Raw genomic sequence first — 57,251 nt, 5'->3', positions numbered from 1 at the left:
GGTAATGGTCAGGTCGCGCAGCAGATAGACGCTGTTCGGCTCGGCATCGGCCAATTGCTGCTTGATGGACAGGCTTTGCTGGTAGGCTTGGGCTGCCGCACCCACATCGCCTTGCGTGGCCAGCACATTGCCGATCTTATCATGGGCCATGGCGAGATCGCCGAGCCAGTCCTTCTTGTCCGGCACGTTTGTGGTCAGGCCCTGCAACATGTCCCTGGCCGCCTCATAGTTTTGCAGGGAGGCCGGCAGATCGCCTTGCGCCATCTTGATGTTGGCGAACTTGATATGGCCGATGGCCAGGTCGCGCTTGACGCTCGGATCGGTTTCCTGGCGCGCTCGCTGCTCAAGATTGGCGACCAGCGCCGCAAAGGCGCGGCCGGCGGCGTCGGTGTTGCCGACCGTTGTGTAGAGGATGCCGAGCTCTTCCAGCGTGCGGCTTTGGCGGTCGGCCTGTTCCAGGCTGAGCGAGGTCTGCCCGGCTTCGCCATAGAGCGCCAGCACCGTTTCATAGTCCTTGATGGCGGTTGCATAGTCCAGGGTGGCACGCGCCGCGCCGCCTGAGAGAAATCGCGTCGCGGCTTCGGACAGGGTGCGGCTGACGAAATTGGCCTTCAACGCCTGGCGCGAGACATTGTCGACGTCGGCGGCCTTGGCGAGGATCACGCGTGCACCATCGAAAGCGCCGAGCGCCAACTGTTCCTCGGCCTGGCGGCGCAGTTCGGTCACCTGCGGGTCGTCGGCGGCCAGCGTCTTCATCTCGCCGCGCACCTTGACGAAGGCGTCGGCCGCCTCGCGCAGCTTGGCGTCCAGGCTTTCGCCGGAGAGATGGCTGGTGTCGGAACTGATCAGCGCGCCATAGAGCGGCGCCAGCGGCATGTCGGCATCGCTGGCGACCCGTTCGACCGCGCCGCGCATTTCCGGCGTCACATCGGCCATGGCAAGCAACAGCCGCTCGCGCTCCGGCAGTTGTTCCTTGGCCGCCGAGGCGAAGAACAGCTTCGGCAGCCCGCTCTCGACGTAGGGCAGCTGTTTTCCGCGCGAAAGGTCGTAGACCTCCTGCTGCACCAGCGTCAGCACCGAGCGGATTTCGAGCCCGTCGGTGCCGAGGTATTTGATCAGCGCCGCTGTAAAGGGCGAATTCGCACCGGTACCGTCGGCAGCCGTCTCGCCGGGCGCCGCCGAAAAGGCGAACAGGATGTTTTCCGCCTTGCCGACGCGTCCGAGGCCCGGCTTGATCTTGTCCACCAGGTCCTTGATCAGCGATGTGGCGCCACGCCCCTCGCCGTTGCCGCCTGTGAACGGATCGCTGCGGCAGGCGTCGAGCACGATCAGCCCGACCTTCGCCGTGGCGGCAACCGCATCGCGCACTTCCTCCAGCGGCAGGCTGGTCTTCTCCAGCTGGTCGAGCGAGGAGGCATCGGCATCGACCGGCAGAAGACGGTTGTCGCCGGAGATTTCGACGCCATGGCCGGAGAAATACACCAGCGCCACGTCGGCGCCCATGGCGTCCTCGCGAAAATCGTCGAGAGCCCGGCGCATGCGCCTGAGATCACGGTTGGTTTCGAGAACGACCTCGAATCCAAGCGTCTTCAGCGCCGCTTCCATCGCCGCGCCATCATTGACCGGATTGGCCAGCGGCCGCACCAGCCGGTAGTGGTCCTCGGCAATGACCAACGCCACGCGCCGCTCCGCCACCGCTGTGGCGGTGGTCGCAAGCATCAACAGCAAGGCAAACAACAGGCGCAAATCGAACCGCCCCCGGCTCAGTCACCTGCCGACCATTCCACCTCTTTATGGCATGAGCAAGCCGGGGCCGGCTGCGTTACGTAGCCCGCATCGGCTTCAGCGCCCCGCTCCAGCGCGAGAGCTCGTCCAGCATGGTCTTGGTCCCACCCTCTACCTGCTCACTAGCCTGGAAGGAGCCGTCGCTTTCCAGCAGTTTCTGATACATCGGCAGCGCGACGCCTTCCGAGATGGGCATGACGCCCACCGCGGTCAGCAGCGGCTTCAGCGCCTGCGCGGCGCGCAGGCCTCCGGAAACCCCGCCATAGCTGAAAATGGCGGCTGGCTTGTATTTCCATTCGCGCGCAAGGTAGTCGATGGCGTTGACGATCGCAGGCGCCACGAAATAATTGTACTCCGGCGCAACGAACACGAAGGCGTCGGCGGCATCAATGACCTTCGACCAGGCTTTGGTGTGGTCGTTCTGGTAATTGCCGAGCCTGGGGTGATGCGGCTCGTCCAGAACCGGCAGATGGAACGTGGCAATGTCGGTCAGCACCGGTTCGAATTTGCCGTGCTCGCGGGCAAAATCCTCCAGCCAGTGGGCGAAGACCGGCCCGGCGCGGCCCGGCCGCGTGCTGCCGATTATGATGTTCAGCTTGTGCTTCAAGCGGACTCTCCTGGGCGATTGGCAGTAGCTGTTGGTAACTGTCACCTATGGCAGAGTGTCCAACCGGACAAGCCGCAACCGTTTCACCGGCGGTCACGATCCGATGAACACACCGTCTGTCGGGCACACCGGGCGCTGCAGCGTTTCAGTTTGCCGTTCGGTCACATGGACGCCCGGATTGCCAGCCACTACATCTGAGCTATCAGCGGAGCACCTCATGGACACGCAGCCCGTCCCCTTCGTGCCGCCGGCGCCCAAGCCGCGCACGACGCCGCCTTCGACGCTGGAGATGATGCGGATCGTCTACCGCAATCCGCTCGAACTGTGGGGCGAGCACACCTACAACGAGCCCTGGATTTCGGCGAATGGCGTCGGCGGGCATCTGATCGTCGCCAACGATCCCGGCCTTATCCGCCACGTGCTGATCGACAACGCCAAGAACTACAAGATGGCGACGGTGCGCCAGATGATCCTGCGACCGATCTTGCGCGACGGGCTGTTGACCGCCGAAGGCGAGGTGTGGAAGCGCTCGCGCAAGGCGATGGCGCCGGTGTTCACGCCGCGGCATATCTTCGGCTTCGCCGAGCCGATGCTGCGCCGCACGATGCAGTTCGTCGCCCGCTATGACGAAGGCGGCATGACCGATGTCGCCCATGACATGACGCTGCTCACCTACGATATCCTGGCCGAGACGCTGTTTTCGGGCGAGATTGCGGGCGAGCCCGGCAGTTTCGCGCAGGAGATCGACCGCCTGTTCGAAACGATGGGCCGTGTCGATCCGCTCGACCTGTTGCGCGCGCCCGAATGGCTGCCGCGGCTGACCCGCATCCGCGGCCGCAAGACCATGGCGTATTTCCGCAAGATCGTCACCGATACAGTCAAGATGCGCGAGGAGCGGCTGAAGCGCGACCCCGACACCGCGCCGCAGGATTTCCTGACGCTTCTGCTGCGCGCCGAAGGCCCCGACGGGCTGACGCGGGCGGAAGTCGAGGACAACATCATCACCTTCATCGGCGCCGGCCACGAGACCACCGCGCGGGCACTGGGCTGGACGATCTACTGCCTCGCCGAAGCGCCGTGGGAGCGTGAAAAGGTCGAGCGCGAGATCGAGGCCGTGCTGGCGCGCGAACCCGACCCAACGAAATGGCTCGACGCAATGCCGTTCACCCGCGCCGCCTTCGAGGAGGCGCTGCGGCTTTATCCGCCGGCGCCGTCGATCAACCGCGAGCCGATCGAGACGGAGACCTGGAACGATCTGGTGCTCCCCAAGCGCGCGGCCGTACTGGTGATGCCTTGGGTCGTCCACCGCCACAGAAAACTGTGGGACATGCCCGACGCCTTCATGCCCGAACGCTTCCATCCGGGAAACCGCGAGAAGATCGACCGCTTCCAGTATCTGCCGTTCGGCGCCGGTCCGCGCATCTGCATCGGCGCCAGCTTCGCCATGCAGGAGGCGATCATTGCGCTGGCCATCATGCTGTCGCGCTTCCGCTTCGACGTGACGGCCGAGACCAAGCCGTGGCCGGTGCAGAAACTGACGACACAGCCGCAAGGCGGCCTGCCGATGCAGGTGACGCGGCGCGTTTAACGGCGCAACGCCTTGTTACGCGATGCCGGCGGGCTTGCGCTGGAACTGGCCTGCGGCGCGGAAGCGCCAGAGATAGCTGGGCAGGATGGTGCCGATAGACTGCGGCTGGATATCGATGCCGGCAAGGTTCCGGTTGGCCTTGTTGGCCTCCTCCGACACGATGTTGGGCTGGCGCAGCAGCAGCACCTGGTCCTTGGTCAGCAACGGGTTGGGCAGCAGGCCGAGGATCGAGGCCTGCAGATTGGCCATCCACCACGGCACCGGCACCAGGAGCCGCTTGCGCTCGATGACGGTCAGCAGCTCTTCCATGCACTGCTTGAAGGTGAGCACTTGCGGCCCGCCGAGTTCATAGATCTGGCCGCCCTTGATCTTGCCCTCGACCGAACGCGCCACCGCTTCGGCGACATCGCCGACATAGACCGGCTGGAACTTGGTCTGGCCGCCGCCGATCAGCGGCAGCACCGGCGAATAGCGCGCCATGTCGGCGAAGCGGTTGAAGAAACTGTCCTCGGGTCCGAAATTGATCGACGGTCGGAAGATGACGGCGTCCGGGATCGTTTCCAGGACGGCCTTTTCGCCGAGCGCCTTGGTGCGCGCATAGTCGGATTCGGCGTTGAGGTCGGCGCCAAGCGCCGAAATATGGGTCAGTCCTGCGCCGACCGAGCGCGCGGCTTCGGCGACGGCGCGGGCGCCGAATTCGTGCACGGTGTTGAATTTCTGCCGGCCGCTTTCATGCGGGATAGCGACCAGATTGATGACATGGTCGGCGCCCTGCACGGCGCGGTCGACGGACCAGCGCACGCGCACATTGGCCTGCACCGGCTGGATCTGGCCGACATTGCCGAGGGGCTGCAGATGTCCCGCTAGATCGGGCCGGCGCACCCCCACCCTGATGCGGTAGCCGCGCTTGGCCAGCGCCCGCACGATGTGGCGGCCGACGAAGCCGGAGCCGCCGAAGACGACCACGAGCTTGGGGATCTGCAGGATTTCGGTCATGGCTGGCTCCGGCGCTCGAAAGCTTGGCTGAAGCCGTTTCATAGTCCGTTTTGGGCCAAAGGCAAAGGGTGACGCGTCGTCGCTGCCACCCTCTTATAGACCCTTCAGAACGCCTTGCCGATGCGCGCGTCGACCGACTGGCGGTTGCCGCCGCGGATAACGAAGAACAGCAGGATCGCCGCCCATAGAAGCGACTTTTCAGCGCCGGAAAAGCCCTGGCCGACAGTGATCCAGTGGAACCAGACGGTGACCAGCAGCACGATCATGCCGGCAAAGGCGGCGGGCCGAGTCAACAGGCCGATGGCGATCAGAATGCCGCCGAAGAATTCGGTGCAGGACAAAAGCAGCGACCAGAACGCGCCGGGATAGAAGCCGAGGCCTTCGACCATCTCGGCGGCGCCGAAAGGGTTGGTGATCTTCTGCGAGCCGTGAATGGTGAGAAACCCGCCGGCGACGACGCGCAGAAGGGTTTCGGCGCCGTCATGCAGCGACGAGTACAGGCGGCCAAACACCGGAATGATCAGTCTGCCGCGGGAGGCGTCGGTGGTTGCGGACATCGTAGCTCCTGTTGTTGTGATGACCTCTCGCAAACGCCCGATGGTTCCCGGCAAGTCAAGTTAACAAAAGTTAACTTCCGCCATCAAGTTTTAGCACACAGAGCACGAACGCAGAAAACCCCGCCGAAGCGGCGTTTTCCGCGTGACGCAACGGTCGAGACAGAGCGCAACGGGGCGGGTAACCTGAGACGGCATACGCCCGCCCGGGCCCTAAACGCATCCGACAGAAGACACCGACCGGGCAAACCCGACCCGGCAGCTATTGGTCGTTGCGATCGGTAGAAAGGTTCAGCCAGGTCGCGTAAAAATTCGTTGTCGCAGGACTGCTTCAGCCCGAATAGCGCTCGGCGAATTCGGAAATGCGCTGCACCACGGCTTTGGAGGCATTGATGCCGCGCGCCTGCGCCTTCTCGGCCGCTTCGGCCCGCGCCCGGCCCGGCACGTGCACGCCAAAGCGCCGGCGCAGCCGGTCGAGCTGGTTCTTCATGCGCTGCTCGAAATCCGGGTCGAGCAGCTTGGGCTCGACGGCGAGCACGAACAGGCCGGTTCCGGGGCTGTCCGGTCCGCCGGAGAACCAGGGCGCGTCGAGCGACCAGTTGGCGCCCGACAAGCCAGCCGCCAGCACTTCGACCATCAGCGCGATGTTGGCGCCACGCTGGCCGCCGAAGGCCAGCATGGCGCCCTTCATGGCCGCGGCCGGATCGGTGGTCGGATTGCCGCTGGCGTCCAGCGCCCAGCCTTCGGGGATCTTCTTGCCGTCCTCGGCCGCCTTGCGGATGTTGACGAAGGCGGTGGCGCTCGACGACTGGTCGATGACCAGCGGCGCGCCATCGGCGGCGGGTGCCGCAAACGACATCGGGTTGGTGCAATAGACCGGCTTGACCGAGCCCGAGCCTGCCAGCACCGCCGGCCCGTTGGTGGCGGCGAAGGAGACCAATCCCAGTTGCGCCAGACGCCCGGTGAAATAGCCTAGTGCGCCGCAGGTATAAGCGTTCTTCTGCGAGAAGATGGCGACGCCGAACAGCTTTGCCGCCTTGGCAAGGTCATCGATGGTGCGGTCGAAGCCGGTATGGGCGAGGCCGCCACGCGCATCGGATTGATAGACGGCGAGCGCCGGCCTGGTGATCACGGGATCGGCATTGCCGTCGATGCGGCCGGCTTCCAGCGCTTCGAGGTAATCGATGAAATGGGTCAGCCCGACGGTCGAAAGCCCTTCCGCCTCGGCGGCAATGATCGAGGCGGTGAGCGACCTCGCCGCCTCCTCATTGGCGCCGGCGCCGAGCGCCGCCATCCGGCACAGCCCTGTTGCCTGATCGAGAGAGAGTTGCATGTTGCGGACCCGATTGGTGGTGAGTGAGTAGGGAGTAGTCAGTAGGGAGTAGCGAAAGCAAGCGGTTTCCCGGTCATATGCTGACTACTCACTACTGCCTACTCACTATTCCCTAGCCCACCTTGTTCGGTATGCGCGCCTCGATCTTGCTGAATGCAAACACCAGGAGGCCGGTGATGATCATGTAGATCAGCGCCAAAAGCAGCAAGGGTTCGTAGGTGAGGTAGGTGTCCTGCCGGACCTTGGATGAGACTGCGAAGATGTCGATGACGCTGATCGTCGCCACCAGCGGCGTCGACTTCAGCTGCAGCACGGTTTCGCCGGTCAGCGTCGGCAGCGCCCGGTAGATGGCCTGCGGCAGCCAGATGCGGCGGAAAATCTTCCAGCGGCTCATGCCGAAAGCGCGGGCCGCCTCTAACTGCCCCTTCGGCACGCCGGCAAAGGCGCCGCGCATCACTTCGCCCTCATAGCCGGCGAAGGACAAGGTCAGTGCCAGCACTCCATAAGGCCAGGCTTGCCTCAGATACGGCCACATCCAGGATTCGCGGATCCAGGGAAATTGCGGAAACAGCGAGCCTAGCCCGTAATAGAGCAGCCATAGCTGGATCAGCAGCGGCGTGCCCCTGATGACGGTGCAGAATGTCCTGGCGGGCGCGGAAAACCAGAAAGAGCCGGCGGCCTGCGCGAGCCCGAGCGGCACGGCGAGCAGGAAGCCGAGAAAGCAGGTGACGGCCAGGATCCACAGCGAGCGCCAGATGCCGATCAGTCCCATTTCATAATATTGCGGCAGCCAATCCCAGCGCATGAAGAAGGCTGCGCCGAAAACCAGCGCGATCGCGACCAGGATCAGCACGATGCGATGCGGCTGCAGCCACAGCGACGTGCGCGCGGCAGCGTTGATGATGGTCGCTTCTCCGGCCATCAGCGCGCATCCTTGAGCGACGGCATACCGCGCCGCGACCAGGCCTCGACGCGGCCGATGAGCAGGTTGGAGACCAGCGACAAGATGAGATAGAGCACGCCCGCGGCGAAAAAGAAGGTGAAATAGGCTTTGGTGACCCCCGCAGCCTGCCGCGTCGCCAGCGCCAGCTCGTAAAAGCCGACGACCGCCAGAAGGGCCGTATCCTTGGTGGCGATCAGCCACAGATTGGCGAGCCCGGGTATGGCGAAGGGCAGCATCGCCGGCAAGGTGATGCGCCGCAGCATGAGCCCGGGTGACATGCCATAGGCGCGGGCGGCTTCGATCTGGCCCTGCGGTATGGCTAGGATGGCGCCGCGGATCACTTCGGTCGAATAGGCACCCTGGACAAAGCCGAGCACGGCGATGCCCGCGGCAAGGCCGCTGATGTCGACGCGCTGGTAGCCCATTGCCGTCAGCGCCTGGTTGATCAGGTCCGTCCCGGCATAATAGAGCAGCAGGATCAGCACCAGTTCGGGCACGGCGCGCACGATGGTGGTGTAAACCGCCAGCAAGTCGCGTACGACCGGCCCGCCGTAAAGTTTGCCAAAGGCGCCACCGGTGCCGATCAGGAGACCAAGGACCGTGGCGCCGAGCGCGATCTCGATCGAATGGAGCAGCCCAAGCAACAGCGTGCCGCCCCAGCCCGGCGGATTGGGCGAGAGAAGTTCTATGATGCCGGCCGCCGAGGCCGAAAGAAGTGCGTCGATCAGCGTCGCCCCCGGATTGCTGGCTTCAACCACCGCCGACGGCAGCGCCGGCGGCAAGCATGTCTGGGAAAGATCGGGCAGGGAGGCATGGCGCTAACGCCATGCCCCCTAGCTCATGCGAGGATCGTCAGTTCGACTGCGCGCCGCCACCACCGTAAATGTCGAAATCGAAGTATTTCTTCGATATCTCGTCATATTTGCCGTTCGAGCGGATCGCCTTGATGCCGGCGTTGATCTTGGCCTTAAGGTCGGTGTCTTCCTTGCGCACGCCGGCGCCCACGCCCGGTCCGAGCACTTCATCGTCCGGAGCCACCATGCCCTTCAGATCGCAGCAGGCCTTGCCCTGGTCCGACTTCAGAAATGCGTCGAGCGCGATCGAATCCGCCTGGACGGCGTCGAGGCGGCCTGCGGCCAGATCGTTGTTGGCTTCGTCCTGCGTCTGGTATTCCTTGATCTCGGCAGCCGTGGGCCCGAAATGCTTCTTCGCATAGGCCGAATGGGTGGTCGACACCTGCACGCCGAGCACTTTGCCCTTGAGATCGTCCGGCGTGGCGCCGAATTTCTGGTCCTTCGGCCCGATGATGGCGGTCGGCGTGTTGTAGTACTTGTCCGAGAAGTCGATGGTCTTCTCGCGTTCGGCAGTGATCGACATCGAACTGGCGATGACGTCGATCTTCTTGGTCGTCAGCGCCGGGATGATGCCGTCCCAGGCGACAGGCGTGATGACGCAGTCGAGCTTCTCCTCGGCGCAGACGGCGTCGATGAACTCGATTTCCCAGCCAACCCATTTGCCGGAAGCGTCCGGCGAGGTGAAGGGCGGATAGGGCTCGGCGGCGACGCCGATCTTGACCGGATCGGCCTTGGCCACGCCCATGGCGGCGACGCCGAGCAGCAGCGCTGCGGCGAATGTTTTCAGAACAGTCTTCATGTCACGACTCCCAGTTTGTTGTTGGTTCCCGGTTTTCTTCCGTCCCGGCCTTCCTAGCCGATGTTGCGGATGAACTGCTTCAGCCTTTCGGATTTCGGTGCGCCGAATATCTGCTCCGGCGGCCCCTCTTCCTCGACCAGCCCGTTGCAGAGGTAGACGACATGGGTCGCGACCTCGCGGGCGAATTTCATTTCATGCGTGACCAGCACCATGGTGCGGCCCTCGCGCGCCAGGTCGCCGATCACCTTCAGCACCTCGCCGACCAGCTCCGGGTCCAGCGCCGAGGTCGGCTCGTCGAACAGCATGACGCGCGGGTTGATGGCCAGGGCGCGGGCGATCGCCGCGCGCTGCTGCTGGCCGCCCGAGAGATAGGCCGGATAGACGTCGCGCTTTTCGGCGAGGCCGACGCGCGCCAAAAGCTTTTCGGCTTCCCTGATCGCCACGTCGCGCCTGACGCCCAGAACATGCACCGGAACCTCGATGACGTTCTCGATCAGCGTCATGTGGCTCCACAGGTTGAAGTTCTGGAACACCATGCCGAGCTTGGCGCGGATGCGTTCGATCTGCCGGCGGTCGGCGGGCACGGTGTGGCCGTGGCTGTCGGCCTTGAGTTTGATCTCCTCGCCATTGACGCGGATGATGCCGCTGGTCGGATTTTCCAGGCAGTTGATGCAGCGCAGCAGCGTCGACTTGCCGGAACCCGAGCCGCCGATAATGGCGATCACCTCGCCGTCGCGCGCCGACAGCGAAACGCCTTTCAGCACATGCAGCTGGCCGAATTTCTTGTGCAGGTTCTCGACATGGATGGCTTCGGCGGCGCCGTCCTGCGCCTTGCCGGATTGGACTGCGGCGGGTCCCGCCGCGCTCACCGGGGAACCTCTGCCACAGGGTCCACGGCAGATCGTCGAACGTCTATCCGGCTAATCAACATACGCTGTAATGCCCACTCCAGACTTCAGCATGGACCCAACAGCGCGAGCCCGTCAATCCCGCTCATTACGGCACTTGCGGCCTTATTGTGCAAGTGTATAAATAGCCTCCGATGAAATTTCTTCCATTTTTTTCACCCTGAACACGGCATTGAAAAGGGCACCGATGAGCGCTTTCGGATCACAGTCCATGGCGGCGCCGTTGCGGCGCGTGCTGATGCGGTCGGCGGCCAATGCCATGCGCGGCGCCGACCGGGCTACCTGGCACTATGGCCCGGGTTTCGATGCGGTGAAAGCGGCGGCGCAGCACGCGGCTCTTGCTGAACTGGTGACGGCTTCCGGCGCCGAAATCGAATGGATCGATGACAATGCCGACGGGCTGTCGGATTCCGTATTCACCCACGATCCGTCACTGATGACCGATCGCGGCGCGCTGATCCTGTCCATGGGCAAGCCACTGCGCGCCAGGGAGCCATCGCTGCATGAGGAAACCTACACACGCCTGGGTATTCCTATCCTCGGCCGCGTCCAGGCTCCCGGCCAGGTCGAAGGCGGTGATTGCGTATGGCTGGATGCCAGCACGCTGGTGATCGGGTGCGGGGTGCGCTCCAACCAGGAAGGCATACAGCAGGTTTCCAACCTGCTGACGCCGCTTGGCATTTCCGTCTACGGCTTCGATCTGCCGCTGTGGCAGGGCGAGGAGGCGTGCCTGCATCTGATGTCGGTGATCAGCCCGCTGGCCGACGACCTGGCCCTGGTCTATTCACCGCTTTTGCCGGCGCCGTTCTATCAGTTGCTGAAGGCGCGCGGCATCCGGCTGGTGGAAGGCGACGCCGAAGAGTTTGCCGCGTCCAACGGCCTCAGCCTGAACGTGCTGCCGACCAGCCCGCACAAGGTCATTGCCGTCGCCGGCTTTCCCAAGACCAGGGCCGCGATGGAAGCCGCCGGCTGCACGGTTCAAATCTTCGAGGCGGATGCGCTCTGCATCGCCTGCGAAGGTGGGCCGACATGCCTGACGCGGCCCATCCTGCGGCAATGAATGAGCGCCGCAAGTTCCGCCGCGAGGGCGAGGAGCGGCGGCGGCAGGATTTGATCGAGGCGACCCTGGACAGCGTGGCCGAACATGGGCTGGAGGGCGCCAGCCTGCGCACCATCGCACTGCGCGCCGGCGTCACCGCCGGGCTGATCCGGCACTATTTCCCCGGCAAGGAAGACTTGCTGCAGGAAGCGTACGCGGCGCTGATGGGCCGCATGACGGAGCAGGCGAAGGCGGCATTGCTCATGGAAGACGCCTCGCCGCGCCAGCGCCTTGCGGCCTTCGTTACCGCCAACCTCAACGCGCCGATCATCGATGCACGCGTGTTTTCGCTGTGGGCAACCTTCATCGGCCGCGCCGGCGCGGATCCGAGCCTGGCTCGCGCCCACCGCGAAGGCTATCTCGGCTTTCGCAACGAGGTGGAAGCGGTCGTCGCCGAAGTGCTCGGCGCCGAACAGCGCAGGCCGGACGCGAATGAGCTGCGCCGCCATGCCATTGCGATCAACGCGATCATCGACGGGCTCTGGATCGAAGGCTGTCTGGCCGCAGAGATGTTCTCGCCTGGAGAATTGGCGGCGATCGGCGTCAAAGCCATAGAGGCCGAGCTCGGCCTCGCGCCGCAAAAGGGAGAGAAGCCATGACCACCATCGGCGAAGCGCTGATCACGCTGCTCGAAGCGCATGGCGTCGACACCGTTTTCGGCATTCCTGGCGTCCACACTGTCGAGCTTTACCGGGGGCTGGCGCGTTCAAAGATACGCCATGTCACGCCGCGTCACGAACAGGGCGCCGGCTTCATGGCCGACGGCTATGCCCGCGCCAGCGGCCGGCCGGGCGTCGCTTTTGTCATCACCGGACCGGGGCTGACCAACACCATCACCGCAATGGGCCAGGCGCGCGCCGATTCGGTGCCGATGCTGGTGATTTCGGGCGTCAACGCGATGCCGACGCTGGGCAAGGGGCTGGGCTTCCTGCACGAACTGCCGGACCAGCGCGGCATGATGGAGAAGGTGGCGCTGTTTTCGCAGCGTGTCACCGAGGCCAGCGAATTGCCGGGCGCTTTGGCGCGGGCCTTTGCGCTGTTTTCGTCGTCGCGGCCGGGCCCCGTCCATATCGAAATCCCGACCGACGTCATGGTCAAACCGGCGGACGGCATCGCTGCTTCGCTCACCAATGCGGCGGCGCCGGCGCCGGACGGCGCGGCCATTGCCGAGGCCGCCAAACTGATCGCAGCCGCGCGCCGGCCGCTGATCCTTGCCGGTGGCGGTGCCAAGCGCGCTGAACAGCCACTGCAGCGCCTGGCCGAGCGGCTCGGTGCGCCGGTCGTCCAGACCGCCAATGCGCGCGGTCTGCTGCACGCGCATCCGCTTTGCGTGCCGGCCAGCCCCAGCCTGAAGGCGGTGCGTGCGCTGATGGCAGACGCCGATCTGGTCATCGCTGCCGGCACCGAATTCGGCCCGACCGACTATGACGGTTACAGCGACGGCGGCTTCGTGCTGCCCGCCAATCTGATCCGCATCGATATCGGCGCCGACCAGCTCGCCCGCCGCCCGGTGAGCGTCGGCATCCAGGCCGATTGCGCGGAGGCGCTTGGTGCACTGCTAGGCGCGCTCCACCCTGATCATGCCGCAGCGAAGGACGGCGAGAGCCGCGCAGCCGCGTCGAGAAAGGCGGCCTTTGCCGAGCTCAGCCCGGCCTATGCCGCGCAGGTGCGTGCGGTGGAAACCATCCGCGACGCACTGCCGGGCGCTATCATCGTCGGCGATTCCACGCAGCCGATCTACGCCGCCAATCTCTATTACGACCATGACCGGCCAGGCGGCTGGTTCAACGCCGCCACCGGTTTCGGCGCGCTCGGCTACGGGCCGCCGGCGGCGATCGGCGCAGCGCTCGCCATGCCCGGCGTGCCGGTGGTTTGCCTGACCGGCGACGGCGGCTTCCAGTTCACCTTGCCGGAGCTGGGCGCGGCGCTCGATGCACCCGCACCGGTCATCTTCGTCGTCTGGAACAACAGAGGCTATCGCGAGATCGAAACGTCGATGCTCGATGTCGGCGTCGAGCCGGTCGGCGTCTCCCCGGCGCCGCCGGATTTCTGCAAGCTGGCCGAGGCCTACGGCATATCAGCCGAGCGGCTTGCCGGTACTGCCGGTCTCGCCGATGCGCTCAAACGCGCACGCGCAACCAGACTGCCGCACGTCATCGAAATCACCATCGACTGACGCCTGGCCGCGCGCCGTACGTCCATGCGCGGGGGTCGGAAGGGACGGTCGGCGGCTTCGAGCGATGCAAAGACGCAACAACTGCCATGTCGAGATGTCGGTTGAGTGATCGTGCAAAAGGCGCGACGCTCTGCGTCGGCGCGGCACGACAAGCGACATAATATAAGAAACGACAGGAGCGTCCAGGATGACGGAAACAGTTCAGGGCAAGCATATCGTGGTGACCGGCGGCACCGGGGCGCTGGGTGCCGCGGTCGTCGGCAAATTGCTGGCGGACGGCGCGATCTGCCATGTGCCCAATGCCCACGCGTCGGCCCCCTCGCATTTCCCCTTCGCGGCCCATGATCGCGTCCGGCTGGCGCATAATGTCGATCTCGCCGATCCTGCCAAGGTCGATGCCTTCTATGACAGCGTTCCCGAATTGTGGGCCTCCATCCATCTGGCCGGCGGCTTTGCCGCAGCCCCCGTCGAGAAAATCGAATCCGCATCCTTTGCCGAAATGATGGACACCAACGCTCGCACCGCCTTTCTGTGCTGCCGCGCGGCAGTGCGCTCCATGCTTGGCTCGGCCACTGCAGGCCGCATCGTCAATGTCACGGCGCGTGCTGGGCTCGACCCGCGCCGAGGCGCCGGCATGGTCGCCTATGCCGCCAGCAAAGCGGCGGTGGCGGCGATGACCGTGGCGATGGCGGAAGAGCTGAAGCACAAAGGCATACTGGTCAACGCGGTGGCGCCCTCGACGCTCGATACGCCGGCCAACCGCGCCGACATGCCGGACGCCGATTTCGGCAGATGGGTCAGCCTCGAAGCCGCCGCCGAGGCAATCGCCTATCTGGCATCACCGGCCAATCTGGCAATGAGCGGAACGCTGGCGCCACTTTACGGCCGCGCCTGAAGTTCGCCGCGCAGAGCGGTTCATTTGGTTTGGCTTCCGATGGCGGCCTTTGCCGACCTCGCCTGATCTACAGCGGAGGTTGGCCATTCAATCATGGCGACCGCCGACGCCTCCACGGCATTAGAAGGCCTGCGACTACGTCAGGTTCGAGACGCCCGCTTCCACGACCTCGACTGCGTCGCCGATGGCGATCGCGCCGGCGTTGTTGGGAATGGCATTCTGGCCGAAGATGATGCCGCCCTTGGCGGAGCGGTGGAGTTTGCCAAGCGTCTGCAACGGCTCGCGCGGGTCCGGCTGCTCGCCGCTCAACGGATCTCGGGTGGTGATGACGCACCGCGAGCAGGGCTTTGCGATGCGCAACTCGACAGCGCCGATGCGGATCGTCTTCCAGCTGTCTTCGAGCCATGCGCCGTCTGCGTCGACGACGATGTTTGGTCGGAACCGCGCCATCTCGATGGGCCTGGCAAGATGGCTGTTCAGATGGTTCAGCGAGCCTGTCGTGGCGATCAGCAGCGGAAAACCGTCGGCAAAGCCGACGAAATCGCCGGGTTGGCCGAATTCCGCATCGACCGGCCGGTTTCGCGGATCGTCGAAATAGACGAGGTCGACGGGCCGGCCAAGAATAGCCGAGAGATATGCACCGGCGGCCGGATCGCCCGGCCGCGCGGCAACCATATCCTTCCAGATCTTGACTTGCCGGAGCGCGGTGCCGGGAGCCGGTGCCTCGACGAAGTGCGAGCCATGCCTGTCATGCTTCAACAGGATGCCCGTTCCGCGATGCTCGACGTCGATCGTCGTCATATCAGGTATCTGGCGAATGGTGAGGAACTGCCCATCCTTGTCGACGACCATCCAACGGCGGTCGCCTTCCATGCCCATTGTCTCGATGTCGGCGCTCGGCACGGCATGGCCGCGCAGGCTCTTGACCGGATAGCGATAGAGTTCGACGACCTTCATCGCGCATGCTTCTCCGTTGCCCGAAGGGCCGGACTTCCGTGTTTCGGTCTGCAACGACAGCCGAGCCTACAGCCGCGCATGCGGAATTGAAGGGGTTCCGCCGTCTTTGTCTTGTGCCAACCGCGTCGCCGAGCATGAAAAAACCCGCGAGCCTTGCGGCCCGCGGGTCTTCTTGTTCAAGCCGCGCGTGAGGCGCAGCCGAGGTTTACGCTTGCGCGAAGCGACTTACGCGCTGCGCGCGAAGCGGCTTAGCTGCCCTGCTTCTTCAGCGCGGCGCCAAGGATGTCGCCCAGCGAAGCGCCGGAGTCGGTAGAGCCGTACTGTGCGACGGCTTCCTTCTCTTCGGCGATTTCCAGCGCCTTGATCGAGACCTGCAGCTTGCGGGTCTTCTTGTCGAAGGCGATGACGCGGGCGTCCAGCTTCTGGCCGACCGAGAAGCGCTCGGGGCGCTGCTCGTCACGGTCACGGCTGAGGTCGTTGCGCTTGATGAAGGTTTCGATGCCGCTGTCGACCAGCCGCACTTCCAGGCCGCCATCCTTGATGCCGGTGACTTCGCAGGTGACGACCGCGTTCTTGCGCAGTTCGCCTGAAGTCGCCGCTTCGCCGACCGTATCCTTGGCCAGCTGCTTGATGCCGAGCGAGATGCGCTCCTTGTCGATGTCGACGTCGAGCACCTGCGCCTTGACCATGTCGCCGCGATTGTACTCTTCGATGACCTGCTCGCCCGGACGGGTCCAGTCGAGGTCCGAGAGGTGCACCATGCCGTCCACGTCGCCTTCAAGGCCGATGAACAGGCCGAACTCGGTCTTGTTCTTGACCTCGCCCTCGACCTGGCTGCCGACCGGATGGCTCGCGGCAAAAGCCTGCCACGGATTCTCGAGCGTCTGCTTGAGGCCGAGCGAGATGCGGCGCTTGGCCGGATCGACCTCGAGCACGACCACGTCGACTTCCTGCGTCGTCGACAGGATCTTGCCGGGGTGCACGTTCTTCTTGGTCCACGACATTTCCGAAACGTGGATGAGGCCTTCGATGCCCGGCTCCAGCTCGACGAACGCGCCGTAGTCGGTGATGTTGGTGACGGTACCCTTGATCTTCTTGCCGATCGGGAACTTGGTGCCGATCTCGGACCACGGATCGCTCTCGAGCTGCTTCATGCCGAGCGAGATGCGGTGGGTTTCCTGGTTGATGCGGATGATCTGCACCTTGACCGTCTGACCGATGTTGAGGATTTCGGTCGGATGGTTGACGCGGCGCCACGCCATGTCGGTGACATGCAGCAGGCCATCGATGCCGCCGAGGTCGACGAACGCACCGTAGTCGGTGATGTTCTTGACAACGCCTTCGACAACCTGGCCCTCTTCGAGGTTCTGCACGATTTCCGAACGCTGTTCGGCGCGGCTTTCCTCGAGCACGGTGCGGCGCGACACAACGATGTTGCCGCGGCGGCGATCCATCTTGAGGATCTCGAAGGGCTGCGGGTTGTGCATCAGCGGGGAGACGTCGCGGATCGGGCGGATATCGACCTGGCTGCGCGGCAGGAAGGCCACGGCGCCGTCGAGGTCGACGGTGAAGCCGCCCTTGACCTGGTTGAAGATGACGCCTTCGACGCGCTCACCCTTGGTGAACTTCTCTTCGAGCTTGACCCAGCTCTCTTCGCGGCGGGCCTTGTCGCGCGACAGGACGGCTTCGCCCAGCGCGTTTTCGATGCGCTCGACCATGACCTCGACCGTGTCGCCGACCTTGAGCGTCGAGTCCTTGCCTTTGACGCCGAATTCCTTCAGCGGCACGCGGCCTTCGACCTTGAGGCCGACATCGATGATGGCCATGTCTTTTTCGATCGCCAGGATCGTGCCCTTGACGACCTGACCTTCGCCGGAGTGGCCGGCGGTAAATGATTCTTCGAGCAGGCTCGCGAAATCGTCGCGAGTGGGATTTGCAGCTGACATATTTTCTCCTGGAGTGCCCCGCATCTCTTGCGGGACGGGCGCCGTGGGTTAGCGTTGCGTTGGCCTGCCGGCGTTCCGGGCTACAAAAGCCCTGGGCCGCCTAAGCGGCAATTCCGGCGCATGAAGAATGCTGGCAGGCTGGTTCGTGCCCGATATGGGCATTTTCTTCGCTTCCGGCAATCGGTGGAGCGGGAAAACCCTGGATCAGGCTGTGTCTCTCTTGGCCAGGGCGTCGTCGATGATCGCTTTGGCCGCTAGAAACGCGGCCTCTATAGCCATTTCGGAGGTATCAAGCAAGTGCGCGTCCGCCGCCGGCTTCAGCGGCGAGTCGGCGCGGCCCATGTCGCGCTCGTCGCGGCGCACAATATCGGCAAGGATTTCGGCGAAATCGGCGGTGCCGCCGATGCTTTCGATCTCGGCCAGCCGGCGCTGCGCCCGCACTTCGGCGCTCGCCGTCACATAGAGCTTTATGTCGGCGTCAGGGCACACGACCGTGCCGATGTCGCGCCCGTCGAGCACCGCGCCTGGCGGTGTCCTGGCGAAATCGCGCTGCTTTTCGACCAGGATGCGCCGGACGGTAGGGTAAATCGCGACCTTCGAGGCCGCCTCGCCAACCGCATGCGCCGACAGCACCGCACGGTCGAGCTTTGCCAGATCGACCTGGCGTGCGGCGGTTTCGGCTGCTGAGACATTGTCGAGTGGCAGCGCGTGCCGGATCAACGCATAGGCGACGGCGCGGTAGGTGAGGCCGGTGTCGAGCAGGTTGAGGCGGTAGTGGTCGGCGAGACGGCGGGCAAGCGTGCCTTTGCCGGCGCCGGCGGGACCGTCGATGGCGATGGTGAAGGTCATTGGCGGGCCAACACGATCGAAAGGCTCGATGAAAAAGACAGACGCCACGATCCTTCGCGCCCCCCTCTGTCCTGCCGACATCTCTGCTTGCTTTGCGCTCGACATCAACCTACCCGATCTCCGCACCGAGCCCCGTCATCAGCCCCATGAATTCCGGAAAGCTCGTCGCGATCATGGCGGCGTCGTCGATGGTTACCGGCTTTTCCGTTGCCAGCCCCATCACCAGGAAGCTCATGGCGATACGATGGTCGAGATGCGTCTGCACCGTCGTGTCCTGGCCATCGGGATGGCCGCCCAGCCCCTTGCCGCCGGGCTTTCCGCGCACCGCGAGCGAAGCTTCGCCTTCGGTGCAGTCGACGCCGTTGAGCTTCAGCCCATTGGCAACCGCTGCCAGTCGGTCGGATTCCTTCACCCGCAACTCTTCCAGCCCCTGCATCAACGTCTCGCCCTCGGCGAAGCTCGCGGCAACCGCCAGCACCGGATATTCGTCGATCATAGACGGCGCCCGCTCGGGCGGCACGATGACGCCCTTGAGCTCGGAGTAGCGCACGCGCAGGTCGGCGACATCCTCGCCGCCGGCATTGCGCGGGTTCAAGATGTCGATCTGGCCGCCCATTTCCTGCAGCGTTAAAAGCAGCCCGGTGCGGGTCGGGTTCATCAGCACGTTCTCGATGACGATGTCCGAACCCGGCACGATCAGCGCCGCGACCAGCGGGAAGCCGGCCGAGGAGGGGTCGCCGGGCACGGCGATGGTCTGCCCCGTCAATTTGCCCTGGCCCTCGATGAAGATGTGGCGCACGCCGCGCTCGTCGGTCTCGACCGAGAGATTGGCGCCAAATCCCCTAAGCATCTTTTCGGTATGATCGCGCGTCATCACCGGCTCGATCACGGTGGTGATGCCGGGCGTGTTTAGGCCTGCCAGCAGCACGGCCGACTTCACCTGCGCCGAGGCCATCGGCACGCGGTAGGTAATGGGTGCGGCGTGTTTCGGCCCATGCAGCGTGATCGGCATGCGGTCGCCCGGCGTCGCCTTCAGCACCTGCACGCCCATTTGGCGCAAGGGTTCGAGCACGCGGCCCATCGGCCGTCCCGACAGCGATGCGTCGCCGATGAAGGTCGTTTCCATGTCGTAAGTGCCGACGAGGCCCATTGTGAGGCGGGAGCCGGTGCCGGCATTGCCGAAATCGAGCGGGCCTTCCGGCTGCAGCAGCGCGCCATTTCCGGTGCCGCGGACCACCCACTCGGCGCCGCGCTTCTCGATATGCGCGCCCATCGCCTTCATGGCGGCCGCCGTGCGCATCACATCCTCGCCTTCGAGCAGGCCGGTGACGCGGGTTTCGCCGGAGGCAAGGCCGCCGAACATCATGGAACGGTGCGAAATCGACTTGTCGCCCGGCACGCGAGCGGTGCCGGAAAGGGCGGATGATTTGCGGGCGGTGGCCGGCTTGGCAGCGGCGGCGTGAGACATGGAATTTCCCTGGACGGAATGCCGGCGCACCGGCGCTTTTCATTTGTTGCGGCGGTCTCGTATCACGGCGGGCACGAATGGTCATCCCCATGGTCGTCGCTTGGCGCGAGGCCTTTCAGTGCTTGGTTTTGTGACGCCGGCTTTTCGCTTTGACAGCGCGGTAAACTGTGGTTAAGGGGACCACTCTTTTACTGACGAGGCTTGACGTGGCAAAAAACGAACTTGGCACAAAGCGTGTCGACCCTGAAACGGGCCGAAAATTCTACGACCTGAACAAGGACCCTATCGTCTCGCCCTATACGGGCAAGACGTATCCGCGTTCCTATTTCGAGGACGGCAAGATCGCCGCCCTCGAAGAGGAAGAGGAAGTGGCCGAGAAGGAAGTGGACGCCGAGGAAGAAGAAGGCGTTGAAGTCGTCTCGCTTGAAGAGGCCGACGAAGACGTCAAGGCCGGCGACGAGCTTCCCGATCTGGGCGACGACGAGGACGATGTCGATCTAGGCGACGATGAGGACGATACTTTCCTTGCCGACGAAGAGGAAGAAGACGACGACGTCGCCGACATGATCGGCGTCGGCGACGACGACGACGAAGTCTAAGAACGCTTCGAACGCATGCATTTAGCGGCGTTGACGGGCTATGACGAAAAAGCGGCCCTCGAAGGCTTGATCTTCAGGGAAGGCGGGGTTAGAAGCCGCCTGCACTAAACGGCGCGGTCCTGAAACCCGCGCCGGACCTCTCGCCGGCAACGGCGACGGCTGACTGCCGGAGTGGGGCCATAGCTCAGTTGGGAGAGCGCTTGAATGGCATTCAAGAGGTCGTCGGTTCGATCCCGATTGGCTCCACCAAACAGTCTTTTTCCGACGCTCGGTTTCGCGGCATTCGTGCTTGTCGCCTGCCAGTCGGCGCCTGAACCATCATCGCCGCCGCCAGCGCCCGCACCTCAGCCCATGGCGCCTGCCGCGATCTCTGCTCCTGATGGTGCGGCGGTCCTCGATCCATCCGTGCGGGTTATGCCGCCCGGCGAAGGCGTCCCGGCCAAATATGTCGCGTTTTCCGGCATATGGGGCGGACAGCTGGACGGGATGTATGACGGCAAGCTCGCCGTGCTGACGATTACGCGCGGCGGCAATGTCACCGCCACCTATGCCTGGGGCGATGTCGCCGACAACAAACCGGGCGTGGCCGATGGCGAAGGCAAGATTTTCGGCAACACGTTGAAACTGCGGCGCCTTCCCAATGGCGCGGACGTCAGCGCGGTCATTCAGGCGGACGGAACGCTGGCCGTCACCTATGGGCTTGCCGACCGAACCTATACGGGCACGTTCACCAAGCAATAATCGCGAGAGCTAATCTTCCGGGGGAGCCACGGCTGGCCCCTTCCCTTGATCAGTGCAATCCGAATTCGCGCAGCAATTCTTCACGGTAGCGCACGAAGCGGCTCTCGCTGCGCTCGCGCGGGCGTGGCAGGTCGATGTCGATCAACCGCGCCGCGCCGCCTTTCTCCTTGGGCAGGATCAGCACCCGGTCAGCCAGATAGATCGCCTCCTCCAGATCGTGGGTGACCATCACCATGGTGACGTTCTCCTCGCTCCAGATGCGCGCCAGTTCCTCCTGCATGCCGATCTTGGTCATGGCGTCCAGGGCCCCCAGCGGCTCGTCGAGCAGGAGGATCTCGGGCTGCACGGTGAGCGCCCGGGCGATGCCGACGCGCTGCGCCATGCCGCCGGAAAGCTGGCTCGGAAAAGCATCGGCGAATTCGGCAAGGCCGACCAGGGCGACGTAGAAGCGGGCGCGTTCCTCGGCCTGCCTCTTGGGAACACCGCGCACTTCGAGGCCGAACGCGACATTGCCGAGCACGCTCAGCCACGGCAGCAGCCGCGGCTCCTGGAAGATCACGGCACGCTCGGCGCCGACGCCATGCACCGGCTGGCCGTCGATCGCGACACCGCCGCTGTCGGCCGCCTCCAGCCCGGCCAGAATACGCAGCAGCGTGGTCTTGCCGGAGCCGCTGGCGCCGACAATGACCAGGCATTCCCCCGAACGAATGTCGAGGTTGAGCGTCCGCAGCACGGCAAGCTGGCGCCCGCCGAGGCTGAAGGATTTGGACAGGTCGCGGATCGAGACCTCCCCGCCGCGGTTGGAACCGGTCATCTCATCTCTCAGCTATTTCAGAGCTCAGTTGATCTTGGTTTCGCCGGGCCGGTACAGAATGTCGGCGGCTTTCAGCTTGCCCTTGGCCAGACGGCCGTCGCGCTCCAGCACCGCGACCCAGAAGTCGATGTCGCGATCGGTCGCCTGCGCACCTTCGCGCAGACCAAAGCCGGTCCAGTAGCGGGCGAGATCGCCGTTTTCGCCGCGCTTGTCGAGGATAGTGGCCAGCACCTTGCGGGCTTCGTCCGGGTTCTGGCGCGACCAGTCCGAGGCGCGCGCCGACTGTTCGACGAAGTTGCGCGCCGCATCCGGGTTGGCGGCAATGAAGTCGCGCCTGAGTACGACGAAGCCGCCGGCGAGTTCGCCGCGCCCCTGGGTGTCGTCGAACACGCCGCGCACGCCGCCGTTGGCGACCAGCGCGCCGGCAAAGGTCGCCTGCCAGTAGCCGAGGCCGGCAATGTCGACCTGGCGCGAGCGCAGCGTCTGCTCAAGCTGCGGGCCGGGCACGACAATGAGGTTGGCGGCGGTCGGCGGCAGGCCGACGCTGTGCAGGGCCTCACGCACCGTATAGTCGAGATGAGCGCCGAGCGTGTTGACCGAGATGGTCTTGCCGGCAATGTCGGCGATCGATTTGATCGGGCTGTCTTCCAGCACGTAGAAGACGCTCTTCACATCCTTGTTGATGCCGTTGCTCGGATACGCCGCGACGAAGTCGTTGCCGCCGGAGATCGAGTTGATCACCGCCGCGGTGGCGGCCGAGCCGATGTCGACGCTGCCGGAAGACAGCGCAAACAGCGATTCCGGTCCACCCGAGGAATAGCCGACATTCTCTAGCTCGACGCCGAGCCCTTTGAAGTAGCCAAGCTCGTCGGCCAGCTCGTGCGGGGAGATGCTGCCACGGCTGGCGAGGTAGCGGAACTTGACGGCTGCGGCTTGCGCAAAGGCCATGCGCGGCAGGCCGGCGGCGATGAGGCCGGCGGCAAGCGGCGCGCCGGCAAGCAGCGAACGGCGGGTGATTTTCATGATCGGGTCCTTCCTGGAGGTAAACGGTGAGGGGCGGACTGCTCAGTTGACAGGATTGCTCCAGCGACAGAGCCGCCGCTGCAGGGTGACCAATGCCTGGTTGGCGATCAGGCCAAGCCCGGCGAGGATGACGATTGCCGCAAACATCAGCGGGATCTGGAAATTGTACTGCGCGTTCATCACCTGGAAGCCGATGCCCTTGTTGGCACCGATCATCTCGGACGCGATCAGCAGCAGCAGCGCCGTGGTGGCGCTCAGCCGCAAGCCGACGAAGATCGACGGCACGGCGCCCGGCAGTACGACGCGGCGAAACACGGTGAGCCGGCTCGCACCATAGACGCGCGCCATTTCAAGCAGCTTGGGATCGACTTCCTTGACGCCGCTGGTGGTGTTGAGCAGCAGCGGAAACAGCGTCGCCCAGAAGATGACGAAGATCTTCGAGGTCTCGCCAAGTCCCAAGAGCAGGATGAACACCGGATAGAGCGCCAGCGCCGACGTCTGCCGGAACACCTGCAGGATCGGATCGAGCGCGGTTTCGACCGGGCGCACCTGGCCCATGAACAGGCCAAGCGGAATGGCAACGGCGACAGCCGCCGCAAAGGCGATGCCGGCGCGCTGCAGGCTGATGGCGATGTCGCCGAGCAGGCTGCCGCCGGCAAGCCCCTTCCAGAGTGCGACGACGATCATGTCGATCGGCGGCAGCACCGCCGCGTTGACCCAGCCGACGCTGCTCGCCACCTGCCAGAGCGCCAGGAAGCCGGCAAGCACGCCGTAGCGCTTCAGGAAGCGAACAGCCGCCTTGCTACCGAGGTTCAGGAAGTCCGTGCCGAGCCCAGTTTCGCCACCACTGCGGCGAACCGTGATCTGCCGATCGATGTGCTGCAGCGTCATTGCTTCACCCCTTCGATTGCCAAGGTCATTCGGCGGCAAGGACGGTCGAGCGAGCGACGGTCCATGGATTTTCCGGGCGCCTGAGGCCGAGATTCTCGCGCAGCGTGCGGCCTTCGTAAGCCGTGCGGAACAGGCCGCGCCGTTGCAGTTCGGGAATGACCAGGTCGACGAAATCGTCGAGCGCGCCGGGCAGCCAGGGCGGCAGGATGTTGAAGCCGTCGGCCGCCTCGCTGGTGAACCATTCCTCCAGCTGATCGGCGACCTGCGTGACGCTGCCGACGATGGTGTAGTGGCCGCGCGCCGTCGCTACCCATTGGTAAAGCTGGCGGATGCTGAAATTGTGCTCGTCGGCAATCTGCCGGATCAGCGCCTGGCGGCTTTTCATGCCTTCGGTTTCCTTGCTCGGCGGCAACGGGCCGTCGAGCGGATAGCCCCTGATGTCGAGCGTCTGGCCGGCCAGCCCGTTGAGCAGGGCGACACCGTCCTCGGGCAGGATAAGGTCGTTAAGCTGTTGGTATTTGGCACGGGCCTCGTCCTCGGTGCGGCCGACGAAGGGCGCGACGCCCGGCATGATCAGCACCTGGTCGGGATCGCGGCCGACTTCAGCCACGCGCGCCTTGATGTCGCGGTAGAATTCCTGCGCCGTCTCGAGCTTCTGATGGGCCGTGAAGATGACCTCGGCCGAGTGCGCGGCAAGCCCACGGCCGTCTTCCGACTGCCCCGCTTGTACGACAACCGGATGTCCTTGCACCGGGCGCGGCACGTTGAGCGGACCCTTGACGCTGAAATGCTCGCCCTTGTGGTCGATGTCGTGCAATCTGTCCTTGTCGTAGAAACGGCCCGACTGCTTGTCGCGGATGAAGGCGTCATCCTCCCAGCTGTCCCACAGCGCCTTGACCGTCTCGACATGCTCATGCGCCCTGGCATAGCGCTCGGCATGGCTGGGCTGGACGTCGCGGTTGAAATTGCGTGCCGTTTCGTCGCCGGCCGAGGTCACCACGTTCCAGCCGGCGCGGCCGTTCGACAACAGGTCCAGCGAAGCGAATTTGCGCGCCAGCGTGTAGGGCTCCTCATAGGTGGTGGAGGCCGTTGCGATGAAGCCGAGATGCGTCGTCAGCGGCGCCAGCGCCGCAAACAGCGTCACCGGCTCGAAGCCGGCGATCTTGGCGTTGCCGCCCTCGCGGGCGCCGAGGCCGACGGTCAGGTTGTCGGCCAGGAAATAGGCGTCGAACAGGCCGCGCTCGGCGGTCAGCGCCAGCTGCTTGTGGAACTCGAAATTGGTGGCGCCGTCGGCCGGCGCATCGGGATGACGCCAGGCGGCGATATGCTGCCCGCCGCCGGGCAGGAAAGCGCCGAGCTTGATCTGCCGCGGCCTGCTATCGGACTTGCTGGCTCGAGTCATTGCAGGCGTCCTTCTGGTCTATGCGGGATGGAATATTGCGTCGCGGATCGTGGTTCAGGCGGCAAGGACGACGCTGTAGGGCACGCCGGCCACCCGGCATGCCTCGGCGACCGCCTGCCGGGCTCGCGCCTTGACTGCCTCTGACACCAGCACGCCATCGGCAAAGTCCTTGTCCGAGGCGTAGATCGCGGTCGGCAGGGTCTGCGCCTCGAAGAAGCCGAACAACGGCCGCAACTGGTGTTCGACGACAAGCGAATGACGCTCGCCGCCGCCTGTTGCCGCCAGGATGATCGGCTTGCCGCGCAGCGACGACGGGTCGAGCAGGTCGAAGAAGTGCTTGAACAGCCCGGTGTAGCTGCCCTTGAAGGTCGGGGAGCCGACCACCAGCACGTCGGCGCCGAGCAGCTGCTCGATAATACCGCGCGCCGCCGGATCGAGATCGCCAAGCTGTCTTGCAGGCGCAAAGGACGGGCCGAGATCCTCGATGTCGAAAACGCTCAAAGCCGAGCCGGCCCGGCTCGCCACCTCACCGGCGATGTGGCTGACGAATGCCTTCGTCTTTGACGGACGGGTCAGGTTGCCGGACAACCCCACCACCAGCTTTTTTGACATCCGAGGCTCCTTCTCGCAAACGCACTATCCGCATTAAGCCTACCGATTTTGTAGAATTAAATGAGCGAGAAGATTTCAAAACCGGGCTCTGAAGCGAATGGAGTTTGCGGTACATCGCCTTTGGTTGGTTCATTTGGCCCCAAAAGCGCCGCGGCAGATGCTGACGCGGTCGCGCAAGGCATCGCCGGGGACCATGGCCTGGTCCTTTGCGCACCGATGGGTAACGTTGCGAAACCGTCAAGGGCCGGCGGCATTGACACTGCGTTGTGTCAGTGTCGATTGAACCCAATCGCGTGGGCGACGAAGTAGGCAACTGCAATCAAAGAACAGGATGCGCGCATGAAGAAGATCGGCTTTCTTTCCTTCGGCCATTGGTCGCCCTCGTCGCAATCGCAGACGCGCTCGGCGTCCGACGCGCTGCTGCAGTCGATCGACCTGGCCGTCGCCGCCGAGGAGCTGGGCGCGGACGGCGCCTATTTCCGCGTGCATCATTTTGCCCGCCAGCTCGCTTCGCCGTTTCCGCTTCTGGCCGCGGTCGGCGCCCGCACCAGCCGCATCGAGATCGGCACCGCCGTCATCGACATGCGCTATGAGAATCCGCTGTATATGGCCGAGGATGCGGGTGCTGCCGACCTGATCGCCGGTGGCCGGCTGCAGCTTGGCATCAGCCGCGGTTCGCCGGAGCAGGTGATCGACGGCTGGCGCTACTTCGGTTACGTGCCGCAGGACGGCAAAAGCGATGCCGAAATGGCACGCAACCATGCCGAGGTGTTCCTGGACGTGCTGCGCGGCGAAGGTTTCGCGCAACCCAATCCGCGGCCGATGTTCCCCAATCCTCCGGGGATGCTGCGGCTCGAGCCGTTCTCGGCCGGCCTGCGCGACCGGATCTGGTGGGGCGCCGCCACCAACGCGACCGCCGAATGGGCGGGCAAGCTCGGCATGAACCTGCAAAGTTCGACGCTGAAGTTCGATGAGGGCGGCCAGCCGCTCCACATCCAGCAGGCCGAACAGATCCGCGCCTATCGTGCGACGTGGAAGGCGGCCGACCACACACGCGAGCCGCGCGTGTCGGTCAGCCGCAGCATCTTTGCGCTGGTGAACGACCGCGACCGCGCCTATTTCGGCGGCGGCAGCAGCGAAGATCATTTCGGCTATATCGAGCCTGAGAAGCTTGCCGTCTTCGGCCGCTCCTATGCCGCGGAGCCCGATGTGCTGATCGATCAGCTGAAAGAGGACGAAGCGATCGCCGAGGCCGACACGCTGCTTCTGACCGTCCCCAACCAGCTTGGCGTCGAGTACAACGCCCACGTCATCGAGGCGATCCTGAAGCACGTCGCGCCGGCTCTGGGCTGGCGCTGACAAGAGGCGCCAGCCGCCCGGCAAACAAAGAGATAGACCGTTTCGCCGGCAAACGGTGAAACGCTCTAAGGGCAGAGGCGGCTAGGCATCCGCCTTGAAGGTCTGCTTCTGCTGGCCGAGCCCCTCGATGCCCAGTTCCACCACATCGCCGGGCTTCAAGAACACCGGCGGCTTCATGCCCAGCCCAACGCCGGGCGGGGTGCCGGTGGAGATGATGTCGCCAGGATGCAGCGACATGAACTGGCTGAGATAGGAAACGAGATAGGCGACGCCGTAGACCATGGTCCTGGTCGAGCCGTTCTGCATCGTCTTGCCGTTGACCGTCAGCCACATTTTGAGGTTCTGCGGATCGGCAACCTCGTCCTTGGTGACAAGCCACGGCCCGGTCGGACCGAACGTGTCGCAGCTCTTGCCCTTGGTCCACTGGCCCTGGCGCTCGGCCTGGAAGGCTCGCTCGGACACGTCATGGGCAACGGCATAGCCGGCGACATAATCCAGCGCCTCGGCTTCGCTGACATATTTGGCTTTTCTGCCGATGACCACGGCGAGTTCAACCTCCCAGTCGGTCTTTTCCGAACCGCGCGGGATCAGCACGTCGTCGTCGGGACCGACAATGGCCGAGCTTGCCTTCATGAAGATGATCGGCTCCGGCGGCACGGCGGCGCCGGTTTCGGCGGCGTGGTCGGAATAGTTCAAGCCAATGCAGATGAATTTTCCTGTGCCGGCAACGCAGGCGCCAAGCCTCGGGCTTCCGGGTACGGCCGGCAGCGACTTCGGGTCGAGCTTCGATAGCGCATCGAGCGACGCCGGATCGAGCGCCTTGCCGGCAATGTCGGTGACATGACCCGAAAGATCGCGGATCGTTCCATCCGCATCGAGCAGGCCGGGGCGTTCGCTCCCTATCTCGCCATAGCGCAGCAGTTTCATCTTGCTCTCCAAATTGCGGCCCAAGGCCGTTTTCAAAACTCGCTCCGCCAAGCGATGACTGGGCGGACTCTGGCTATCGGACCCGACCTAGGGCAAGCCGGACTTTAGAACTGTTCGAGCCTGGACCTGCGGATCGAGGCTATTGCTCAGATCGACCAGCCGCCGTCGATATTATAGGCCTGGCCTGAGGTGTACGTGGCGCCGGCGAGGTAGACGGCAAGGTCGGCGATTTCCTCGGGCGTGCCGAGACGGCCCATCGGCTGGCGGGCAATGAAGGCTGCGCGGGCCGCCTCGTAATCGCCCTGCGCATGCATGCGGTCCTGCAGCGACGGGCTCTCGACGGTGCCGGGGCAGATGGCGTTGCAGCGAATGCCCTTGGCGACATAGTCCGCGGCAACCGCCTTGGTGAGACCGATCACGGCCGCCTTGGAGACGCCATAGGCGAAGCGGTTGGGCACGCCCTTGCCGGCGCCGGCGACGGACGACATGTTGATGATCGAGCCATCGCCGCGCTCCAGCATGCCGGGCAGTACGGCCCGAATGGTGCGGATCATGGCGCGGACATTGAGGTTGAAGGCGAAATCGAGATCGGCGTCCTTCATCTCGAGGATGGACCCCGAATGGACGAAGCCGGCGCAGTTGAACAGCACGTCGACGCGGCCGATTTCGGCGAAGCCGGATGCCACCGCATCGTCGTTGAGAACGTCGAGCTTGCGGGTCTTGATGCCGGAGGTATTGGCGAGTTCGGCCAGCAGCGCCTCGTTGATGTCGGTGGCGTGCACGACGGCACCTGCCTTGGCGAAGGCCAATGCGCTCGCTCTGCCGATGCCTTGCGCCGCCGCCGTGACGACAACGACCTTGCCTGCCAGATCCGCCATGCGTTTCTCCTCGCCCTCTTTGGCCACTTCCCGGCCCGATTTAATGCGGGCTGACCAGGGCGTCCTGTGCCAGACAGGCGCGACTATGCGGCCTGCACAATCCATCAGTCCAAAATAACAAATGTTTTTTCTGGTTAAAGAACACACGTCCGGGCGTCAAGCCCGAACGCGATCACCTTCGCGACGGCTGATGTAATGCACATCGCTTGCTCTGATGCAACAACATGTATGACAACCGGGCAACGAGTCGCGCTGCCATGGTTCACTCAAGCACAGCGCGCTTCAGGCGGCATTAGTCGCCGTATGGCACCCAGACGTTCTTCACTTCGACGGCGCGGCGCAGCATGGCATCGCCGGCGGCCTCGTCGGACGTCCAGTCGAGGCTGCGGCCGTTGCCGGTCCAGACGCGCTTGAGATTGCCGACGGAATCGGCCTCCGCCTTGGAGCAAGTGTCGGCATCGGCAAACAGCCAGAGCCCGTCGACATCGTCATGCTTGGCCAGCACGCCGGCAAGCTCCGCCGTGCGGCCGGTGACGATGTTGATGGCGCCGGCCGGAACGTCGGAATATTCGATCACCTGGTAGAGATCGGTGGCGAGCAGCGGGTATTTTTCCGACGGCACGGCCACCACGGTATTGCCCATGGCAAGCGCAGGTGCGGTCAGGGAGATGAAGCCAAGCAGCGGCGCGCTGTCCGGGGCGACGATGCCGAGGACGCCGACCGGCTCGTGCAAAGCGAGCGTGACGGCGCGGGCCGGTGGCTGATGCACCCTGCCCTCATACTTGTCGGCAAGGCCGGCATAGAGGAACAGGCGCTCGATCGATTGTTCCACTTCCTCCCGCGCGGCCTTGGCGTTGGCGCCGGTCAGTTCGGTCAAGCGTGCGGTAAATTCGCCGGTGCGGCCGGACAGGTTTTCGGCGAGATAATAGAGCACCTGGGAACGATTGTAGGCGGTCGCCTCCGGCCACGCCTTGCAGGCGCGGGCGGCGGCAACGGCGTCGCGGATGTCCTTGCGGCTGCCGAGACCGACTTCGCCGGCGAGCTTGCCCTTGGCAGTGGCTATCGCCAGCGAATAATTGCCGTCGGGCCGCACCTGCTTGCCGCCGATGAACAGCTTTGCGGTACGATCGATGGCGCCGCCATCCGATTGCTCGACCGGCTGCGCCGAAGACGCCGTCGGCTTGATCACGGGACCAAGCGGCAGCTTTGCCGAGAGATACTCGAACATGCCCTCGCGCCCGCCCTCGCGGCCAAAGCCGCTTTCGCGATAGCCGCCGAAGCCGCAGGCGGCGTCGAACATGTTGGTGCCGTTCACCCAAACGACGCCGGCCTTCAATTGCGGCGCGACATGCAGCGCGAGGTTGATGTTTTCGCTCCACACCGAGGCGGCCAGCCCATAGCGCGTGTTGTTGGCAAGCTCGATCGCTTCCTCGGTGTTGCGGAAGGTCATGGTGGCCAGAACCGGACCGAACACCTCTTCCTGCGCCAATATATTTGCCGGCGAAACACCGGTGGCGAGCGTCGGCAGGTGGTAGTAGCCGGAAGACGGCAGCACCGCGTCGGGCTGCCAGCAGACGGCGCCCTGTCTGGCGCCTTCGGCGACCAGACCCTTGACGCGGTCGAGCTGTGTGGCGTCGACCAGCGGTCCGATATCGGTGTTCTTGTCGAGCGGGCTGCCGACGCGAAGCCGGCTCATCCTGACCTTGACCTTGGCGATCAAGGCATCGGCAATGCCTTCCTGCACCAGAAGCCGTGACCCGGCGCAGCAGACCTGGCCCTGGTTGAACCAGATGCCGTCGACCAGTCCTTCGACGGCGCTGTCGAGATCGGCGTCCTCGAAGACGATGAAGGCCGACTTGCCGCCGAGCTCCAGAGACAGTTTCTTGCCCGATCCGGCCGTGGCTTTCCTGATGATCTTGCCGACCTCCGAAGAGCCGGTGAAGGCGATCTTCTGGATGCCGGGATGGTTGACGATGGCGACGCCCGCTTCCGGCCCGCCCTGGACGATGTTGACGACGCCCTTCGGCACGCCGGCGCGCTCGCAGATCTCGGCGAACAGGATGGCCGTGAGCGGGGTGAATTCGGCCGGCTTCAGCACCACCGTGCAGCCGGCGGCGAGGGCCGGCGCAATCTTCCAGGCCAGCATCAGCAGCGGGAAATTCCACGGGATGATCTGGCCGACGACACCGACGCCCTTGTGGCCTGGGAAATCCATGTCGAGCGCCTGCGCCCATCCGGCATGATGGATGAAATGGCGGATGGCCAGCGGCACGTCGATGTCGCGGCTTTCGCGGATCGGCTTGCCGTTGTCGATTGACTCAAGCACTGCGAACAGGCGCTGATGACGCTGCATCGCGCGGCCGATGGCGTAAAGCACCTTGGCGCGCTGGTAGCCGGAGGACGCCGACCATTTCGGCAACGCCTTGGTGGCTGCCGCAACGGCTGCGTCGATATCGGCGGCGCCGGCATCGGAGATCTTGGCCAGCACCTTGCCGGAGGAGGGTTCGCTGGTCTCGAAAGTCTTGCCGCTGGCGGCCGCCTTCCAGCCGCCATCGATGAACAGCGCCTTGCCGAAATCGCGTCCGGCAAGCCAGGCATCGGCCTCGGTGCGGGCTTCCGGCGCCGGGCCGTATTCCATGGCGTGATAGCGTTCGAGAATGTTCATGACGCGCTCCAGATAATCGTCTTGGCAGGCGCTCTGTGGCGCCCCCCTCTGTCCTGCCGGACATCTCCCCCACAAGGAGGGAGATTAGCCTTCGCGCCTGTCGGCTCTGAAACGTCGACAATTGGCGAAATCGCCGACGTTAGCCAATCTCTCCCCAATCGGGGGAGATGTCCGGCAGGACAGAGGGAGGCGCGAAGGAACTCGACGTTCAAGGCCTTCTCCGCCTCACGCCATTGCGTGGCGGTGATTGGCCGAATAATGCCCGGTCAGATGGTGCTCGAGCTGGCGCTCGATGTCGGTGAGCAGGCTCGAGGCGCCGAAGCGGAACAGGTCTGGCTCCAGCCATGGCCGGCCGAGCTCCTCCTTCATCAGCACCAGCCAGTCGAGCGAAGCCTTGGCTGTAGAGATGCCGCCGGCCGGCTTGAAGCCGATGAGAAAGCCGGTCTCCTCGAAATAGGCTCGGATGGCGCGCACCATGGCGAGGCCGACGGGCAGCGTGGCGTTGACGCTTTCCTTGCCGGTCGAGGTCTTGATGAAATCGGCGCCCGCCATCATCGCCACCATCGAGGCCAGCATGACATTTCGCAGCGTGGCGAGGTCGCCGGTGCCGAGGATAACCTTGAGATGCGCATCACCGCAGGCTTCGCGCATCGAGACGATCTCGTTGTAGAGCTCATGCCATTTGGCGCCGAAGACCAAGCCGCGCGGGATGACGACATCGATCTCGTCCGCGCCGTCGCGCACCGAAGCCTCGATCTCCTGCAGGCGGGTCGACAGCGGCGCAAGGCCGTGCGGGAAAGCGGTGGAGACGGCGGCGACATGGATGCCGATGCCGCGCACGGCATCAACAGCCGTCGCGACGAAGGGATGATAGACGCAGACCGCCGCCGGGCGGATTTTCTCGCCCTCGATGCCAAGCCCCTCGACGATGTCGCGACGGAACGGGTTGATCGCCTTGGCGCACAGGCGGCGCACCCGCTCTTCGGTGTCGTTGGAATTCAGAGTCGTCAAATCCATGCAGGAGACCGCGCGCAGCAGCCAGGCGGCCTGGTTGTCAGCCTTGATCGAGCGCCGCTTTGTGAGGCTGGCGACCCTGCGTTCCAGCGCCGAGCGGTTGACCGAGCGCACCGATTCCATGAAGCCGAGATCGAGCCGCATGCCGGTGTTGCGGGCAATACCGTGGCTTTGCGGCACGGGCGTGTTGGCGGCCGCACGTGCCGGCAGCGGCGTGACCTTGGACGCGCCGAGATTGGCTTCGCGGATTGTGCTGCTCATCTCCTGCCCTTTCGCTCGACCATTTTACGTCGTGGTGCGTGTCGTTGCTCCCGGACTTGGGCGACACACACCGAAGATAGCCCGTGAATCGATGCTTCACGAGTCCTTCAAGGGCTCATAACGGAAAAAGGCGGCAAAAGCAGCTGAATTTTGACCACATGGTCAAAACGTCAATTCAAGACGTGGCGCCGAGGCGCCGGCTGATGTCAGCCGACGAAAGCGCGCTCGACGACGAAGGTCGAGGGATGGCTGAGCGAGCCCTCATGGAAGCCGAGGCTTTCGGCCATTTCCTTGACGTCCTTCAGCATATGCATCGAGCCGCAGATCATTATGCGATCCGTCTCCGGATTGAGCTTCTCGATGCCGAGGTCGTCGTAGAATTTGCCGGAGCCGATCAGCGCGGTGATGCGGCCCATGCGCGCCGACTCTTCGCGGGTCGTCGAATTGTAGAGGGTGACGCGGCCGCCGGTCAGCTCACCGATCAGCGGATCGTTTTCGAGCGCCGCCACCAGCTCCTGGCCATAGGTCAGTTCGGCATTGTCGCGGCAGGTGTGGGTCAGGACGACCTGCTCGAACTTTTCGTAGGTATCGGGGTCGCGCAGCAGGCTGGCGAAGGGCGCAATGCCGGTGCCGGTCGAGATCATGAACAGGCGCTTTGCCGGGGTCAGCGCGTCGACGACCAGCGTGCCGGTCGACTTCTGGCGCATGATGACGGTGTCGCCGACCCGGATCTTCTGCAGTTCGGAGGTCAGCGGACCATCCGGCACCTTGATCGAGAAGAATTCCAGCTCCTCGTCCCACGCCGGGCTGGCGACCGAATAGGCGCGGTACACCGGCTTTTCGGCATTGGGCAGCCCGATCATGACGAACTCGCCGGAGCGGAAGCGCAGCGACTGCGGACGGGTGATGCGGAACGAGAACAGGCGGTCGGTGTAATGCTTCACCGAGACGACGGTTTCGGCATAGACATTGGCCGGAATCGGAAACTGCAGCGGACGGGCGCCGGCTGTGTTGAGTGCGGATGTGGTGTTCATCAAATCCAACTCTGTCTTGCCCACGCCTGTGCGGGCGCCAAACCGTTTCCTGCGCGCCCAGACCATTCAGGTCCCGGCGAGCCGTTCACACACTCCAAAGCAGTGAGCTCTTGTGTCCAAAATTTATTAGTATACAAACGATATTTGTGTCAAGATACCACGCTAAAACAGCTTTCCAAACTGCGGCATATTCGTAGTTCCGCCATTTCGGATTTCGACAATGAAAGAGAATTTTTCGGTGCAACAACCGGATTCCCTGGGTCACGTCGTTGCCGGCATCGATGTTGGCGGAACCTTCACAGACCTCATTTTGATCGACGGAAATGACGGCGGAAAGGTGCATATCGCCAAGACGCCGACGACGGTCGACAATCAGGCGTTCGGCGTGGTTTCAGCGCTGGGTGCCACAGGCTTTGCCATAGACGGCATCGACCTCATCGTGCATGGCACGACCACCACCACCAATGCGGTGCTGGAACGCAGGCTGGCGAAAACCGGCATGATCACCACGCGCGGTTTTCGCGACGTGATCGAGCTTGGCCGTCGCACACGGCCGCAGCCCTACGGTATGACCGGAAGCTTCGTTCCGATCATCCCGCGCGATCTCCGGCTCGAAGTGTCGGAGCGCGTCGAGGCGTCGGGCGCGGTGCGCCCCCCGCTTGACGCGGCCGCGCTGCGGGACGCCGTGAAGACGCTGATCGGGGCCGGCTGCGAGTCCCTCGTCATCCATTTCCTGCATTCCTACGCCAATCCTGGACATGAGCGGCGCGCGGCCGAAATCGCCGCCGAGCTTTGGCCGAACGGCTACATCACGACTGGCCATGCGCTGCTGTCGGAAGCCCGCGAATTCGAGCGCGGCGTTACCGCCGCGGTCAACGCCTCGGTGCAGCCGATCCTCGAGCGTTATGTCGAGCGGCTGCGCAAGGAATTGGCCGCCAAGGGCTATGCCCGCGACTTCCTGATCATGAACGGCAATGGCGGCATGATCTCGGCCCGTTTCGTCACGCGCGAGTCGGCCAAGACCGTGATGTCCGGCCCGGCCTCCGGCGTCATCGCCGCCGCCTATACGGGCAAGCGCGCCGGCTTTGAAAACCTGGTCACCTACGACATGGGCGGCACCTCGACCGATGTGGCGCTGATCCGCAACGCCGAGCCGGCGGTCTCCAACGAGATCGAGATCGAATATGCGATGCCGATCCACGTGCCGATGGTGGCGGTGCATACGGTCGGTGCCGGCGGCGGCTCGATCGCCCGCGTCGATGCGGCCGGCCTGATCCAGATCGGCCCGGAAAGTGCTGGCGCCAATCCCGGCCCGATCTGCTACGGTCGTGGTGGAGCCGAGCCGACCATCACCGACGCCAATCTGGTGCTGGGCCGGCTGGCGCCGAAAAAGCTGCTGGCGGTCGAAAATCCGGTCACCGTCGAGCGGGTCACCGGCATTTTCGAAGACAGAATAGGCAAGGCCACCGGCCTCTCCGGCGTCGAAGCGGCGGGCGCGGTGCTGCGCCTGGGCAACATGAAGATGGCCGGCGCCATCCGCATGGTCTCGGTGTCGCGCGGCCATGATCCGCGCGATTTCGCGCTGTTCGCCTTCGGCGGCGCCGGGCCGTTGCATGCCTCCGCCCTGGCGCGCGAACTCGGCCTGCCCCGCGTGCTGGTGCCGGCCCGTCCGGGCATCACCAACGCGCTCGGCTGCGTCGTCGCCGATCTGCGTCATGACTTCGTCAACACCATCAACCAGCCGGTCGCCGTGCTCGATGAAGCCAGGCTTCGCGAGGTGCTGGAACGTCACCGCGGGGAAGGCGAGGAACTGATCGGCAAGGAAGCGGTGAAGCCGGAAACGATCCGCGTCACCCATTCCGCCGACATGCAGTTCGTCGGCCAGACCCATATCATCAACGTGCCGTTGCCGTCTTCATCGGTGACAAGGCAGGAGTTGCAGGCGCTGTTCGAAAAAGCCTATTTCGCCCGCTTCAAGGTCGAGCTGCCGGAGATCCGCGCCAATCTGGTCAACCTCAACACGTCGGTGACGGGCGTGCGGCCGGCGATCGACCTGTCACGGCTGATCGACCCGGCCGGACGTACAAAGACGCTAGACGAGGCGCTGCGCGAAACAAGGCCTGTCTGGTACGCAGGACGCTGGCACGATACGCCGATATACGCACGCGAAAAGCTGCCGCCCGATGCCGTCATCGAAGGGCCGGCGATCCTCGAACAGATGGACGCCACCACCGTGCTCGAACCCGGCGACCGCGCAAGATCGGACGCCGACGGCAACATCATCATCGATATCGGCGAGGCCTGAGATGCAAAAGCTCGACGCCATCACGCTTTCGGTCCTGCAGGCTGCCCTCCAGCAGGTCTGCGACGAGATGGATCTCACTTTCTCCCGCGCGGCCTTCTCGCCTGTCATCGCCGAAGCCAATGACCGCTCCGACGGCATCTACTCGGCCGTCGACGGCTCGCTGATCGCACAAGGCAGCCAGGGCCTGCCGGTGTTCGTCGGCGTCATGCAGTATTCGACCAGGACGGTGATCGAGATGATCGCCGCCGGCCGCTGCCTGCCACCTGAGCCGGGCGACATCTATATCGTCAACGATCCCTATCTCGGCGGCACGCATCTGATGGATGTGCGCTTCGCCATGCCGGTCTATCGCGACGGCAAGATATTTTGCTGGCTATCGAATACCGGCCACTGGCCCGATATCGGTGGCTCGGTGCCGGGCGGCTTCTCCGCTTCCGCCACAGCCGTCGAGCAGGAAGGCCTGCGGCTGCCGCCGGTCAAGCTGTTCAAGAAGGGCGTGCTGGACACGGAAATCTACGCCATCATCTGCTCCAACATCCGGGTCGCCGACCAGCGCATCGGCGATATAAGGGCGCAGGCCGCGGCACTGCTGATCGGTCAGGACCGGCTCAATGGAATCCTCGATCGTTACGGCAACGAAACTGTTGTCGAGGCGATCGCCGAACTGCGTCGCCGCGCCGCCGAGCAGATGCGCGCCAACATCTCCGCCATTCCCGATGGCACATACAGTTCGAAGGCCTTTGTCGACTCGGACGGCGTGGTCAACGAGCCGCTGACCATCGCGCTCGCCGTCGACAAGCAGGGCGACACGCTGACCTTCGACTTCACAGGTTCGTCAAAACCATGCGCGGGGCCCATGAACAGCGTGCTGGCGACGACTTTGTCGTCGGTCTATCTCGCCATGCGCCATATTTTCCCTGATGTGCCGATCAGCGCTGGCGCTTTCGAGCCGCTGATCGTCAAGCGGCCGGAAGGCACGTTCCTCGACGCCAAATACCCGCGTCCCGTCTCCGGCTGTGCGGCTGAAGTCTCGCAGCGCATCGCCGAGGCGGTGTTCGCGGCGATGGTGCAGGCGCTGCCGGAAAAGGTGACGGCCGCGCCCGCCGGCTCCAGCGGCAATTTCGCGCTCGGCGGCAACGATCCGGCCCGCGGCCGCGACTATGTGATGTATCAGATCTCCGGCGGCGGCTATGGCGGCAATTCCGGCCATGACGGCCTGACCAATGGCTGCTCGACCATCGGCATTTCGAAATCGCCGCCGGTCGAGATCATGGAGCAGGCCTTTCCGGTTCTCTACCGCCACTATGCCTTGCGCGAAGGCTCGGGCGGCGCCGGCAAGCAGCGCGGCGGTTTTGGCCTCGCCTATGAGGTCGAGATATTGCGAGGAGAGGCGCGTGCGTCCTTCGTCATGGACCATGGCCGTTTCGGCCCGCAAGGCGCGCTCGGCGGCAAGGACGGCGCGGTGAACACGGTGACCGTGTTCCGCGACGGCGAGGCACATGTGCCGCCGCATCTGTCCAAGGAGCAGGACATCGCGCTCAAGGCCGGCGACCGCGTGAGGGTCGGCACGCCCGGGGGCGGCGGCTATGGTGATCCGCGTGAGCGCGACCCGAAACTGGTCGCCGAAGACATCAGGCTTGGTTACTACACCGTTGAACAAGCCAAAGAGCTGTTCGGAACCTGACAGCCGACAGGCCCGAGCCGCGTCAGGTCTGCAGCTTGGCCTTCAGCGCATCGGCGAATTTTTGCGCGATCTTCTTGAAGCCGGCGGGATCGGGATGCAGTTCGTTGGCCCAGTCGGCCACCTTCAACGTTCCCTGCGTGTCGACCAGATGGAAATTGTTGTTGGGATCGTCGGCCAGGCGCTTCACCACATCGCGGAACGCCGCCAGCGCGTCGTGAACGATGACCGTGCCCTTGGCGACCGTCCAGTTGCAGAAATCGAGCGACGGTTTCAGCCACGGGCCGACACAGGACGGATGCGCTCCGTTCGGGATCGGAAAATCATAGCAATGGCCAAAGATCGGCACGCCTGGCGCGACGCGGTCGCGCAGCGCGAACAAATCGAGATAGCAGGCCTCGACCATGCCGAGCGCCTTGGTGAAGCGGTTCTTGTTCAGCCCGGGGGCGTGGCCATCATTGAAGTCGAGGAAGATGCAGAACTGGTCGCCGGCAATGTCGTTGCCACCGGCAGAGAACAGGATGGCATCGGGCTTGCCGTCCAGCCAGTTGGCCTTGTTGCGCAGGGCGGCGATCATGCGCTGCTGCTTGGGCAGCGACATCTCGTCGGTCGCCGCATCGCCATGATGGGCAAGGTTGAGGATGGTCGGCGGCATCGAGCCGATGCGTCGCAGCTGCGCGATCACGTCGGTGTCGACGAACGGAAAGCCGTTACCGGTGAGCGGATAGTCGAACCAGGAATCGCCCTGCGCCAGCATCACCAGCGGCCGGTTGGCGACGGCCGCCTCGAGATTGCCGGCGCTTTCCCTTGCGGTTTCGAGCCGCTCGATGTTGGCTTGGTGAACCCTGATGCGCTTGGCGATGTCGTCGTCGATGCGCCGTTGCGCGGCTTCCTGCACGAATTCCTGCTGGTCCATCCCCAGGTCCCTCCCATGACCGCCTATGTCCGGCTGAGCATGCGCCCATGTCCATGATCGGTCTGTAATTTAGATCACAGTAAGATTCCTGGGGAAGGACGGCTTGCCGCGCCGTGATCGCCGCAGAGCATGTCGTTTCCGTCTCCGTGGGGCCTGCAAAACACCATAGACTTCTATCCTTGTTTTCGCGCAATTCCGGACGGGAAACCGCCAACACCTTCCCTGGAATTGCTTAGTCAACGGAGATCAGGAACATGCGTCTTTTCGGTCGTTTCGTGCTTGCCGCTTCCGCCGCCCTGCTGCTTGGGACCGGTGCTGCCTCCGCCGAGAAACTCAGGATCGGCACCGAGGGCGCCTATCCGCCCTTCAACTATGCCAATTCGGACGGCACGCTGGGCGGCTTCGACATCGACCTCGGCAAGGCGCTGTGTGCCGAGATGAAGGCCGAGTGCGAATTCTCCGTACAGGATTTCGATGGTTCCATTCCGGCGCTGCAGGCCGGCAAGTTCGACGCCATCATCAACATCACCATCACGCCGGAACGGGCCGAGAAGGTCGAGTTCACCCACAAATATTACCAGACGCCGCCGGCCATCGCCGTGCCGAAGGATTCGACCATCGCCGGCACATCGCCGGACGATCTGAAGGGCAAGGTGCTGGGCGTGCAGAGCGCAACCATCCACCAGAATTTCGCCGAGCAGAAATACTCCGGCTCGACCGTGAAAGCGTATCCGACCGGCGACGACGCCCGCACCGACATGGCCAATGGCCGGCTCGACGCGATGATGGACGGCTCGATCATCCTGACCGAATGGCTGAAGAAGCCCGACGGCGCCTGCTGCAAATTGCTCGGCACGTTGACCGCCGATCCGGCCATTCACGGCCCCGGCGTCGGCATCGCGCTGCAGAAGGGCAACAAGGAATTGGCCGACAAGTTCAGTGCCGCCATCGACGCGCTGCGCGCCAACGGCAAGTACAAGGAAATCAACGATAAATACTTTTCGTTCGACGTATACGGCAGCTGAGACCGACGACAAATACTCTCGGCAGCGCTGTCTGGCGCTGCCGTTTTTCATGCAGGACGGAGAAGTTTCGTGGTTGAGCGGCGCTCCCCTTTCTACAACAGCATCGTCGGCCTGGGCGCGACGATGGGCCGGGTCGGCGGCGAGTTCGTCTCGGCCAAAACTTATTCCGGCATCGCCGACGAGCACCTGAACACGCGCAAAAATGTCGGCGTGCAGGATCTCAGCACCATGGGCAAGATGGACATCAAGGGGCCGGAAGCCGAGGCGCTGGTCAACCACGTCATCGTCAACGATGCCGCCGCGATGAAGCCCGGCCAGGTGCGCTATTCCACCGTCTGCCGCGACGATGGCGGCATCATGGACGACCTCACCGTGTTTCGGCTGGCATCAGAGCATTTCATGATGGTGACCGGCTCGGTCAACCGACTGAAGATGCTGCCCTGGCTGCAGCATCATGCTGAAGCGCGAAAGGCCTATGTCACCGACATCACCGCGGCCGTCGCCTTTCCGACGATACAGGGGCCGCGTTCACGCGAGCTGCTGAAAGCACTGGTTTCGGATGCCGATCTCGATGAGTTGAAACGCTGGGCGTTCACTTCAGGGCGCGTCGGCGAGACCAAAGTCATGATCTCACGCACCGGGGTGACCGGCGAGCTCGGCTTCGAACTGTTCGTGCCGGCGGACGAGGCCACTTCCGTCTGGGACGCGCTGATGCGGACCGGTAGCGATTTCGGCCTGAAGCCATACGGCGTGCTGGCCATGTTCACGCTCGGGCTGGAAAAGGCCTATCCGGCGCATGGCATCGACATTGACGAGAGCCGTACGCCCTTCCATGTCGGGCTCGATCGCTGGATCAAGTTCGACAAGGGCGAGTTCATCGGCCGCGAGGCATTGCTCACAATTCGCGACAAGGGGCTCGACGAACGCTGGACCGGGCTGATTCTCGACGGTGACAAGCCGGCCGCGACGGATGCCAGGGTTTTCGCCGACGGCGAGGATGCCGGCGTCGTCACCTACAGCGATCACGGCTATTCCTTAGGCAAAGTTCTGGCGACGGCGCATTTGCGGCTGCCGTTCACCGCCATCGGGACCGAACTCAGCATCGACATTGACGGCAAGCCGACCCGCGCGGTGGTGGCGCCGATGCCATTCTTCGATCCTGAAGGCGCTCGGCTGCGGGCCTAAATCAGGCTAACTTCGCTAGCAGCCGCATAAACGTGGCCGCTTCCTTGGCCGTCAGCGGCGCCAGTGTCTCCTGGGTGATGGCGCGGGCCAACGGGATCAGCCGTTCGATCGCCTCGCGTCCCTCTGGCGTGAGACTGACCAGCAGGCGCCTTTTGTCGACCTCATGCTTGGTCAGGTCGACCAGGCCACGCGCCTTCAGCCGATCGATCACGCCCTTGACGGTCGCCGCATCCATGGCGATCAGCGTTCCCAACTGGTTCTGCGAGGTCTCGCCGACATCGTGCAGCTTGGCGAGTGCGGCGAATTGCGGCGGCGTCAGGTCGCTGATCTGGGCGGCAAAGATCGAGACATGGCGCTGATGCGCCTTGCGCAGGATGAAGCCGACCTGCTCCTGCAGGCGGTAATCATGTTCGTCGGGCTCTTCGGCCTCGACCAGCTTGAGAAGATTGTCACCGCCGCTCATCGCAAGCCATCCCAGGCCTTGATGTCGCCTGCAGCCAGGCCGCCCATGCGGTCGTGCACGCGCGGGCCGCAGCTCATGGCGAGGCAAAACAGGATTTCGTCGGCACGCGGCCCGTCGCTGAGGCCGACCTCCATGGCGTCGAAATGGCTGCGGACATAGGCAGCGTTGGTGTGGCCGAGCGGCACGTCGAGCCGCGAGCCGAACGCCCCGACCTTGGTTGCCGACGGCACGATCGCCTTGGCGTCGCCCAGCCGCTCGCGCATGGCATAACCGCCCGGCACATGCCAGAGCGCGCCGTGCTCCAGCTCCCCTGACGAACCGACAATGGTGCCCTTGCCGTAGGCGTCGATCTGCTTGATGTCGCCGCCCAATGCGGCAATGAGCTTGTCGGTGAGCAGCAGGCCAAGCGGCTTCAGATCGTCCATGGCGCTCTGCAATTCTTCGACGTAGCGGCCGGCGAACGGGTTCTTCACCAGCGCCACGGCCGCCGCGCGGCGGCGCGGCACAGCTGCGGCCGGGCCGCCATCGTGAAAAATCTCTTCGGTCAGAACCGCAATCTTGCGGATCGGAAACTCAGGCATGGGCAACTTCCTTCCCTGGATTTTTGTTGGGCGCGGCAAGCGCCATGGAACCACTGATCCGCGCTTCCCCGCCTAGAAACAGCGCCGATGCGGCAATCAGGCCGCGCCGGCGAAAATCTTCGGCGACGGCAAGGCCATTGTCCAGCGCCCGCTCCACATCGCCACGCGCGAGCATGCCGACGGCTTGTGTCACCAGCCGCGCGCCGAGATCGCTGTCGGGCGCCAAGTCGTGCGCGGGAATGCGCTTGATGGCGGGATTGCCGGGCAGGTCGACGGCGTTGGCAATGAGCGTCGCCGCCGCATCGGCCTCGGCGCCGGTGCGGGCCAGCACGGTGACGGCGTCGGCAATGCCAAGCGAGAACGAACGGCCGCGCCAGCCGCTGGTGGCGACGCCGCGCACGCCGTCCGCCGAGCGAATGGTGAGGCGGTCGGCCATGCCGTTGCCGGTGCCGGCGATCGCCAGGTTCATCGACTGGCCCTTGCCGATATGGAGGGCGCTGTCGCCGCCATTGTTGACATAGGCCCGGTCGAGCTTGCGACCGGCAAGCAATGCCGAGAGCATTTCGTCGGCTACCGATCCCGCGACGGCGGCCATCGGCGTGATGAAGCATTCCGCCAACGGCATGACGGCTGCTTCCATGCGCCGCGCGGTCGGGCCGGCGAAGGTGCGCGGCGCCAGGAAAAATGCCGGCAGCCGCAATTCGGGAAGCTCCTCGACCAACTCGATCAGGATCGTCTGGAAGCGCTCGATCGCCTGATCGTAGGCGGCACGACACTCAGCCGCCTCACCAAAGGCCTCGACGATCAGGTCGATCGGCCCGTGGTTGAGGTGCAGCCGCTTGCCGTCCTGCAGCCAGTGGACTTGCGGGCCTTGCATCAAGAGGCCCCGTTCGAGCCGACGCGGCGCAACTGCGCCAGCGGCGGCCATGGATTGTGGGCCTCGGCGCCTGAGCCGCGGCGCGGGTTGAGATATTCGCCGCCTTTGGCAACGATATCCTCGACGCTGCGTATCTCGGCCTCGTAGCCGCCCAGCCGGACATAGTCGTCGCGGCGTAGCGTGAATTCGATCGGCGCCACCAGCGCCGGCGTCGGCACATAGCCGAAGGCGCCTTCCGGCACGCGCATGACGTCGACCATCAGCGTGATGCCGCCGCCCGGCCAGACATAGACCGGCGCGCCGCCAACGGTGACATAGGTATTCAAGCCCTGCACCGAGCGGGTGAGATTGACCGGGTTTTCGGTGACGCCGGCGCGCAGCGACCCGCCGGCGCCGCCGATGAACAGCACGGTGCAGAGCGCCGGTTCGCAATTGTCCTCGATCAGGCCGACCGATTTTTGCAACCGGTCCGGGAACGGTTTTTCCACAGGCTTCAGTTCGTCGTCGAGTTCGTAATAGGCGAACTGCTCGCCAGTGGTCGACACCATCAACAGCGACAGGCCAGGACGCGCGCCCTTCTTGGAATTCCATTCGCCGAGGATCGACAGCGGGTCGGAAATGCTTGTGCCGCCCCAGCCGAGGCCGGGCTCGGAGACCTTGAAGTAGCGGCCCGGCGTCGAACGGCGGCCGATGATTTTTATCCCCGTATCCTGCCAGCCCAGCACCTTGCCGGCTTGATGCTCCGACACGACGCCGGTGATGTGGTCATCGACCACCACCACTTCGTCGACCAGGCCGCGCCATTGCGTGGCGAACATGCCGATGGTGGCCGAGCCGCAACCGACGCGCATGCGATGTTCCTGCTTGCCGTCGATGACAGGTGGTTTGCCGGCTTCGACGATGATGGTGGCGCCACCGTCGATGGTCAGTTCGACAGGCTTGCGGTTGCACAGACTGAGCATCGCGTCACAGGTTGCGCGGCCTTCCGCCTTGGAGCCGCCGGTCAGATGATGCACGCCGCCCAGCGACAGCATCTGCGAACCGTATTCGCCTGTCGTGACGTGGCCGATCGGCTCGCCTTGCGCGCGCACGATTGCCGTTTCGGGACCGAGATGGCGGTCGGTGTCGATCTTCACCTTGACGCCGCAGTACGAAAAAATGCCTTCGGTGACCACGGTCACCAGATCGACGCCCTCGACCTCCTGGCTGACGATGAAGGGGGCCGGCTTGTAGTCGGGATAGGTGGTGCCGGCGCCGATCGCAGTGACGAAGCGGCGGCCGGTGTTGACCAGTTCGCCGTCCCATTGCTCGCCCTCGGCAGTGAAAGGCACGACCGCGGCGCCGCTCTCTGCCGCATGGTCGAGGATGGTCAGCGGGTCCATACGCACGATGCGGCCACCGACATTGCCGTAGCGGTCGCAGGCGCCGGTGCGGCCATCGGCGATGTAGCACATCACCGGACAGGCATCGCAGCGGATCTTCTCCGCCACCAGCTTTTCACCCGGATCGTGGGTTTCGAAGCGTTCGGCAAGCTCGCTCATCGGCGTGCCTCCTTGTCGCGGATGCCATCTTTTTCGCGGATGGTGGCGCGGATGCGCGTCGGCGTCGCCGGAACCTTGGTGATGAGAACGCCGGTGGCGTGGCGTATGGCGTTGAGGATGGCGGGTGCGGTCGGGATCAGCACATGCTCGCCCAGGCCCTTGGCGCCGAACGGTCCCTCCGGATCGGGAACCTCGATCAATATGTGCTCGATCTCAGGCACATCGCCGATGGTCGGGATGAGATAGTCGTGCAAATTCTCGGTGCGACCGGGGATGTATTCCTCCATCAGCGCCATGCCGATGCCTTGCGCGATGCCGCCTTCGATCTGGCCTTCGACCAGCAGCGGGTTGATAGCCTTGCCGACATCGTGCGCGGCGGTGATTTTCAAGAGCTTCACCGTGCCGAGCTTGAGGTCGACCTCGAGTTCGGCGATCTGCGCGCCATAGCCGTAGACGGCGTAAGGCTTGCCCTGGCCCTTGGCATCGAGCGGCAGCGTCGGCGGATCGTAGGTCTCCTCGGCGCGAAAGACGAAACTGTCCGCATCGACATCGAGCGCGGCGAGATCGATACGCCGAGTGGCTTCGCCCTCACGAATGACGATCGCCGGGCCGTCCAATTGCAGGGCCGCGTTCTCCGAGACATTGGCAAAGCGCAGGATCTTTTCGCGCAAGGCGCGGCCGGCTTTTTCGGCCGCCTTGCCGGTGACAAAAGTCTGGCGCGAGGCCGATGTTTTGCCGGCGTCCGGGCTGATCGCGGTGTCGGCGCTTCTCAGCTTGAATTTTTCCAGCGGCAGGCCAAGTGCGTCGGCGCAGATCTGGGCAATGACGGTGTTGGAGCCCTGGCCGATATCGACGGCGCCCTGATGCAGGATGACCTCCCCCTCTGGCGAGATACCGACCCTTATGGTCGACGGATTGGGCAGCGAGGTGTTGCCGCAGCCATACCAGCAGGACGCGATGCCGACGCCGCGCTTTTTGCTGATATTGGCATTGTTGAATGTATCTGCGTCGGCCGTCGCGCGAGCCCAATGCGGCCGCAAGGAGTCGAGGCACTCGAATATGCCGACGCCCGACTCCAGTCGCTGTCCGGTAACCGTTTCGGATCCGTTCCGAAGGCAGTTCTTCAGCCGAAAATCGAGCCGGTCCATGCCAAGCTTGCCGGCGAGCTCATCATAGAGCGTCTCCTGCATGATCGTCGCCTGCGGCACGCCGAAGCCACGGAAGGCGCCGGAAATCGGCCCGTGGGTGTGGATGGCGCGGCCTTCGGCGCGGTAGTTCGGCGTCGCATAGGGACCGGAGGCATGCACCGGCACGCGGTTGGCGACGGTCGGGCCCCAGCTGGCATAGGCGCCGGTGTTGAAATCGCCTGTGAAGACCATGCCGGTGACATGGCCCTCGGCATCTACGCCGATGGTCGCCTTCATCTCGGCGGGGTGGCGCTTGGTGGTCGACATCATCGATTCGGTGCGGGTGTAGGCAAGCGCCGCCGGCCGGCCGGTTTTCAGTGCCACAAGGCCGATGAGCGGCTGCAGCGACACGTCGAGCTTCGAGCCGAAGCCGCCGCCGGTCGCGGTCGGCACGATGCGCACCTTGTCGACGGCAAGACCGAGCACCTTTGCCGTTTCGTCACGGTCCATATAGGGGGCCTGGGTGCAGGCGACGACGACCAGCGTGTCGCCGTCCATGTAGGCATGGCCGGCTTCCGGCTCGATATAGGCGTGCTCGACATAGGAGGTGTCGATGGCACCGGACACCGTGTAAGCAGCCTCGCCAAGCGCCGCCTCGGGGTCGCCGCGCTCGACAAAGCCCTTGGTCAACAAATTGGCCGGGCGGTTCGCGTGGATGAGCGCAGCCCCTTCTGCCTGCGCGTCGCCGGGCTGCAGAAAATGCGGCAGCTCGGTCCAGCGGACCGGGAAATCCTGGAGGTCGAGATCGAGCATGGCCTCGCGCTCGCCGGCGACCAGCGCCACTGCCTCGCCGCGCAGCCGCGCAAAGCCTTCGGCCAGCGCCGGCTGGTCGGCAAACGGACCGATGACGCCGAAACAGTTTTTTCCCGGGATGTCGGCGGCGGTGAAGACGCCGGCGATGCCGGGATGCGACTTCACCCAGCCCTCCAGGTCGCCGAAGGCGAAGCCGGCATGATAATGCGGCGAGCGGACCACCAGCACAGCCAGCGCATCGGCGGGAAAGGCATCGCCGCCGAATTTTTCAGCGCCGGTGACTTTTGGCACGCCGTCGAGCCGGACCGGGGAGGCGCCTACAGCATTCCCTGTGGTTGGCATTCTACGTTCAAAGTTGAATTCCAACGAATGACGTTGGCGCTGCCCCTCACCCTTACCCTCTCCCCGTGAAGAACGGGGAGCGGGGAGCGTCGGCGCTGGAGCACTTCCCTTCTCCCCGTCACTATACGGGGTGAGGGTGCCGGCAGGCGGATGAGGGGCAGCGCCGTCGGTCGACGTCTCGAACCGTCCCACATCCATCACTGCCGCGATGATCTTTCTGTAGCCGGTGCAACGGCAGAGGATGCCGCCCAGCGCATCCTGCACCTCGGTCTCGGTCGGATTCGGCGTGCCATCCAGCAGCGCCGTTGCCGCGACCAGCAGCGCCGGCGTGCAGATGCCGCATTGCGCGGCGCCATGCGCCAGGAAAGACGCCTGCAGCGCCGACAGCCGGCGATCGGCGAGGCCTTCGACGGTCGTTACGGACGTCCCGGCTGCGGAGGCCGCCGGCATCAGGCAGGCGCAGACGGCGTCGCCGTCGACCAGCACTGTGCAGGCGCCGCAATCGCCGGCATCGCAGCCAACCTTGGTGCCCGTCAGCTGCAATTCGTCGCGCAAAACCTGCGACAGCCGGCGCAGCGGCGGCACATTGACCGAGACGGCGGCGCCATTGACGGCGAAGGCGATCTCGGCGCGCTCGATGCCGAGGCCCGGCACGAGGTCGGGCAGGGCTTCAATCATCTCAGAGTGGCTCATGCCGCCACCATGCTGTTGTCGTTCGTCAGCCCGCAGGCCCCCAGCACGGCGCGAGCGACAAGCTCGCGCGCTGCGTCGAGCCGGTATTCGGCGCTGCCGCGCACGTCGGCAATCGGCGAGAGCTCGGCCATCGGCGCGGACAGGAGAGCATCGGCGAGTGCCGGGCCGACAGGCTTGCCCACCAGCACGGCTTCGACAGCGGCGAGCCGCCTGGCGACGGCCGAGCAGGACCCGACCGCGACAGCGGCTTCCATGACTATGCCACTCTCGGCAACGAGGCGCGCCGCCACCATGGCGATGGAGATGACGAGGTAGCGCCGCGCACCGAGCTTGACGAAGGCCGACGTGCCGGCAGAGGCCCGCTTCGTGATGCGGATGGCGGTGACCAGTTCGCCCGGCAGCAAAGCGGTGCGGCGGTTGCCGAGAATGAACTCCTGCAGCGGCAGATGACGCGTCGCGGCTGCAGAGCGCAGCTCGACCTCGGCGTCCAGCACCAGCAGTCCCGGAACGCCATCGGCGGCAGGCGAAGCATTGCAGAGATTGCCGGCGATCGAGGCGACATTCTGGATCTGCAGGGAGCCCACTTCGCGCGCGGCCTGCTTCAGCGCATCGAAAGCCGCCGGCAATGGATGGCGGACAAGGTCGGTCCAGGTGGTGCGGGCGCCCAAAACCCAATGGGTTTCGGTCTCGGCAATGCCGCGCAGCGAGACCAGGCCGTTAATATCGAGAACATTGTCGCGGAACGGTTTGGCGCCCTGCGCCGGATAGAAATCGGTGCCGCCGGCAAGCACGCGCCAGGCGCCCTCGCCCAGCAGTGCGAGCGCCTCGTCGAGCGTGGCGGGTTTCGCGTAACGGATCACGCTTTGCCTTCCAAAAAAATAGGCCTTCCCATTGGGACCTTCAAAAGGTGGGGTCTTCCCGAACCCCGCCAATGTCTGATCAGGCCAAATTCATTCGTATGCAAATGATATCAAGCTGGCGGAAATTGTCAAAGCCGGAGTTTAAGGGAACCCGGCCGCCAAGCATTTCTTACGCTTGCAGAGGTTGACGCAGGCGGCCATCCGGTCAAGTTTCAGCATCCGGTCGCATCAGCGGCGTATTTCACTCGATCCCCCGTTCGAGACTAGAAGAGGAGAGGCGCCATGGCCGACGAAGCGCTTGTTGTCATCGACCTGCAAAACGACTTCTGCCCCGGCGGCGCACTGGCGGTTGCCGGCGGCGACGAAATCGTGCCGCTGGTCAACGATCTGATTCGGCATGCCGAGCATGTCGTGCTGACGCAGGACTGGCACCCGGCCGGACATTCGAGCTTTGCCTCCAGCCATCCGGGGGCGCAGCCCTTTAGCGCGATCGAGATGCCCTATGGGCCGCAGACGCTGTGGCCGGACCATTGCATCCAGGGCAGCCTCGGCTCGGATTTTCACTCGGGGCTCGCCTGGACCAAGGCCGAGCTGGTAATCCGCAAGGGATTTCGCCCTGATATCGACAGCTACTCCGCCTTCTTCGAGAACGACCACAAGACGCCGACCGGGCTCGCCGGCTACCTCAAGGAGCGCGGCATCGGCACCGTGACCCTGGTTGGCCTGGCGACCGACTTCTGCGTCGCCTTCTCGGCCCTCGACGCGGTCAAGCAAGGCTTCAAGACGACGGTTCGCCTCGACGCCTGCCGCGGCATCGATCTCAACGGTTCGGTCGAGGCGATGCTGAAGAGGATGCTCGATGCCGGGGTGAGGCTCGAAGACCCGATCTCGGAGTGACTGGATCGTGAGGCATCGAGGGGGCTGCACACAGTTGGGGAAGGCTTTGGCGGCAGGTGTACTCGCTTCCGCTGTGTCTCCGCAAATGGCCTTCGCGGCCGAGGCCCGCGGCCTGCCCGAAGCTGCCATGTCGCTGTGGTGGGCGCTGCCTTTCGCCGGCCTGCTGCTCTCGATCGCCACCGGACCGCTGCTGTTCCATCATGTCTGGGAGCATCACTACGGCAAGATCGCAGCCGGCTGGGCAGCACTGGCAGTGGTGCCGTTGGCGATCGCTTTCGGCATGTCCTTGGCGAGCGACGCGGTGCTGCACACGCTGCTCACCGAATACATGTCGTTCATTATCCTGCTGTTCGCGCTCTACACCATTTCGGGCGGCATCCTTGTCGCCGGCAACATCCATGGCACGCCGCTGGTCAATGCCGGGCTGCTGCTCGTCGGGGCGATGCTGGCCTCGGTGATCGGCACCACCGGCGCCTCGATGATCCTGATCCGGCCGATGCTGCGCGCCAACGACAACCGGCAGTTCAACGCCCATGTCGTCATCTTCTTCATCTTCCTGGTGTCTAACATCGGCGGCTCGTTGACGCCCTTGGGCGACCCGCCATTGTTCGTCGGCTTCCTGCGCGGCGTCGACTTCTTCTGGACGTCGGCGAACCTCTGGCGCGAGACGCTGTTTACCGGCGGCCTGGTGCTGCTTGTCTTCCTGGCCATCGACATCATGCTGCATCGCCGTGAAGGCGGCGCGCCGAAGATCAAGGATCCGACGCCGGATACGAAGGTGCGTCTGCGCGGCCTGGCCAATCTGCCGTTGCTGGCCGGCGTCATTGCCGCGATCCTGCTTTCAGCTGCCTGGAAGCCGGGCGTGACTTTCTCCATCCTCGGCGTCGGCCTCGAACTGCAGAACCTGGTGCGCGATGCCATCATCCTGGGGCTCGCCGGGCTGTCGCTTGTCGTTTCCCTCAAGAGCCATCGCGAGGCCAACGGCTTCACCTGGGGCCCGATCGCGGAGGTGGCAAAACTGTTTGCCGGCATCTTCATCTGCATCGTGCCGGTCATTGCCATCCTTCGCGCCGGCCATGACGGCGCGCTGGCGCCGCTGGTGGCGCTGGTGACGTCACCCACCGGCCAGCCCAATGATCTCGCCTATTTCTGGCTGACCGGCGGGCTGTCGTCCTTCCTCGACAATGCGCCGACCTATCTGGTGTTTTTCGAACTCGCAGGCGGCGACGCGCGGCACCTGATGACGGAGGCGGCCTCGACGCTGGCCGCGATCTCGGCCGGCGCGGTGTTCATGGGCGCCAACACCTATATCGGCAATGCACCCAACTTCATGGTCTACGCCATTGCCCGACACCGCGGTGTGAAGATGCCGGGCTTCTTCGGCTACATGGCATGGTCAGGGCTGGTGCTGATCCCGATCTTTTTGATCGCCGGGTTCCTGTTTTTCGGCTGATCAGCCGACGCCGACATAGCGCCTGACTGCCGATGGGTCGGCGCGCAATTGCTCGACATCGACGGTCTCGCGGTTGCGGCCGTTCTCGATGAAGCAGACGCGGTCGGCGACGGACAGCACGGCGTCGACGCGCTGTTCGACCAGAATGGTGGAGACACCTAGCTCACGCAGCTTCACCACCGTCTCGCGGATTTTGGCGATCATCGACGGCATCAGCCCCTCCGTCGGCTCGTCTAGCAACAGCACCTGCGGCTCCAGACAAAGCGCGCGGGCCATGGCCAGCATCTGCTGTTCGCCACCGGACAAAGTGCCGGAGCGCTGCCGCAGCCGCTGGCGCAGCAGCGGGAAGAGGTCGAGCACGCTCTCGCGCGTCGCTCTTCCCTTGCCGCGCGCCATCAGGCCGATCTCGATGTTTTCCGCCACCGTCATCTCGGCGAACAGCCGCCTGCCCTGGGGCACATAGGCGACGCCGGCCTTGGGCACCTCATGCGCCGGCAGGCCGGTCAACTCCTTGCCGGCGAGCCGGATCGAACCGGCGCTCGACCGAACCAGCCCCATGATCGCTTTCAGCGTCGTCGTCTTGCCGGCGCCGTTGCGACCGAACAGGCACAGCACCTCGCCCTTGTTGAGCACTAGGTCGAGCCCATAGAGCACCTGAACCTCGCCATAGAAGCAGTCGAGCCTGGAGATAATCAGCGCTTCAGTCTCGTGGGCTTCAGTCTTGTGGGCCTCAGTCTTGGGGGCCTCAGTCTTGGGGGCTTCGCTCATGCCGCCGTCCCCAGATAGGCTTCCTGCACCTGTGTGTTGGCGCGAACCTGTTCGGGCGTGCCTTCGGCCAGGATCTTGCCGGCGTTGAAGACCGTGATGCGGTCGGCCAGCTGCATGACGACCGGCATGTTGTGCTCGATCAGGAGCACGGTGGCGCTCTTGGCAATCTCGCGCACCAGTCCGATGAAATTGTCGATCTCGCTGTCGGCCAGCCCCTGCGTCGGCTCGTCGAGGATCAAAAGCCGCGGCTTAAGCGCCAGGCCCATCGCGACTTCCAGCAGGCGCTGGTGGCCGTAGGAAAGCTGGCCGGCCGGCATATGGGCGCGGCCGGCAAGTCCGGTGCGTTCCAGCGCGGCCATGACGCCGGTGCGCACCGCACCTTTCGAGCGGCCATCGGTCAGCGTGCGCTGCACCGGCAACGCGACATTATCGTACGCAGAGAGGTTGGCGAAGACGCTGGTGATCTGGAAGGTGTAGGCGATGCCCCGGCGCACCCTGAGATAGGCCGGCTGGCTGGTGATGTCGGCGCCGTCGAAGACGATCATGCCGGACGATGGCTGAATGCGGCCGCTGACCAGGCTGACGAAGGTGGTTTTGCCGGCGCCATTGGGGCCGATGACGGCGCGGATCTCGCCCGGCATCAGCTGAAAATCAACACCGTCGACGGCGCGCAGGCCGCCGAAACTGCGCGCCAGGCCTTTGGTGGTCAGCAACGGCATCATGGGAGCCACCCGAGCCAGCGCTGGCGGATGGTGCCCAGAATGCCTTTGGGGAAAAACAGCACCAGCAGGATGAGCGCAATACCGACGATCAGGAGATAGGCGGAGGTGTAGCCGCTGGCGGTGTCGATGACATAGTACATGAACACCGTGCCGAGCAGCGCGCCCAGCGTCGTGGCGGCGCCGCCGAGCAGCACCCAGAGCAGCGGCAGGATGGAATACTGCACCGAGGCAAAGCTCGAGCCGACATAGCCGAACAGCAGCGCATAGGCCGCACCCGAGGCGGCGCAGATGGTGCCGGAGACGACGACGGCGATCAGCTTGTTGGAGAAGGTGTCGTAGCCCAGCATTTTCGTGCGCTCCTCGTTCTCGCGCACCGCGACCAGCACGCGGCCATAGCGGGAGCGGACGATGGCGAGGGTGATCAGCAGCACGACCGAGAACAGCGCCAGCGCGCTCATGTAGCGCACGGTCGGGTTGGTTAGGTCGAGCGATGTCGCGCCGAAGGCCAGAACCCGCGCCGGCTGCGGCACGACCAGACCCTGGTCGCCGCCGGTCCAGGCGGCGAAATAGAGGATGACGAGGTAAAACACCTGCGCGAACATCATGGTGACGATCATGAAGGCGACGCCGGTGGTGCGCAGCGCCAGCAGGCCGATCACCAGTGCCAGCAGCGCGCCGCAGGCGATGCCGGCGAGGAAAGCCAAAGGCACGCTCCAGCCGAGATGGATGACGGCGAGACCAGCGCCATAGAGCCCGGCGGCGAAGAACATGGCGTGGCCGAGGCTGAGCAGGCCGACATAGCCGAACAGCAGGTTGTAGCCCATGGCGAACACCGCCAGCACCATGATGCGGGCGAGCAGGCCGTGATGATAATCCGGCAGGACGAAGCTCAGGGCGAACAGCAGCGCGATGGCGCCGATATGCAGAGCATAGGTTTTTGCCGGCGAAGCATCGCTCATCGCGGCGCCTGCCCGAACAGGCCCTGCGGCCGGAACACCAGCACCATGGCCACCAGCAGCGTGGCGATGATCTTGGCCAAAGTCGGCGAGAAGAACACCGAGATGATGCCGTCGGACAGCCCGATCAGCACAGCAGCGAAGACGGTGCCGCGCAGCGAGCCGAGGCCGCCGATGATGACGACGATGAAGGACAACAGCAGCGGGTCCTGTCCCATCAGATAATGCGCCTGGCTGATCGGCACGATCAGCACGGCGGCGATGGCCGCCAGCATGGCGCCGAGCGCGAAGACGCCCGCATAGACGCGGTCGACTGGAATGCCGAAGGCCTGCGCCGTCTCGCTGTCATATTGGGTGGCGCGCATGATGAGGCCGATCTTGGTGCGCGTCAGCACCAGCCAGGTGGCGATGAGCAGAAGCGCCGAAGCGGCAATGATCGACAGCTTGTAGCCGGAATAGCCGAACCAGGGCAAAAGGATGCGGTAGCTGAAGGGCGGCTCCACCGGGCGGGCTTCCGGGCCATAGAAGCTCAACGCCAGCTGCTGGATGATGTAGAGCATGCCGATCGTGGCGACGATGGTGGCTTCCGGATTGTAATTGAGCCGCCGCAGCACAAGCCGCTCGGCTACCAGCGCAATGGCGCCGACAATCAGCGGCGCAATCACCAGCGCCGCCAGGAAGCCGAGCGTGGGATGGCCGGGTATCGCCGTCGAGATCGCCCAGGCCAGCACCGCGCCCAGCATGAAGAACTCGCCATGGGCGACGTTGACGACGCGCATGACGCCGAACACCAGCGACAGCCCAAGCGCCGTCAGCGCCAACACGGCTGAGGTGACAAGGCCTTCGAGGGCGGCGAGGAGGAGATGGGGTCCGAAATGCATGGGCTACACGCTGGCAGGCGCCAAGTGCACCCCTCTCTGCCCTGCCGGGCATCTCCCCCTCGAGGGGCGAGATTGGATGTCATTTCGGCTTTCGCCAATCGCAAAGTTAGACAGGAAGGTGCCGTCGCACGAACTGCCGATCTCCCCCCTTGAGGGGGAGATGTCCGGCAGGACAGAGGGGGGTGGCTGGGCGCTCACGCTCGCTGGAGAAGCCTACAGCGCCTGCGTCGTATAATCCCCTTCTGCCTCGTACAGCCCGTCCTCGATCTTGGTCTTGTGGACGACATTCAGCTTGCCGCCTTCGACCTTGGAGATGTTCTGGATACCAAAACACTGGTGGATCTTGCCGTTGAAGGTTTTCGGCCCCTGCGGATGCTCCGGGCCTTCGGCGAATTCGGTCAGAGCCTCGGTCGCCTCGACCAGCTTGGCGCGGTCTTCCGGGCCCTTGTAGCCGGCGTCTTCCATCGCCTTCTTGACGACATAGAGCGTCTCCCAGCAGCCGAACATGTGGGCGGCGGTGGAGACGTCCTTGGGGTCGCCAACGGCAGCGCCATTTTCGTCGATGCCAACGGCGGCGCGGTAGGCTTTCTGCGCGGCCGAGTCATTGGCCTGGGCATAGCGCGGCGAGCCTTCCCAGAAATGGCTGCCGTCCAGGAATTCGAGGCCGGGGCTGTTGATGTCGGTGGCTTCGAGCGAATCGATGAAGCCGAACAGCTGCGGCCGGTTGGAGCCGTAGAACTCGCCGAGTTCCTTGACGAAGGTGAGCACGGCCGGGCCGACCATGACATGGTAGATGACTTCGGTCTCGGCCGGGATCTGCGGGAAGTATTTCGTGAAAGATGACTCTGTCGGCGGGATGGCGATCTGGGCGATGACCTCGGCGCCTTGCGCCTTCAGCGCCGGCGGCAGGTAGTCGCGATGGTCGTAGCCGAAGGCGAAATCGGGGAAGATCTGCGTCACCTTCTTGCCGGCATTGGCCGCGATCCATGGCGCCATCGACTGGATCTGGCTCTTCACATCGGTGATGCCGGGCTGGAAGACGTAGCGGTTGAGCTTGGTCGAAGCGACATGGTGGCCTTCGCTGACGACGAAATAAGGGATCTTGTTTTCGCCGGCGGCCGGCGCCGAGCCGATCACGACATGCGAGAACAGCGTGCCGAAGACGATGTCGGTCTTGTGCTGGGTGGCGAACTTGCCGACCACTTCGGCGCCACGGCCGGGATCGGTGCCGTCATCCTCGATCACCAGTTCGACCGGCCGGCCGTTGATGCCGCCGGCATCGTTGATCGCCTTGACCGCGGCGGCACTGGTCTTTTCGTACCAGCGGCCATAGGCGGCGCCGATGCCGGTGCGGTGCGACTGGAAGCCGATCTTGATTGGCGCCGAACTCTGCGCCTGGCTGTAGCGGACGAAGCCGGACGCGAGCGTCAGCCCGGCGCCGGCGGCGAGACCTTTCAGCGCGGTGCGGCGGCTAAGGGTGGATTTGGAGAGATCGAAAAACCCATTCTTGTCAGTCACGGCAGTTCCCCTGTTTTTGAGTTTTGACTGTCTGTAACGAGGCAAGGCCACTCCCTTGCAGGAGGGGCAGAAATTGCATGTGTACAAACTAAATCACCAAAGCACAGAGCTTGCAAGCGGGCTTTCCGCAAAGGCATGTTGATCAGCTTGTCTCATCCGGCCGTCGGCGTGGCAAGCAACCACAGGCCGAAGATCGTGTAGGCAATCATCAGCATGGTGAGCGGCAACTGGCTGAGGGCGGCGCGCGATGGCACCTGGTGCAGTCGCCAGGCCAGGCCATGGGCAACGAGCACCGCCAGCATATGGCCGGCGATGATGATGCCGGCCTGCAGGTTCCACAGCCACCAGGCGGAGTCGGCGCCGGCGACGATGCCGGCCTCGATCTGCATGTCGGCGGCGCCGAACAGGTTCCATCCCAGCGCGAACGGGTCGGACAGAGCGGCGATCGCATACTGGCCGTCGACCAGCAGCGCCGTCAGATAGTGCGCGACATGATAGGCAAGCGCGATCGGCACGATCGACCACACCAGCAGCCCGGCGGCCTCGCGGAGGGAATGTCGGCTGCCGGCGAGGCGCTGGCCGAGGATGACGGCCAGCAGGAATGCCGCCGCCAGCAGAACGAAGGTCAGCACTAGGCCGAAGCTGCTAACGCCGATGAGCGCCGTGCGGCCGGGATATTCCAGCGGGTTGATGCCGAACAGGCCGAGCCAGAAGAAGGTTTTCGACAGGCCGTCGAAGGACACCGATGACAGGCTGAGCAGCAGGAAAGCGATGCCGCTTGCCGGCAGGGGTGCCGCGCCGAGCAGTTTTGAGCCCGGCCAGCAGAGAGCGAGGCGACCGTGCTCATCGCGCTCGACGATGGCGAAACGAGCCACCATGGCGAAAAAGATCGTCAGGAATTCGCCGCGCCGGCTCCAATCGCGGTAGCCAAAGGCGAGCATGGCGATGAAGGTAAGCAACCAGTAGAGGCCGGCGGCATAGGCCAGCCGCGCCGGATCGTCGGGCGCCGGGTCGATCAGCTCGAACCAGGCGAAGGCGAAGAACAGGATAACGGCCGGCCAGCAGCCGAGCCATGAAGGCAAACGCGATTCCTGTCCCTCACCGCCACGAAGCTCGAACAGGCGGCTTACGATCCGCCACGGGCCATACCATGGGTTCAGCCACGACCAGAGATCGCCGAACAGGCCTTGGGCGATGGCAAGGCCGACCCAGAGCAGCGTCCAGATGGTTAGCGGCAGCGGATTGGAGAGCGGGTCGCGGCTGCCGAACAGGCCGGCGGCGATGAGGGTTGCGAAGCCGGCAAAGGAGATGAGGCCGATGATTATGCGGGCGGTGTCGGCGAATGGGAAGAGCGGCAGGCGGCGGCGCCAGAAGCGGTCGAGGGTTGCGGGTGGCAGCAGGGCGAGGACGAGGAAGCTGACGGCGACGGCGAGCGCGCCGCCGGCGATGTAGTAGCCCGTCGGGAGGAGGAGGACGTGGCCGCGGTCGGAGGCGTGGGCGAGGGCGGGGGTGGGGAGGAGTGTGAGGGTGGGGGAGCAGGCGACATATGTCAGCCTGACGCGATCCTTCACACCCCCCTCTGGCCGGGGGGGCGCGGGGCACGCCCCCCCGGGGGGGGGGGGGGGGGGGGGGGGGGGGGGGGGGGGACAGGGGGGGGGAGGGGGGGCGGG

The 57,251-nt window shown here is 64.6% G+C and carries 50 protein-coding genes and 1 tRNA gene (1 of these 51 running past the window's edge); 15 read left to right on the top strand and 36 right to left on the bottom strand.

What is annotated here, in order from left to right; all coding sequences use genetic code 11:
* Positions 1-1,746, bottom strand: the 5' portion of a protein-coding gene (locus NKI88_RS13500; RefSeq protein WP_352655585.1) for a caspase family protein. Its footprint begins 885 nt before the window's first position; the window shows 1,746 of its 2,631 coding nt (coding positions 1-1,746); its start codon is at positions 1,744-1,746; its stop codon lies beyond the left edge, outside the window.
* Positions 1,747-1,822: 76 nt separating this feature from the next.
* Positions 1,823-2,392 (bottom strand): NADPH-dependent FMN reductase, encoded by a 570-nt coding sequence (locus NKI88_RS13495; RefSeq protein ID WP_023745825.1) that lies wholly within the window; start codon positions 2,390-2,392, stop codon positions 1,823-1,825.
* Positions 2,393-2,609: 217 nt separating this feature from the next.
* On the opposite strand from NKI88_RS13495, the gene NKI88_RS13490 reads away from it, so the two are divergent.
* Positions 2,610-3,980: a cytochrome P450 gene (locus tag NKI88_RS13490; RefSeq protein WP_023736883.1), complete on the top strand. Its 1,371-nt coding sequence runs from the start codon at positions 2,610-2,612 to the stop codon at positions 3,978-3,980.
* Positions 3,981-3,995: 15 nt separating this feature from the next.
* Here the strand turns inward: NKI88_RS13490 and NKI88_RS13485 are convergent, their stop codons facing one another.
* The 7 genes from NKI88_RS13485 to NKI88_RS13455 form a co-directional block, all read right to left on the bottom strand.
* A complete protein-coding gene (locus NKI88_RS13485) occupies positions 3,996-4,976 on the bottom strand; it encodes a complex I NDUFA9 subunit family protein (RefSeq protein ID WP_352655583.1) in 981 nt (326 codons plus the stop codon).
* 104 nt (positions 4,977-5,080) lie between these two features.
* Entirely contained in the window at positions 5,081-5,533 is a 453-nt protein-coding gene (locus NKI88_RS13480) for a DoxX family protein (RefSeq protein WP_023829355.1), read from the bottom strand.
* Positions 5,534-5,861: 328 nt separating this feature from the next.
* Positions 5,862-6,863 (bottom strand): Ldh family oxidoreductase, encoded by a 1,002-nt coding sequence (locus NKI88_RS13475; protein WP_352655582.1) that lies wholly within the window; start codon positions 6,861-6,863, stop codon positions 5,862-5,864.
* 112 nt (positions 6,864-6,975) lie between these two features.
* Positions 6,976-7,785, bottom strand: a complete 810-nt coding sequence (locus NKI88_RS13470) for an ABC transporter permease (protein WP_023703668.1) — start codon at positions 7,783-7,785, stop codon at positions 6,976-6,978.
* Positions 7,785-8,498, bottom strand: a complete 714-nt coding sequence (locus NKI88_RS13465; RefSeq protein ID WP_196814080.1) for an ABC transporter permease — start codon at positions 8,496-8,498, stop codon at positions 7,785-7,787. Before NKI88_RS13465 ends, NKI88_RS13470 begins: the two co-directional genes overlap by 1 nt.
* 160 nt (positions 8,499-8,658) lie before the next feature.
* Complete coding sequence (locus NKI88_RS13460) at positions 8,659-9,459, bottom strand: transporter substrate-binding domain-containing protein (RefSeq protein WP_023671323.1); 801 nt, start codon at positions 9,457-9,459, stop codon at positions 8,659-8,661.
* Between the two features lie 53 nt (positions 9,460-9,512).
* Positions 9,513-10,328 carry an ABC transporter ATP-binding protein gene (locus NKI88_RS13455; RefSeq protein WP_023729738.1) on the bottom strand — a complete coding sequence of 272 codons (816 nt, stop codon included), beginning with the start codon at positions 10,326-10,328 and terminating at the stop codon, positions 9,513-9,515.
* 226 nt (positions 10,329-10,554) lie between these two features.
* On the opposite strand from NKI88_RS13455, the gene NKI88_RS13450 reads away from it, so the two are divergent.
* From NKI88_RS13450 to NKI88_RS13435, 4 genes are all read left to right on the top strand, one after another.
* The gene (locus tag NKI88_RS13450; protein ID WP_352655580.1) at positions 10,555-11,427 is read left to right on the top strand and encodes a dimethylarginine dimethylaminohydrolase family protein; all 873 of its coding nucleotides are present in this window, start codon (positions 10,555-10,557) and stop codon (positions 11,425-11,427) included.
* Positions 11,397-12,065 carry a TetR family transcriptional regulator C-terminal domain-containing protein gene (locus tag NKI88_RS13445; protein ID WP_352655578.1) on the top strand — a complete coding sequence of 223 codons (669 nt, stop codon included), beginning with the start codon at positions 11,397-11,399 and terminating at the stop codon, positions 12,063-12,065. Before NKI88_RS13450 ends, NKI88_RS13445 begins: the two co-directional genes overlap by 31 nt.
* A complete protein-coding gene (locus NKI88_RS13440) occupies positions 12,062-13,642 on the top strand; it encodes a 5-guanidino-2-oxopentanoate decarboxylase (RefSeq protein ID WP_352655576.1) in 1,581 nt (526 codons plus the stop codon). Before NKI88_RS13445 ends, NKI88_RS13440 begins: the two co-directional genes overlap by 4 nt.
* A 187-nt stretch (positions 13,643-13,829) precedes the next feature.
* On the top strand, positions 13,830-14,537 hold the full coding sequence (locus NKI88_RS13435) for an SDR family NAD(P)-dependent oxidoreductase (protein ID WP_352655574.1): 708 nt from the start codon (positions 13,830-13,832) through the stop codon (positions 14,535-14,537).
* 135 nt (positions 14,538-14,672) lie between these two features.
* Here NKI88_RS13435 and NKI88_RS13430 read toward each other — a convergent pair whose 3' ends face one another.
* The 4 genes from NKI88_RS13430 to aroA all read right to left on the bottom strand — a co-directional run bounded on the left by NKI88_RS13430 (position 14,673) and on the right by aroA (position 19,757).
* Entirely contained in the window at positions 14,673-15,494 is an 822-nt protein-coding gene (locus NKI88_RS13430) for an MOSC domain-containing protein (RefSeq protein ID WP_352655572.1), read from the bottom strand.
* Between the two features lie 248 nt (positions 15,495-15,742).
* Positions 15,743-17,440 (bottom strand): 30S ribosomal protein S1, encoded by a 1,698-nt coding sequence (gene rpsA, locus NKI88_RS13425; RefSeq protein WP_023703671.1) that lies wholly within the window; start codon positions 17,438-17,440, stop codon positions 15,743-15,745.
* A 204-nt stretch (positions 17,441-17,644) separates the two neighbouring features.
* A complete protein-coding gene (gene cmk / locus NKI88_RS13420; protein WP_352655621.1) occupies positions 17,645-18,289 on the bottom strand; it encodes a (d)CMP kinase in 645 nt (214 codons plus the stop codon).
* A gap of 109 nt (positions 18,290-18,398) precedes the next feature.
* Positions 18,399-19,757 carry a 3-phosphoshikimate 1-carboxyvinyltransferase gene (gene aroA / locus NKI88_RS13415; RefSeq protein ID WP_352655570.1) on the bottom strand — a complete coding sequence of 453 codons (1,359 nt, stop codon included), beginning with the start codon at positions 19,755-19,757 and terminating at the stop codon, positions 18,399-18,401.
* A gap of 206 nt (positions 19,758-19,963) precedes the next feature.
* Between aroA and NKI88_RS13410 the strand changes: the two genes are divergently transcribed.
* The 3 genes from NKI88_RS13410 (at position 19,964) to NKI88_RS13400 (ending at position 21,097) form a co-directional block, all read left to right on the top strand.
* Positions 19,964-20,356, top strand: a complete 393-nt coding sequence (locus NKI88_RS13410; protein WP_023683538.1) for a TIGR02300 family protein — start codon at positions 19,964-19,966, stop codon at positions 20,354-20,356.
* Between the two features lie 173 nt (positions 20,357-20,529).
* Positions 20,530-20,605, top strand: a tRNA-Ala gene (locus NKI88_RS13405).
* Between the two features lie 102 nt (positions 20,606-20,707).
* Positions 20,708-21,097, top strand: a complete 390-nt coding sequence (locus tag NKI88_RS13400) for a hypothetical protein (RefSeq protein WP_023683541.1) — start codon at positions 20,708-20,710, stop codon at positions 21,095-21,097.
* A gap of 49 nt (positions 21,098-21,146) precedes the next feature.
* Here the strand turns inward: NKI88_RS13400 and NKI88_RS13395 are convergent, their stop codons facing one another.
* Genes NKI88_RS13395 through msuE form a run of 5 tightly spaced genes read right to left on the bottom strand, consistent with a single transcriptional unit; the run spans position 21,147 to position 25,839 of the window.
* On the bottom strand, positions 21,147-21,911 hold the full coding sequence (locus NKI88_RS13395; RefSeq protein ID WP_023683542.1) for an ABC transporter ATP-binding protein: 765 nt from the start codon (positions 21,909-21,911) through the stop codon (positions 21,147-21,149).
* A gap of 24 nt (positions 21,912-21,935) precedes the next feature.
* The gene (locus NKI88_RS13390; RefSeq protein WP_352655567.1) at positions 21,936-22,934 is read right to left on the bottom strand and encodes an ABC transporter substrate-binding protein; all 999 of its coding nucleotides are present in this window, start codon (positions 22,932-22,934) and stop codon (positions 21,936-21,938) included.
* 42 nt (positions 22,935-22,976) lie between these two features.
* Positions 22,977-23,825, bottom strand: coding sequence for an ABC transporter permease (locus NKI88_RS13385; protein ID WP_023711343.1), 849 nt, complete (start codon positions 23,823-23,825; stop codon positions 22,977-22,979).
* A gap of 25 nt (positions 23,826-23,850) precedes the next feature.
* Entirely contained in the window at positions 23,851-25,227 is a 1,377-nt protein-coding gene (locus tag NKI88_RS13380) for an LLM class flavin-dependent oxidoreductase (RefSeq protein WP_023683544.1), read from the bottom strand.
* 54 nt (positions 25,228-25,281) lie between these two features.
* Positions 25,282-25,839, bottom strand: coding sequence for an FMN reductase (gene msuE, locus NKI88_RS13375; RefSeq protein ID WP_023683545.1), 558 nt, complete (start codon positions 25,837-25,839; stop codon positions 25,282-25,284).
* A 339-nt stretch (positions 25,840-26,178) separates the two neighbouring features.
* On the opposite strand from msuE, the gene NKI88_RS13370 reads away from it, so the two are divergent.
* Positions 26,179-27,198 (top strand): LLM class flavin-dependent oxidoreductase, encoded by a 1,020-nt coding sequence (locus NKI88_RS13370; RefSeq protein ID WP_352655565.1) that lies wholly within the window; start codon positions 26,179-26,181, stop codon positions 27,196-27,198.
* Positions 27,199-27,279: 81 nt separating this feature from the next.
* Here the strand turns inward: NKI88_RS13370 and NKI88_RS13365 are convergent, their stop codons facing one another.
* The 5 genes from NKI88_RS13365 to NKI88_RS13345 all read right to left on the bottom strand — a co-directional run bounded on the left by NKI88_RS13365 (position 27,280) and on the right by NKI88_RS13345 (position 33,977).
* Positions 27,280-28,125 carry a fumarylacetoacetate hydrolase family protein gene (locus NKI88_RS13365; protein WP_352655563.1) on the bottom strand — a complete coding sequence of 282 codons (846 nt, stop codon included), beginning with the start codon at positions 28,123-28,125 and terminating at the stop codon, positions 27,280-27,282.
* Between the two features lie 146 nt (positions 28,126-28,271).
* Positions 28,272-29,003 carry an SDR family oxidoreductase gene (locus NKI88_RS13360; protein ID WP_352655561.1) on the bottom strand — a complete coding sequence of 244 codons (732 nt, stop codon included), beginning with the start codon at positions 29,001-29,003 and terminating at the stop codon, positions 28,272-28,274.
* A 292-nt stretch (positions 29,004-29,295) separates the two neighbouring features.
* Complete coding sequence (locus NKI88_RS13355) at positions 29,296-31,668, bottom strand: aldehyde dehydrogenase family protein (RefSeq protein ID WP_352655559.1); 2,373 nt, start codon at positions 31,666-31,668, stop codon at positions 29,296-29,298.
* A 225-nt stretch (positions 31,669-31,893) separates the two neighbouring features.
* Positions 31,894-32,943 (bottom strand): deoxyribose-phosphate aldolase, encoded by a 1,050-nt coding sequence (gene deoC / locus NKI88_RS13350; RefSeq protein ID WP_352655557.1) that lies wholly within the window; start codon positions 32,941-32,943, stop codon positions 31,894-31,896.
* Positions 32,944-33,149: 206 nt separating this feature from the next.
* Positions 33,150-33,977: a ferredoxin--NADP reductase gene (locus tag NKI88_RS13345; RefSeq protein ID WP_352655555.1), complete on the bottom strand. Its 828-nt coding sequence runs from the start codon at positions 33,975-33,977 to the stop codon at positions 33,150-33,152.
* A gap of 220 nt (positions 33,978-34,197) precedes the next feature.
* Between NKI88_RS13345 and NKI88_RS13340 the strand changes: the two genes are divergently transcribed.
* Positions 34,198-36,282 (top strand): hydantoinase/oxoprolinase family protein, encoded by a 2,085-nt coding sequence (locus NKI88_RS13340; protein ID WP_352655553.1) that lies wholly within the window; start codon positions 34,198-34,200, stop codon positions 36,280-36,282.
* 1 nt (position 36,283) lies between these two features.
* Complete coding sequence (locus NKI88_RS13335) at positions 36,284-37,966, top strand: hydantoinase B/oxoprolinase family protein (RefSeq protein WP_023815980.1); 1,683 nt, start codon at positions 36,284-36,286, stop codon at positions 37,964-37,966.
* Positions 37,967-37,988: 22 nt separating this feature from the next.
* On the opposite strand, the gene NKI88_RS13330 is transcribed toward NKI88_RS13335, so the two are convergent.
* A complete protein-coding gene (locus NKI88_RS13330; RefSeq protein WP_023689203.1) occupies positions 37,989-38,879 on the bottom strand; it encodes an SGNH/GDSL hydrolase family protein in 891 nt (296 codons plus the stop codon).
* A 254-nt stretch (positions 38,880-39,133) separates the two neighbouring features.
* On the opposite strand from NKI88_RS13330, the gene NKI88_RS13325 reads away from it, so the two are divergent.
* A complete protein-coding gene (locus NKI88_RS13325; RefSeq protein WP_352655551.1) occupies positions 39,134-39,904 on the top strand; it encodes an ABC transporter substrate-binding protein in 771 nt (256 codons plus the stop codon).
* 69 nt (positions 39,905-39,973) lie between these two features.
* On the top strand, positions 39,974-41,089 hold the full coding sequence (locus NKI88_RS13320; RefSeq protein ID WP_352655549.1) for an aminomethyl transferase family protein: 1,116 nt from the start codon (positions 39,974-39,976) through the stop codon (positions 41,087-41,089).
* A gap of 1 nt (position 41,090) precedes the next feature.
* Here NKI88_RS13320 and NKI88_RS13315 read toward each other — a convergent pair whose 3' ends face one another.
* From NKI88_RS13315 to NKI88_RS13290, 6 genes are read right to left on the bottom strand one after another with little or no spacing between them, the layout of a single operon-like run.
* Positions 41,091-41,552 (bottom strand): MarR family winged helix-turn-helix transcriptional regulator, encoded by a 462-nt coding sequence (locus NKI88_RS13315; RefSeq protein ID WP_023689200.1) that lies wholly within the window; start codon positions 41,550-41,552, stop codon positions 41,091-41,093.
* Positions 41,549-42,133 (bottom strand): amino acid synthesis family protein, encoded by a 585-nt coding sequence (locus NKI88_RS13310; RefSeq protein WP_023689199.1) that lies wholly within the window; start codon positions 42,131-42,133, stop codon positions 41,549-41,551. Before NKI88_RS13310 ends, NKI88_RS13315 begins: the two co-directional genes overlap by 4 nt.
* The gene (locus NKI88_RS13305) at positions 42,126-43,010 is read right to left on the bottom strand and encodes a UPF0280 family protein (RefSeq protein WP_352655546.1); all 885 of its coding nucleotides are present in this window, start codon (positions 43,008-43,010) and stop codon (positions 42,126-42,128) included. Before NKI88_RS13305 ends, NKI88_RS13310 begins: the two co-directional genes overlap by 8 nt.
* Positions 43,010-44,551, bottom strand: coding sequence for a 6-hydroxynicotinate reductase (locus NKI88_RS13300; RefSeq protein WP_352655544.1), 1,542 nt, complete (start codon positions 44,549-44,551; stop codon positions 43,010-43,012). Before NKI88_RS13300 ends, NKI88_RS13305 begins: the two co-directional genes overlap by 1 nt.
* Positions 44,548-47,511 carry a molybdopterin-dependent oxidoreductase gene (locus NKI88_RS13295; RefSeq protein WP_352655542.1) on the bottom strand — a complete coding sequence of 988 codons (2,964 nt, stop codon included), beginning with the start codon at positions 47,509-47,511 and terminating at the stop codon, positions 44,548-44,550. The genes NKI88_RS13300 and NKI88_RS13295 overlap by 4 nt, the downstream gene beginning before the upstream one ends.
* Before the next feature lie 11 nt (positions 47,512-47,522).
* The gene (locus NKI88_RS13290) at positions 47,523-48,386 is read right to left on the bottom strand and encodes an FAD binding domain-containing protein (RefSeq protein ID WP_023745842.1); all 864 of its coding nucleotides are present in this window, start codon (positions 48,384-48,386) and stop codon (positions 47,523-47,525) included.
* Positions 48,387-48,668: 282 nt separating this feature from the next.
* On the opposite strand from NKI88_RS13290, the gene pncA reads away from it, so the two are divergent.
* Positions 48,669-49,283 (top strand): bifunctional nicotinamidase/pyrazinamidase, encoded by a 615-nt coding sequence (pncA, locus tag NKI88_RS13285; protein WP_352655540.1) that lies wholly within the window; start codon positions 48,669-48,671, stop codon positions 49,281-49,283.
* Between the two features lie 85 nt (positions 49,284-49,368).
* Positions 49,369-50,736: a sodium:proton antiporter gene (locus tag NKI88_RS13280; RefSeq protein WP_352655538.1), complete on the top strand. Its 1,368-nt coding sequence runs from the start codon at positions 49,369-49,371 to the stop codon at positions 50,734-50,736.
* Here NKI88_RS13280 and NKI88_RS13275 read toward each other — a convergent pair whose 3' ends face one another.
* The 6 genes from NKI88_RS13275 to NKI88_RS13250 form a co-directional block, all read right to left on the bottom strand.
* Positions 50,737-51,504: an ABC transporter ATP-binding protein gene (locus tag NKI88_RS13275; protein WP_352655536.1), complete on the bottom strand. Its 768-nt coding sequence runs from the start codon at positions 51,502-51,504 to the stop codon at positions 50,737-50,739.
* Positions 51,501-52,226, bottom strand: coding sequence for an ABC transporter ATP-binding protein (locus tag NKI88_RS13270; RefSeq protein ID WP_352655534.1), 726 nt, complete (start codon positions 52,224-52,226; stop codon positions 51,501-51,503). The genes NKI88_RS13275 and NKI88_RS13270 overlap by 4 nt, the downstream gene beginning before the upstream one ends.
* On the bottom strand, positions 52,223-53,185 hold the full coding sequence (locus tag NKI88_RS13265; RefSeq protein WP_352655532.1) for a branched-chain amino acid ABC transporter permease: 963 nt from the start codon (positions 53,183-53,185) through the stop codon (positions 52,223-52,225). Before NKI88_RS13265 ends, NKI88_RS13270 begins: the two co-directional genes overlap by 4 nt.
* A complete protein-coding gene (locus NKI88_RS13260; RefSeq protein ID WP_352655530.1) occupies positions 53,182-54,063 on the bottom strand; it encodes a branched-chain amino acid ABC transporter permease in 882 nt (293 codons plus the stop codon). The genes NKI88_RS13265 and NKI88_RS13260 overlap by 4 nt, the downstream gene beginning before the upstream one ends.
* A 213-nt stretch (positions 54,064-54,276) precedes the next feature.
* Positions 54,277-55,581 carry an ABC transporter substrate-binding protein gene (locus NKI88_RS13255; RefSeq protein ID WP_352655528.1) on the bottom strand — a complete coding sequence of 435 codons (1,305 nt, stop codon included), beginning with the start codon at positions 55,579-55,581 and terminating at the stop codon, positions 54,277-54,279.
* Positions 55,582-55,733: 152 nt separating this feature from the next.
* A complete protein-coding gene (locus NKI88_RS13250) occupies positions 55,734-57,152 on the bottom strand; it encodes a hypothetical protein (protein WP_352655526.1) in 1,419 nt (472 codons plus the stop codon).
* Between the last annotated feature and the right edge of the window lie 99 nt (positions 57,153-57,251).

Origin of the sequence: Mesorhizobium sp. M0317 (assembly GCF_040321555.1) — a bacterium.
In the GTDB taxonomy this organism is placed as follows: domain Bacteria; phylum Pseudomonadota; class Alphaproteobacteria; order Rhizobiales; family Rhizobiaceae; genus Mesorhizobium.
The sequence above is the reverse complement of the archived record's forward strand: the minus strand, read 5'-3'. Positions and strand labels throughout refer to the sequence as shown.

Excerpts from the sequence above, each read along its gene's own strand:
- NKI88_RS13490 (WP_023736883.1), top strand. The coding sequence starts at position 2,610 with ATGGACACGCAGCCCGTCCCCTTCGTGCCGCCGGCGCCCAAGCCGCGC.
- NKI88_RS13485 (WP_352655583.1), bottom strand. The coding sequence starts at position 4,976 with ATGACCGAAATCCTGCAGATCCCCAAGCTCGTGGTCGTCTTCGGCGGC.
- NKI88_RS13480 (WP_023829355.1), bottom strand. The coding sequence starts at position 5,533 with ATGTCCGCAACCACCGACGCCTCCCGCGGCAGACTGATCATTCCGGTG.
- NKI88_RS13475 (WP_352655582.1), bottom strand. The coding sequence starts at position 6,863 with ATGCAACTCTCTCTCGATCAGGCAACAGGGCTGTGCCGGATGGCGGCG.
- NKI88_RS13470 (WP_023703668.1), bottom strand. The coding sequence starts at position 7,785 with ATGGCCGGAGAAGCGACCATCATCAACGCTGCCGCGCGCACGTCGCTG.
- NKI88_RS13460 (WP_023671323.1), bottom strand. The coding sequence starts at position 9,459 with ATGAAGACTGTTCTGAAAACATTCGCCGCAGCGCTGCTGCTCGGCGTC.
- NKI88_RS13450 (WP_352655580.1), top strand. The coding sequence starts at position 10,555 with ATGAGCGCTTTCGGATCACAGTCCATGGCGGCGCCGTTGCGGCGCGTG.
- NKI88_RS13445 (WP_352655578.1), top strand. The coding sequence starts at position 11,397 with ATGCCTGACGCGGCCCATCCTGCGGCAATGAATGAGCGCCGCAAGTTC.
- NKI88_RS13440 (WP_352655576.1), top strand. The coding sequence starts at position 12,062 with ATGACCACCATCGGCGAAGCGCTGATCACGCTGCTCGAAGCGCATGGC.
- NKI88_RS13435 (WP_352655574.1), top strand. The coding sequence starts at position 13,830 with ATGACGGAAACAGTTCAGGGCAAGCATATCGTGGTGACCGGCGGCACC.
- NKI88_RS13430 (WP_352655572.1), bottom strand. The coding sequence starts at position 15,494 with ATGAAGGTCGTCGAACTCTATCGCTATCCGGTCAAGAGCCTGCGCGGC.
- rpsA (WP_023703671.1), bottom strand. The coding sequence starts at position 17,440 with ATGTCAGCTGCAAATCCCACTCGCGACGATTTCGCGAGCCTGCTCGAA.
- cmk (WP_352655621.1), bottom strand. The coding sequence starts at position 18,289 with ATGACCTTCACCATCGCCATCGACGGTCCCGCCGGCGCCGGCAAAGGC.
- aroA (WP_352655570.1), bottom strand. The coding sequence starts at position 19,757 with ATGTCTCACGCCGCCGCTGCCAAGCCGGCCACCGCCCGCAAATCATCC.
- NKI88_RS13400 (WP_023683541.1), top strand. The coding sequence starts at position 20,708 with ATGGCGCCTGCCGCGATCTCTGCTCCTGATGGTGCGGCGGTCCTCGAT.
- NKI88_RS13395 (WP_023683542.1), bottom strand. The coding sequence starts at position 21,911 with ATGACCGGTTCCAACCGCGGCGGGGAGGTCTCGATCCGCGACCTGTCC.
- NKI88_RS13390 (WP_352655567.1), bottom strand. The coding sequence starts at position 22,934 with ATGAAAATCACCCGCCGTTCGCTGCTTGCCGGCGCGCCGCTTGCCGCC.
- NKI88_RS13385 (WP_023711343.1), bottom strand. The coding sequence starts at position 23,825 with ATGACGCTGCAGCACATCGATCGGCAGATCACGGTTCGCCGCAGTGGT.
- NKI88_RS13380 (WP_023683544.1), bottom strand. The coding sequence starts at position 25,227 with ATGACTCGAGCCAGCAAGTCCGATAGCAGGCCGCGGCAGATCAAGCTC.
- msuE (WP_023683545.1), bottom strand. The coding sequence starts at position 25,839 with ATGTCAAAAAAGCTGGTGGTGGGGTTGTCCGGCAACCTGACCCGTCCG.
- NKI88_RS13370 (WP_352655565.1), top strand. The coding sequence starts at position 26,179 with ATGAAGAAGATCGGCTTTCTTTCCTTCGGCCATTGGTCGCCCTCGTCG.
- NKI88_RS13365 (WP_352655563.1), bottom strand. The coding sequence starts at position 28,125 with ATGAAACTGCTGCGCTATGGCGAGATAGGGAGCGAACGCCCCGGCCTG.
- NKI88_RS13360 (WP_352655561.1), bottom strand. The coding sequence starts at position 29,003 with ATGGCGGATCTGGCAGGCAAGGTCGTTGTCGTCACGGCGGCGGCGCAA.
- NKI88_RS13355 (WP_352655559.1), bottom strand. The coding sequence starts at position 31,668 with ATGAACATTCTCGAACGCTATCACGCCATGGAATACGGCCCGGCGCCG.
- deoC (WP_352655557.1), bottom strand. The coding sequence starts at position 32,943 with ATGAGCAGCACAATCCGCGAAGCCAATCTCGGCGCGTCCAAGGTCACG.
- NKI88_RS13345 (WP_352655555.1), bottom strand. The coding sequence starts at position 33,977 with ATGAACACCACATCCGCACTCAACACAGCCGGCGCCCGTCCGCTGCAG.
- NKI88_RS13340 (WP_352655553.1), top strand. The coding sequence starts at position 34,198 with ATGAAAGAGAATTTTTCGGTGCAACAACCGGATTCCCTGGGTCACGTC.
- NKI88_RS13335 (WP_023815980.1), top strand. The coding sequence starts at position 36,284 with ATGCAAAAGCTCGACGCCATCACGCTTTCGGTCCTGCAGGCTGCCCTC.
- NKI88_RS13330 (WP_023689203.1), bottom strand. The coding sequence starts at position 38,879 with ATGGACCAGCAGGAATTCGTGCAGGAAGCCGCGCAACGGCGCATCGAC.
- NKI88_RS13325 (WP_352655551.1), top strand. The coding sequence starts at position 39,134 with ATGCGTCTTTTCGGTCGTTTCGTGCTTGCCGCTTCCGCCGCCCTGCTG.
- NKI88_RS13315 (WP_023689200.1), bottom strand. The coding sequence starts at position 41,552 with ATGAGCGGCGGTGACAATCTTCTCAAGCTGGTCGAGGCCGAAGAGCCC.
- NKI88_RS13310 (WP_023689199.1), bottom strand. The coding sequence starts at position 42,133 with ATGCCTGAGTTTCCGATCCGCAAGATTGCGGTTCTGACCGAAGAGATT.
- NKI88_RS13305 (WP_352655546.1), bottom strand. The coding sequence starts at position 43,010 with ATGCAAGGCCCGCAAGTCCACTGGCTGCAGGACGGCAAGCGGCTGCAC.
- NKI88_RS13300 (WP_352655544.1), bottom strand. The coding sequence starts at position 44,551 with ATGAGCGAGCTTGCCGAACGCTTCGAAACCCACGATCCGGGTGAAAAG.
- NKI88_RS13295 (WP_352655542.1), bottom strand. The coding sequence starts at position 47,511 with ATGATTGAAGCCCTGCCCGACCTCGTGCCGGGCCTCGGCATCGAGCGC.
- pncA (WP_352655540.1), top strand. The coding sequence starts at position 48,669 with ATGGCCGACGAAGCGCTTGTTGTCATCGACCTGCAAAACGACTTCTGC.
- NKI88_RS13280 (WP_352655538.1), top strand. The coding sequence starts at position 49,369 with ATGGCCTTCGCGGCCGAGGCCCGCGGCCTGCCCGAAGCTGCCATGTCG.
- NKI88_RS13275 (WP_352655536.1), bottom strand. The coding sequence starts at position 51,504 with ATGAGCGAAGCCCCCAAGACTGAGGCCCCCAAGACTGAGGCCCACAAG.
- NKI88_RS13270 (WP_352655534.1), bottom strand. The coding sequence starts at position 52,226 with ATGATGCCGTTGCTGACCACCAAAGGCCTGGCGCGCAGTTTCGGCGGC.
- NKI88_RS13265 (WP_352655532.1), bottom strand. The coding sequence starts at position 53,185 with ATGAGCGATGCTTCGCCGGCAAAAACCTATGCTCTGCATATCGGCGCC.
- NKI88_RS13260 (WP_352655530.1), bottom strand. The coding sequence starts at position 54,063 with ATGCATTTCGGACCCCATCTCCTCCTCGCCGCCCTCGAAGGCCTTGTC.